This is a genomic window from Blautia sp. NSJ-140, assembly GCF_022868965.1.
Classification (GTDB): domain Bacteria; phylum Bacillota; class Clostridia; order Lachnospirales; family Lachnospiraceae; genus Blautia_A.
In genome coordinates, this window is the sequence record NZ_JALIFS010000014.1 from 57,672 (window position 1) to 110,945 (window position 53,274).

44 protein-coding genes, 1 tRNA gene and 1 other RNA gene (1 of these 46 cut by a window edge) are annotated in these 53,274 nt (G+C 45.0%); 37 read left to right on the forward strand and 9 right to left on the reverse strand.

Annotated features, from left to right (window positions below):
- On the forward strand, positions 1-67 hold the final stretch of the coding sequence (locus MUB50_RS14715) for an MBL fold metallo-hydrolase RNA specificity domain-containing protein (protein WP_173753995.1). Its footprint begins 1,550 nt before the window's first position; only the last 67 of its 1,617 coding nucleotides appear in the window; its start codon lies beyond the left edge, outside the window; it ends in the stop codon at positions 65-67.
- A 235-nt stretch (positions 68-302) separates the two neighbouring features.
- Here MUB50_RS14715 and MUB50_RS14720 read toward each other — a convergent pair whose 3' ends face one another.
- Positions 303-551, reverse strand: coding sequence for a TIGR03905 family TSCPD domain-containing protein (locus tag MUB50_RS14720; protein ID WP_118626013.1), 249 nt, complete (start codon positions 549-551; stop codon positions 303-305).
- Positions 552-723: 172 nt separating this feature from the next.
- On the opposite strand from MUB50_RS14720, the gene MUB50_RS14725 reads away from it, so the two are divergent.
- The 9 genes from MUB50_RS14725 to MUB50_RS14765 all read left to right on the forward strand — a co-directional run bounded on the left by MUB50_RS14725 (position 724) and on the right by MUB50_RS14765 (position 13,126).
- On the forward strand, positions 724-1,425 hold the full coding sequence (locus tag MUB50_RS14725) for a 5'-methylthioadenosine/adenosylhomocysteine nucleosidase (protein WP_118516021.1): 702 nt from the start codon (positions 724-726) through the stop codon (positions 1,423-1,425).
- A 78-nt stretch (positions 1,426-1,503) separates the two neighbouring features.
- Positions 1,504-1,884, forward strand: coding sequence for a hypothetical protein (locus MUB50_RS14730; protein WP_021652849.1), 381 nt, complete (start codon positions 1,504-1,506; stop codon positions 1,882-1,884).
- 113 nt (positions 1,885-1,997) lie between these two features.
- The gene (locus tag MUB50_RS14735) at positions 1,998-3,167 is read left to right on the forward strand and encodes a class I SAM-dependent methyltransferase (RefSeq protein WP_015525637.1); all 1,170 of its coding nucleotides are present in this window, start codon (positions 1,998-2,000) and stop codon (positions 3,165-3,167) included.
- Between the two features lies 1 nt (position 3,168).
- On the forward strand, positions 3,169-5,622 hold the full coding sequence (locus MUB50_RS14740) for a C39 family peptidase (protein ID WP_244791418.1): 2,454 nt from the start codon (positions 3,169-3,171) through the stop codon (positions 5,620-5,622).
- A 146-nt stretch (positions 5,623-5,768) separates the two neighbouring features.
- The gene (gene galT, locus MUB50_RS14745) at positions 5,769-7,259 is read left to right on the forward strand and encodes a UDP-glucose--hexose-1-phosphate uridylyltransferase (RefSeq protein WP_118626086.1); all 1,491 of its coding nucleotides are present in this window, start codon (positions 5,769-5,771) and stop codon (positions 7,257-7,259) included.
- Positions 7,260-7,312: 53 nt separating this feature from the next.
- A complete protein-coding gene (locus tag MUB50_RS14750; protein ID WP_244791420.1) occupies positions 7,313-8,791 on the forward strand; it encodes an InlB B-repeat-containing protein in 1,479 nt (492 codons plus the stop codon).
- Between the two features lie 203 nt (positions 8,792-8,994).
- On the forward strand, positions 8,995-10,386 hold the full coding sequence (gene asnS / locus MUB50_RS14755) for an asparagine--tRNA ligase (RefSeq protein WP_015525643.1): 1,392 nt from the start codon (positions 8,995-8,997) through the stop codon (positions 10,384-10,386).
- Between the two features lie 104 nt (positions 10,387-10,490).
- Positions 10,491-11,552 carry a metallophosphoesterase family protein gene (locus MUB50_RS14760; protein WP_244791423.1) on the forward strand — a complete coding sequence of 354 codons (1,062 nt, stop codon included), beginning with the start codon at positions 10,491-10,493 and terminating at the stop codon, positions 11,550-11,552.
- Between the two features lie 26 nt (positions 11,553-11,578).
- Positions 11,579-13,126: an ATP-binding protein gene (locus MUB50_RS14765; protein ID WP_118607829.1), complete on the forward strand. Its 1,548-nt coding sequence runs from the start codon at positions 11,579-11,581 to the stop codon at positions 13,124-13,126.
- Positions 13,127-13,289: 163 nt separating this feature from the next.
- On the opposite strand, the gene MUB50_RS14770 is transcribed toward MUB50_RS14765, so the two are convergent.
- The 4 genes from MUB50_RS14770 to murC form a co-directional block, all read right to left on the reverse strand.
- Entirely contained in the window at positions 13,290-14,474 is a 1,185-nt protein-coding gene (locus MUB50_RS14770; protein ID WP_118607828.1) for a ribose-phosphate pyrophosphokinase, read from the reverse strand.
- Position 14,475: 1 nt separating this feature from the next.
- Positions 14,476-15,462 carry an ATP-binding protein gene (locus tag MUB50_RS14775; RefSeq protein WP_015525647.1) on the reverse strand — a complete coding sequence of 329 codons (987 nt, stop codon included), beginning with the start codon at positions 15,460-15,462 and terminating at the stop codon, positions 14,476-14,478.
- 22 nt (positions 15,463-15,484) lie between these two features.
- Positions 15,485-16,582, reverse strand: a complete 1,098-nt coding sequence (locus MUB50_RS14780) for a DnaD domain protein (RefSeq protein ID WP_118516026.1) — start codon at positions 16,580-16,582, stop codon at positions 15,485-15,487.
- A gap of 330 nt (positions 16,583-16,912) precedes the next feature.
- Positions 16,913-18,292 carry a UDP-N-acetylmuramate--L-alanine ligase gene (gene murC, locus MUB50_RS14785; RefSeq protein WP_244791425.1) on the reverse strand — a complete coding sequence of 460 codons (1,380 nt, stop codon included), beginning with the start codon at positions 18,290-18,292 and terminating at the stop codon, positions 16,913-16,915.
- Between the two features lie 313 nt (positions 18,293-18,605).
- Here murC and MUB50_RS14790 point away from each other — a divergent pair, with 313 nt between their 5' ends.
- The 4 genes from MUB50_RS14790 (at position 18,606) to MUB50_RS14805 (ending at position 22,997) form a co-directional block, all read left to right on the forward strand.
- Positions 18,606-19,883, forward strand: coding sequence for a glucose-1-phosphate adenylyltransferase (locus tag MUB50_RS14790; RefSeq protein WP_015525650.1), 1,278 nt, complete (start codon positions 18,606-18,608; stop codon positions 19,881-19,883).
- Positions 19,880-21,001: a glucose-1-phosphate adenylyltransferase subunit GlgD gene (glgD, locus tag MUB50_RS14795; protein ID WP_118607824.1), complete on the forward strand. Its 1,122-nt coding sequence runs from the start codon at positions 19,880-19,882 to the stop codon at positions 20,999-21,001. Before MUB50_RS14790 ends, glgD begins: the two co-directional genes overlap by 4 nt.
- A gap of 57 nt (positions 21,002-21,058) precedes the next feature.
- Positions 21,059-21,355: a septation regulator SpoVG gene (spoVG, locus tag MUB50_RS14800; RefSeq protein WP_015525652.1), complete on the forward strand. Its 297-nt coding sequence runs from the start codon at positions 21,059-21,061 to the stop codon at positions 21,353-21,355.
- A gap of 265 nt (positions 21,356-21,620) precedes the next feature.
- Entirely contained in the window at positions 21,621-22,997 is a 1,377-nt protein-coding gene (locus MUB50_RS14805; protein WP_244791427.1) for a PcsB-like coiled-coil domain-containing protein, read from the forward strand.
- Positions 22,998-23,161: 164 nt separating this feature from the next.
- On the opposite strand, the gene pduB is transcribed toward MUB50_RS14805, so the two are convergent.
- Entirely contained in the window at positions 23,162-23,884 is a 723-nt protein-coding gene (pduB, locus tag MUB50_RS14810) for a microcompartment protein PduB (RefSeq protein WP_173740389.1), read from the reverse strand.
- A 430-nt stretch (positions 23,885-24,314) separates the two neighbouring features.
- Between pduB and MUB50_RS14815 the strand changes: the two genes are divergently transcribed.
- The 5 genes from MUB50_RS14815 to MUB50_RS14835 all read left to right on the forward strand — a co-directional run bounded on the left by MUB50_RS14815 (position 24,315) and on the right by MUB50_RS14835 (position 31,460).
- A complete protein-coding gene (locus MUB50_RS14815; RefSeq protein WP_244791429.1) occupies positions 24,315-24,866 on the forward strand; it encodes a biotin transporter BioY in 552 nt (183 codons plus the stop codon).
- Positions 24,856-25,296 carry a DUF1284 domain-containing protein gene (locus tag MUB50_RS14820; RefSeq protein ID WP_244791430.1) on the forward strand — a complete coding sequence of 147 codons (441 nt, stop codon included), beginning with the start codon at positions 24,856-24,858 and terminating at the stop codon, positions 25,294-25,296. The genes MUB50_RS14815 and MUB50_RS14820 overlap by 11 nt, the downstream gene beginning before the upstream one ends.
- Before the next feature lie 406 nt (positions 25,297-25,702).
- Positions 25,703-29,209 (forward strand): Ig-like domain-containing protein, encoded by a 3,507-nt coding sequence (locus tag MUB50_RS14825; protein ID WP_244791432.1) that lies wholly within the window; start codon positions 25,703-25,705, stop codon positions 29,207-29,209.
- Positions 29,210-29,418: 209 nt separating this feature from the next.
- A tRNA-Pro gene (locus tag MUB50_RS14830) sits at positions 29,419-29,492 on the forward strand.
- 855 nt (positions 29,493-30,347) lie between these two features.
- Positions 30,348-31,460 (forward strand): DUF6128 domain-containing protein, encoded by a 1,113-nt coding sequence (locus MUB50_RS14835; RefSeq protein ID WP_244791435.1) that lies wholly within the window; start codon positions 30,348-30,350, stop codon positions 31,458-31,460.
- A gap of 55 nt (positions 31,461-31,515) precedes the next feature.
- On the opposite strand, the gene MUB50_RS14840 is transcribed toward MUB50_RS14835, so the two are convergent.
- Positions 31,516-32,211 carry an anaerobic ribonucleoside-triphosphate reductase activating protein gene (locus tag MUB50_RS14840; RefSeq protein ID WP_244791437.1) on the reverse strand — a complete coding sequence of 232 codons (696 nt, stop codon included), beginning with the start codon at positions 32,209-32,211 and terminating at the stop codon, positions 31,516-31,518.
- A 206-nt stretch (positions 32,212-32,417) separates the two neighbouring features.
- On the opposite strand from MUB50_RS14840, the gene MUB50_RS14845 reads away from it, so the two are divergent.
- The 7 genes from MUB50_RS14845 to MUB50_RS14875 all read left to right on the forward strand — a co-directional run bounded on the left by MUB50_RS14845 (position 32,418) and on the right by MUB50_RS14875 (position 40,128).
- Entirely contained in the window at positions 32,418-33,614 is a 1,197-nt protein-coding gene (locus tag MUB50_RS14845; protein WP_118516035.1) for a helix-turn-helix transcriptional regulator, read from the forward strand.
- A gap of 201 nt (positions 33,615-33,815) precedes the next feature.
- A complete protein-coding gene (locus MUB50_RS14850; protein ID WP_118625983.1) occupies positions 33,816-35,249 on the forward strand; it encodes an MFS transporter in 1,434 nt (477 codons plus the stop codon).
- Between the two features lie 93 nt (positions 35,250-35,342).
- Positions 35,343-36,269: a nucleoside hydrolase gene (locus MUB50_RS14855; protein ID WP_118625981.1), complete on the forward strand. Its 927-nt coding sequence runs from the start codon at positions 35,343-35,345 to the stop codon at positions 36,267-36,269.
- 19 nt (positions 36,270-36,288) lie between these two features.
- The gene (locus tag MUB50_RS14860) at positions 36,289-37,203 is read left to right on the forward strand and encodes an ROK family protein (protein WP_244791438.1); all 915 of its coding nucleotides are present in this window, start codon (positions 36,289-36,291) and stop codon (positions 37,201-37,203) included.
- Between the two features lie 193 nt (positions 37,204-37,396).
- Positions 37,397-38,800, forward strand: a complete 1,404-nt coding sequence (locus MUB50_RS14865) for a glycoside hydrolase family 1 protein (protein ID WP_118625979.1) — start codon at positions 37,397-37,399, stop codon at positions 38,798-38,800.
- A gap of 278 nt (positions 38,801-39,078) precedes the next feature.
- Positions 39,079-39,603, forward strand: a complete 525-nt coding sequence (gene tadA / locus MUB50_RS14870; protein ID WP_118516039.1) for a tRNA adenosine(34) deaminase TadA — start codon at positions 39,079-39,081, stop codon at positions 39,601-39,603.
- Positions 39,604-39,690: 87 nt separating this feature from the next.
- A complete protein-coding gene (locus MUB50_RS14875; RefSeq protein ID WP_118516040.1) occupies positions 39,691-40,128 on the forward strand; it encodes a GatB/YqeY domain-containing protein in 438 nt (145 codons plus the stop codon).
- Positions 40,129-40,300: 172 nt separating this feature from the next.
- On the opposite strand, the gene ffs is transcribed toward MUB50_RS14875, so the two are convergent.
- Positions 40,301-40,562, reverse strand: an RNA gene (gene ffs, locus MUB50_RS14880) — signal recognition particle sRNA large type.
- A gap of 495 nt (positions 40,563-41,057) precedes the next feature.
- Here ffs and MUB50_RS14885 point away from each other — a divergent pair.
- The 8 genes from MUB50_RS14885 to MUB50_RS14920 all read left to right on the forward strand — a co-directional run bounded on the left by MUB50_RS14885 (position 41,058) and on the right by MUB50_RS14920 (position 48,783).
- Positions 41,058-42,140: a 6-phosphofructokinase gene (locus MUB50_RS14885; protein WP_118516051.1), complete on the forward strand. Its 1,083-nt coding sequence runs from the start codon at positions 41,058-41,060 to the stop codon at positions 42,138-42,140.
- Between the two features lie 70 nt (positions 42,141-42,210).
- A complete protein-coding gene (gene dnaX, locus MUB50_RS14890) occupies positions 42,211-43,833 on the forward strand; it encodes a DNA polymerase III subunit gamma/tau (protein WP_244791440.1) in 1,623 nt (540 codons plus the stop codon).
- 31 nt (positions 43,834-43,864) lie between these two features.
- Positions 43,865-44,221, forward strand: coding sequence for a YbaB/EbfC family nucleoid-associated protein (locus MUB50_RS14895; RefSeq protein WP_015525666.1), 357 nt, complete (start codon positions 43,865-43,867; stop codon positions 44,219-44,221).
- Entirely contained in the window at positions 44,221-44,817 is a 597-nt protein-coding gene (gene recR / locus MUB50_RS14900) for a recombination mediator RecR (protein WP_015525667.1), read from the forward strand. The genes MUB50_RS14895 and recR overlap by 1 nt, the downstream gene beginning before the upstream one ends.
- Positions 44,818-44,904: 87 nt before the next feature.
- On the forward strand, positions 44,905-46,023 hold the full coding sequence (locus MUB50_RS14905) for a LacI family DNA-binding transcriptional regulator (RefSeq protein WP_244791442.1): 1,119 nt from the start codon (positions 44,905-44,907) through the stop codon (positions 46,021-46,023).
- Positions 46,024-46,297: 274 nt separating this feature from the next.
- Positions 46,298-46,951: a fructose-6-phosphate aldolase gene (gene fsa, locus MUB50_RS14910; protein WP_118516042.1), complete on the forward strand. Its 654-nt coding sequence runs from the start codon at positions 46,298-46,300 to the stop codon at positions 46,949-46,951.
- A gap of 66 nt (positions 46,952-47,017) precedes the next feature.
- Entirely contained in the window at positions 47,018-47,857 is an 840-nt protein-coding gene (locus tag MUB50_RS14915) for a transketolase (protein WP_015525669.1), read from the forward strand.
- Positions 47,845-48,783, forward strand: coding sequence for a transketolase family protein (locus tag MUB50_RS14920; protein ID WP_118625975.1), 939 nt, complete (start codon positions 47,845-47,847; stop codon positions 48,781-48,783). The genes MUB50_RS14915 and MUB50_RS14920 overlap by 13 nt, the downstream gene beginning before the upstream one ends.
- Here MUB50_RS14920 and yyaC read toward each other — a convergent pair.
- Positions 48,756-49,343, reverse strand: coding sequence for a spore protease YyaC (gene yyaC / locus MUB50_RS14925; RefSeq protein ID WP_138276620.1), 588 nt, complete (start codon positions 49,341-49,343; stop codon positions 48,756-48,758). The two genes, MUB50_RS14920 and yyaC, sit on opposite strands and share 28 nt — an antisense overlap.
- A gap of 157 nt (positions 49,344-49,500) precedes the next feature.
- Here yyaC and MUB50_RS14930 point away from each other — a divergent pair, with 157 nt between their 5' ends.
- The 3 genes from MUB50_RS14930 to MUB50_RS14940 all read left to right on the forward strand — a co-directional run bounded on the left by MUB50_RS14930 (position 49,501) and on the right by MUB50_RS14940 (position 52,777).
- Complete coding sequence (locus MUB50_RS14930) at positions 49,501-50,760, forward strand: LysM peptidoglycan-binding domain-containing protein (RefSeq protein WP_244791444.1); 1,260 nt, start codon at positions 49,501-49,503, stop codon at positions 50,758-50,760.
- A 66-nt stretch (positions 50,761-50,826) separates the two neighbouring features.
- A complete protein-coding gene (locus tag MUB50_RS14935) occupies positions 50,827-52,059 on the forward strand; it encodes a DUF5711 family protein (RefSeq protein WP_243101224.1) in 1,233 nt (410 codons plus the stop codon).
- A gap of 10 nt (positions 52,060-52,069) precedes the next feature.
- Positions 52,070-52,777 (forward strand): CvpA family protein, encoded by a 708-nt coding sequence (locus tag MUB50_RS14940; RefSeq protein ID WP_244791446.1) that lies wholly within the window; start codon positions 52,070-52,072, stop codon positions 52,775-52,777.
- Positions 52,778-53,274 lie beyond the last annotated feature (497 nt).

The following is a 53,274-nucleotide window of genomic DNA, read 5'->3' on the forward strand; positions in this document are numbered from 1 at the left end:
AGATCTGGATCGTTTTGCAAGAGATATCCAGTCACTGTGTGACAAGTGGGATAGAACGGACATTTAACTAAATAACGTTGAGACAGTTATTTTGTCAGATTATCCTATAGCAATCCTCGTAAATAATGCAATTAAGACAGTTCAGCAGAGTGCGAAAGACAAGAAAGATATCTGACGCAGGATTTCACACTCTGATGGGCTGGATTAAGATGCATTATTTTAGAGGATTGCTATAAAATCACCCTGCGGAAATTTTTCGCAGGGTGATGATATATCAGATATAAAAATAAGATTATGTGAGATCAGCCTTCGTTCAATGCCTGGCGGATGGCTTTTGCAAGCTGATCCGGACATGAAGTTGGTTTGAATCCGCAGCGGATGCCTTCCAGACGGGAGATTACTTCATCTGCATCCATTCCCTCTGCAAGCTGTGCAACACCCTGTGTGTTTCCGGAACATCCGCCTGTAAACTTGATATTGTGAACTTTTTTATTATCGTCGACCTCGAACTCAATTCCCTGAGCACAGACGCCTTTTGTCTTATAAACCATTCTGTTTACCTCCTGTTCTGTTTATTTATCGATTATAGCATCTCTCAAAAAAAGTTTCCATAAAAAATAAAATTTGTTATAATGAACAATGTAGAAAAAGAAAAAACACTGCTGAACAGAAAAAATGTGAAATTCAGCAGGATATCATATTGAAAGAGAGGATTTACAGATCATGAAATGTGTTGGAATCATAGGAGCAATGGAACAGGAAGTAGCAAGACTGAAAGAGGTTATGGAGAATGTATCCATTACTACCAGAGCTGGAATGGATTTTTATGAGGGTGTTCTGGAAGGAAAGAAGGTAGTTGTGGTACAGTCCGGGATCGGTAAGGTAAATGCCGGTATGTGCACCCAGATCCTGGCAGATCTCTTTCAGGTGGAAGCGGTGATCAATACCGGTATCGCAGGAAGCCTTAACAATGATATCAATATTGGAGATATCGTACTTTCCACAGATGTTCTTCATCATGATATGGATGCAACCGGGTTCGGATATCCGAAGGGACAGATCCCGCAGATGAAAGAATTTTCCTTCCAGGCAGATGAGTGCCTTCGTAAGATCGCACATGATGTATGCGAGGAAGTAAATCCGGAGATCCGGGTTTTTGAAGGAAGAATTGCTTCCGGAGATCAGTTTGTATGTGATCAGGGTGTAAAAGATAATATTGTAAAGGAATTCAGCGCCTATGCTGTTGAGATGGAGGGCGCAGCGATTGGACAGGCAGCAGCTCTTAATGGGATTCCATTCCTGATCATCCGTGCTATCTCAGATAAAGCAGATAATAGTGCAAACATGGATTATCCGGCGTTTGAAAAGCTTGCAATTGAGCACAGCGTACGTCTGACCCAGGGAATGTTGAAACGCATGGTTTGATCGGAACTTTGGAGGGAACCGTCACTTTTCTTCTGCATATACTGTAAGAGATAGCAGAGAGAGGACAGCAGAAGAGTTATGATCTATCCAGATTTTTATCCGTTTTATGCTACACAGGGAAGTCCTGGTTTTTATAATGAAGAGAGAGAACAGGAAAAGGAATTTGATCTGATGAGATCATACTATCCGGATACAGCCCGAAGGATCCAGGAAAAAGCGGAAGCACAGTGTCAGCTTCTGGATTATGAGGGAAGCCGGCTGTATGATGAATATCCGGATCGTTTCATGCTCTATCACATCTGTCACCAGGTGAAGGGACAGATGGAGGGAGATACCAGTGTACAGGAGATTCCGGGAGGATTCCTGGATGATCTGATCGAAGTGCTGGTGTATCAGGAGATTTCCAGACGAAGATGCAGGAGGAGAAGGTGCAGAAAATGTTTTCGCACTGAGTATTAAAATGGCGGTTTACCCATGAACGATACTGTGATACCGGCAGAAGCGACCAATACTGGTTCGCACAACATCTGTCCATATACAATAAAACAAAAAGTGAATATAATGGAAGTATGATGAAGACAATAAGGGAATTTTTAGAAGAACAGATTAATGAACAGCTGATACAGGCTGTTGTCAGTGGCCGCAGGACTGGCGAGGGACCTTCCAAGGTGAAGCTTCGTCCTGTGGAGCTGAAGGGCCAGATTTTTTACCAGGCGTCCATGACAGAAGGGACGAAGGTTTATCATAAGAATTTTACCAGGGAAGAGATGATCGCTTATCTGGAGCATGCTATGGAGGAATTTCGTCAGCTTCAGGCAACCGGACGCAGTCAGGATGGAAGTATCCTTATCAGCAAGAAAGGGAAAGCAACCATCAAAACAAAACAACATGGGCCTGCGCAGAATGAAAAGATAAAGATCGCTCCTCATAACCGGGTGAAACAGTACATTCTCAGAGAGGGAACGGCAGCTCCGTTCCTGGTGGATCTGGGAGTTATGACAAAGGATGGGAAGATCGTTGCCTCCAGATATGATAAGTTCAGACAGATCAACCGCTTTCTGGAGTTTATCAGGGATATCCTTCCGAAGCTTCCTAAAGACAGAGAAATCACGATCCTGGATTTTGGCTGCGGGAAATCCTATCTTACTTTTGCTATGTATTATTATCTCAGAGAACTGGAGGGTTTTGATGTAAACATCATAGGGCTGGATCTTAAGGAAGATGTGATACGGCATTGCAGTGAATTGGCCAGATCTTATGGTTATGACAAGCTGCATTTTTACCAGGGAGATATTGCAGGGTATGAAGGAGTTTCTTCTGTGGACATGGTGGTGACACTTCATGCCTGCGATACAGCAACAGATTTTGCTTTGGCCAAGGCAGTGGAATGGGGGGCTCAGGTGATCCTGTCTGTCCCATGCTGTCAGCATGAACTGAACCGTCAGATCCGAAACGAAATGCTTCAGCCTGTTATGCGTTATGGAATCCTGAAGGAAAGAATGGCAGCTCTGATCACAGATGGTCTTCGTGCCGAGCTTCTGGAAAGCAAAGGATATGAAACCCAGCTCCTTGAATTTATCGATATGGAACATACACCAAAAAATATTCTGATCCGCGCAGTAAAAACCGGAAAGAAAAAGAGCAGGGACAGTTTTTCGGATACCATGAAGGCTCTTCATGTGGCTCCTACCCTGGACAGGCTTCTTTATCCGGAAGAGTCAGCCTCACAGAAGGGAGAATGACATGATGAAGATCCTACGTAAGGGAGCGATACTGCTGGTGATCTTTGTGGCAGTAGTAGCCGGAACCTCGTTTCTGATGAACAGCCAGTCTACAGATAACCGCTCCGATATGAACGATGCCACACTTCCGGAGGTTATGGTAAAGATCGGAAGTACCCAGGCAAATAAGATGTATGGATACAGACAGCAGATGCAGACCGATTTCATGAGGGGAAGTATTACTCCGTTGGATACTACCAAAAAAGTGTCTTTTGAGATCAACCCATATGCTGATACAGTAACAGGGCTTGCTTATGAGGTACGGACTTCAGACGGAAGTAAGGTTATGGAGAACCGTAAGATCAAGAATCTCACGAAAGAGGACAACGGCTGTTTAAGTACAGAGATTGAGATCGGCAGTGACCTTCGCATGAACCAGGAGTATTCCATGCAGATTACGCTGGATACCAGTGCGGGGGAAGTTTACTACTACACAAGAGTGGTTTCCAGAACCCAGTTGAATACAGAAGCGTATCTTCAGTTTGTCAGGGATTTTTCCACAAAGTGTCTGGACAAGGAACAGGCAGATACGCTGACCGGATATCTGGAAGCGGAGGATACTTCTGGCGGAACGAATTACAATAATATTTCCATCAATTCCGGACTTTCCAATATCAGCTGGGGATCCCTTTCTCCGAAGCTCTATATGGAAGGAGTTCCGCTGATCGATGATATCAATGAAACGACTGCAAGTATCACGCTGGATTATCAGGTTTCCGCACAGGATGATGAGGGTAAAACCGAAATTTATGATGTTACGGAATTTTATCGTATGCGTTATACAGAAACAAGGATCATGCTGCTGGATTTCAAACGTTCTGCAACGAAGGTATTTGATCCATCTCAGAAGGTAGTTTCTGATGCAGGCCTGCTTCTGGGTGTCCGTGACAAGAATGTCACCTATGCTTCAGACAGCAGTGGAAAGATCGTTGCTTTTGAGCAGGATGGGGATCTCTGGTCTTATGCACCGTCCAGCGGAAAGATCACAAGGATCTTCAGCTTCCGCAAAGAGGAAGATAACGATTCCAGATATGTGCGCAACGAACATGATATCAAGATCATCCGAGTGGCAGATAACGGGGATGTGGACTTTGTATTGTACGGTTATATGAACCGTGGTGTTCACGAGGGATACAGCGGTGTCTGTGTTTATCACTACAATAGCGACCGCAATGTGGTGGAAGAAAAAGTATTCATACCAAGTACAGAATCTTACGAGTTCCTGAAGGAAGATCTTGGAACACTCACTTATGTAAACAAAAACAATCAACTGTTTCTGCTGTTTGCACAGAAGCTGTATCAGGTAGATATTGAGACAGGAACCTCACAGGTTCTTGAAGAAGGGATCAAACAGAACCATTTTGTTGTGTCAGATACCAAGGCACATGCAGCATGGCTGATCGAATCCGGAGATGATGCAGGGAAGATCCGGGAAATTGAATTTGATTCTCTGAAAACAAGAGATATTTCGCCGGAAAGCGGAAAAAATCTGAGAGTTCTGGGATTTATGAATGAAGATCTGGTATATGGGATCCTTTCCGATGAGGACATTCTTACTGATGCCAACGGACATGAAACAGAGGGAATCAGCACATTCCGCATTGAAAGCTTTAAAGGAAAAGTGAAAAAAGAGTATCGTCAGGACGGCCTTTATATCACCAACGTAACGGTTGGCAGTACCATGATGGAGTTTGAACTTTCTGCAAAATCGGGGAATGCTTATACAGTCCAGAAAAAGGATAATATCATGAATAACAAAAAAGCATCCGGAAGCCAGATAGATGTAGCATTGATCACTACAAACCGTGCAGGAACTCTGATCCGCCTGACCATGACCCAGAAACCGGAGACAGACAGTCCGCTGCTTGTTTGTTCCAAGATCGAGAGTACTGAAGACTCATCGGTAACATTGGATACTACCGTTCCGCAGGGAGAACTTTATTATGTTTATGCATATGGTTCTCTTGACCGTATCTATACCGATCCGGCTGCAGCTGTGAAACGCGCGGATACGCAGACTGGAGTTGTACTTAACCGTGCGCAGCAATACGTCTGGGAACGTGGAAACAAAAAAACAAAGCTTCAGATGAATATAGAGGATGTGCCGGAAAGTATACGTACAGCCAACTGGAAGAAAAAAGAACTTCAGGATAGCCTTGGCGATATGGGAACGGTGATCGATCTGACCGGCTGTACTCTTGACAATGTTCTTTATGAGGTCAGTGCCCAGCGACCGGTGATCGCCAAGACAGGAGAAAATTCCAGTGTGGTGATCGTAGGCTATGATGAATATAATACCTATCTTTATGATCCGGCAACAGGACAGATCAGCCCGTATGGAATGAATGACAGTACAGCGCTGTTTGAGAGTGCCGGAAATGTATTTCTCACCTATATAGAAAACGTCACAGAGTGATGCCTACAGAGCAGGCCGGATGAAGGCCAAGGCCATGGGGCTACAGAAGGATGGCAAGACGGGAGTTCCCGTTTGGCATAAATCGGAAAACAGGAAAAACAGGTCCTGTTTTCCGGGAAAAGTGCGACAGGAAAGGGGAAAAAGCAATGTTAAGTGAAAGTATTAAAAAATTGGTACAGTATGGGATGGAGAGTGGTATTACTCCGGAATGCGAAAGAATTTATGCAACAAATCTTCTTCTGGATACTTTTGGGGAAAGCGAATATACAGAACCGGAGACAGAGTATGCTAAAATTGATCTTGAGGAGACTTTGAACGAACTTCTTGATGAGGCTGTAAAGAGGGGTATCATCGAGGATAGTATTGTGTACAGAGATCTCTTTGATACAAAGCTGATGAACTGTCTGATGCCGCGTCCTGCCCAGGTACAGAGAGAATTCTGGGATGCTTATAAAGAAGATCCGGAAAAAGCCACAGATTATTTTTATAAGCTGAGTCAGGACAGCAACTATATCAGACGTTATCGCGTAAAAAAAGATCAGAAATGGACAGTAGACAGCGAATATGGCAAGATTGATATCACGATCAACCTTTCCAAGCCGGAAAAAGATCCAAAGGCTATCGCAGCTGCCAAGCTGGTAAAATCCAGCAGCTATCCAAAATGTCTGCTTTGTCCGGAAAATGAAGGCTATGCAGGAAGAGTCAATCATCCGGCAAGGGAGAACCACAGGATCATCCCGATCACCATCAATGACAGTCCATGGGGCTTCCAGTACTCTCCATATGTTTACTACAATGAACATTGTATCGTATTTAACAGTCAGCATACTCCGATGAAGATCGAGAGAAATACATTTATCAAGCTGTTTGATTTTGTAAAGCTGTTCCCGCATTATTTCCTTGGCTCCAATGCGGACCTTCCGATCGTAGGAGGTTCTATCCTCAGCCACGATCATTTCCAGGGCGGACATTATACCTTTGCCATGGCAAAGGCAGAGATTGAAAAGCATGTGACGATCCCGGGATACGAAGATGTGGAAGCCGGCATTGTAAAATGGCCTCTTTCCGTACTGCGTATCCGCAGTAAAGACGAGAAGAGACTGATCGATCTGGCAACACATGTACTGGCAGGCTGGAGAGGATATACTGATGAGGCTGCATTTATCTTTGCAGAAACAGACGGAGAGCCGCATAACACCATTACACCGATCGCACGTAAAGTGGGAGATACCTTTGAACTGGATCTGACATTACGTAACAATATCACAACAGAGGAGCATCCGCTGGGGGTTTACCATCCGCATGCATGCTATCATCATATCAAGAAAGAGAATATCGGTCTTATCGAAGTTATGGGACTCGCTGTTCTTCCGGCCCGTCTGAAAGAAGAGCTGGAGCTTCTTGAAGAATACATTTTAAGCGGCAGGGATATCGCTTCCAATGAGAAAATCGAGAAACATGCTGCATGGGTTGCAGAATTTCTGCCAAAATATGAGAAACTTGATAAAGATAATATCCAGGAAGTCCTTCGCAGGGAAGTGGGCAATGTATTTGTTCATGTACTGGAGGATGCCGGTGTTTATAAATGCACACCAGAGGGCAGGGATGCATTTATGAGATTTATCAATACTCTGTAAAAAGTACGGAGGCACCCGGGGATGGATATGTATTTCAGGAGGAGTTTGTTTATATGAAAAACAGGGAAAAAACCGGTAAGGTCCTTCGCATAAAATGGCTTTTGCTGGCACTTGTGGCAGCTGCACTGATCTTTGTGCCGGCTGCATCGCATAAGGTGTCGGCGGCGAAGCTTGTTTATACCGTTAAGTTCAATAATAATTCAGGTACCAGCAAAAGTAAGACGTATACTGCACTGACACGGAATGTGACATTAAATACCACGATCCGGCTTCCGGCAGTACCCAAGGCTGTGGGATATCAGAATCTCGGATGGACCACACGGAAGAGGAGCAGCAAGGTAGTATATAAAGCAGGTGCCAGCGTAAAGGTCAGAAAAGATATGACTCTGTATGCGGTCCGCAGAAAGAGTAAGTATTATACCGTAAACTTCTATCTTGGAAATGGAAGCACCAATTCCGCATATAAGAAGCTGCAGAAAAAAGTAGAAGAGGGTACATATTACACATTACCTGCAGTTCCGTCCAGATCGGGATATGTAAATCTTGGCTGGTCGACAGCAAAGAACGGCAAGGCATCTACTGCAAAAAAAGCAGGAACGAAGATTAAAATCTCCGGTAATATCAGATATTATTCCGTACAGATGCAATCAGTAAAAGTAAATCTCCGCAAGGCAAACGGAACCGTATGGAAGACAGTAACACTTGGAAAGGGCGGTTACCTTAAGCTCCCATCCGTATCCAATGCGGAAGGTTATACGTTTATGGGATGGTCTAAGACCAGACGGACCGGTTCTTCCACAGATCCGGATTATGAAGCCGGCGAACTTCTGCGGATCAGCAAAAACACCAATCTGTATGCGACGGTATTTAACCGTGCACTGGAGAAGGACATCAGTTCCGATGAGATGGCTCATCCGGCTATCGGTATGATGTACAGTAAGGTCATTTTTGTGGGAGATTCCCGTACTGCAGGAATACAGGCGACACTGAAAAAACAGATGAGCAGTTCTGTAACAAATGGGGTTTCTTTTGTTGCAAACCCAGGAAAGGGCTTGAGCTGGTTCCGGGATACAGGATATGCACAGCTTATAGAAGAGATCGACAAAACAGAAGGTTCCAAACCGATCGCCGTTATCTTTAACCTGGGTGTCAATGACCTGGGAAATGCAGGTAATTATGTCAGCTATATGACCAATATAGCATCCACACTGAAAAGTAAGAACTGTAAACTCTTTTACATGTCCGTAAACCCGATCAACAGCATTATGATCACAAAAGCAGGAAGAGGTGCCCGTACAGAGGCACAGGTAAGAGAATTCAACAGCAAGATCCGTTCCGGCCTTTCTTTGTATTACAAGTATATTGATATGTACAGCGTACTTATGAAAAAAGGCTACGGGACCAATGCCCGCTATGATGGTGTGGATGACGGCGATGACGGACTTCACTACACAACAAAGACATTCAAGAGGATCTATTATTACTGCATTACTTATCTCAACACAGGAAGTATCAACGCATCTTATTATTAATGGTATTACAGACAGAAAAATCCCGTCTGCCGGAGACATTCCGCCAGGCGGGATTTTTCTGTCCGGCGGCCCGCTATTTTTCTGTCCGACAAGGCAATTACTCCTTGCACGAACCATGAGAATAGTCTATACTTAATTCGATACGGACGTTTGGAGGTCCGCAGGGACGTGTGATCCTGAATATGAGGAATGAGGTATAGATTATGAAACTGACAACAGTGAAAGAGATTTACAGAAACCGTGAACAGTATCTTGACAAAGAGATCACTGTAGGTGGATGGGTACGAAGTGTTCGTGATTCCAAGGCGTTTGGATTCATCGTACTTCATGATGGAAGCTTTTTTGAAACTCTTCAGATCGTATATCACGATAACATGGAGAATTTCGCAGAGGTTTCCAAGCTGAATGTTGGAGCGGCCATCATTGTCAAGGGAACACTGGTAGCTACCCCTCAGGCGAAGCAGCCGTTTGAGATCCAGGCAACAGAGATATCTGTAGAGGGAGCTTCCGCACCGGATTATCCACTTCAGAAGAAGAGACACAGTCTTGAATACTTAAGGACCATGACACATTTAAGACCGAGAACAAATACTTTCCAGGCTGTATTCCGTGTACGTTCTCTTTGCGCATATGCGATCCATAAATTTTTCCAGGAGAGAGGCTTTGTCTATGTGCATACACCGCTGATCACGGGAAGTGACTGTGAAGGTGCAGGAGAGATGTTCCAGGTAACAACACTGGATCCGAAGAATATTCCGCTGACAGAGGATGGAAGTGTTGATTATTCACAGGATTTCTTCGGAAAGGAGACAAACCTTACCGTAAGCGGACAGCTGAACGGAGAGACTTATGCACAGGCATTCCGCAACATCTACACATTCGGACCGACCTTCCGTGCTGAGAATTCCAACACTACCCGTCATGCAGCTGAGTTCTGGATGATCGAGCCTGAGTGTGCGTTTGCAGACCTTCAGGACGCTATGGAGCTTGCAGAGGCTATGCTGAAATACGTGATCCGTTATGTCTTTGAGAATGCACCGGAGGAAATGAACTTCTTCAATTCCTTCATTGACAAGGGGCTTCTTGACAGACTGAACCATGTGCTTAATTCTGAATTTGCACATGTGACTTATACAGAGGCTGTTGAGATCCTTGAGAAGAACAATGACAAATTTGATTACAAGGTATTCTGGGGATGTGATCTTCAGACAGAGCATGAGCGCTATCTGACAGAGCAGGTCTACAAGAGACCGGTATTTGTTACAGATTATCCGAAGGAGATCAAGGCATTCTACATGAAACTCAACGAGGATGGAAAGACAGTTGCGGCTATGGACTGTCTGGTGCCGGGAATCGGAGAGATCATCGGAGGAAGCCAGAGAGAGGATGACTACGACAAGCTGAAAACACGTATGGATGAGCTGGGTCTGAAACCGGAGGATTACGATTTCTATCTGGATCTTCGTAAATATGGTTCCACACGTCATTCCGGCTTTGGCCTTGGATTTGAGAGATGTGTCATGTACCTTACAGGTATGGGCAACATCCGTGACGTGATCCCATTCCCGAGAACTGTAAAGAACTGCGATCTTTGATCAGAACACTTTTGCACAGCAGGACGTTCTGTGCTCCTGAGATCAGCAGAGAGAAATTGGCAACAGGTATTGATATGTGTGACTGACACACAAGGGAGAACATTATGAGATTTATTCATCTTGCAGACGTGCATCTGGGCGCGGTTCCCGACAGGGGCTGCCCGTGGAGCAAAGAGCGGGAGGAAGAAATCTGGAGCACTTTCCGCCGGGTTATTGCGGGCATCCGCGAAGATCCGGTGGATTTGCTATTTATATCCGGAGATCTGTTCCACCGCCAGCCTCTTATGAGAGAGCTTAAGGAAGTAAATTATCTGTTTTCCACCATCCCGGATACCAGAGTGTATCTGATGGCAGGAAATCATGATTTTATAAGCAGAGATTCTTTTTATAATACGTTTGAGTGGAATTCCAATGTTATATTTTTCAGGAGCCGGGAACTGACCTGCGTTAAAGATCCCAGGCTTGATGTCTATGTATATGGACTGAGTTACTATGACTGGGAAATAAAAGACGGACTTTATGATCAGGCTGCCCCTGTCCAGAAAGAAGGAATCCATATTCTGCTGGCCCATGGCGGCGATGAGAAGCATATTCCTCTCAGTGCAGCAGCTCTGGCGGCGTCAGGCTTCGATTATGTGGCGTTAGGGCATATCCATAAGCCGCAGATCCTGATCCGTGACCAGGCGGCCTTTTCCGGGGCTCTGGAGCCCATTGACAGGAATGACACAGGGGAACATGGATATATGGAGGGACGACTGATCAACGGAAGGATCCGTACAGAGTTCGTTCCCTTTGCCTGCCGTTCCTATCAGCAGCTGGTAATGACACTTCACGAGGAAACCACACAGATATCTCTGGAAGAAGCAATAAAATCCCAGATTTTCCGCAGAGGAGGAAGAAATATCTACAGGATCATTCTTCAGGGAATGCGTTCGCCGGATATTCTTCTGATTCCTGAGAAACTGAAAAGTCTCGGAAATGTTACCGATGTTGTGGATGAATCCTGGCCGGCGTATGATCTTGGTGAGCTCTACAAACGCTACAGCGGTACTCTGATCGGTGATTATATCGGCTATTTTCTGGCCAAAAAGGGTATGGATACCGTGGAAAAAAAGGCGCTGTATTATGGGCTTCAGGCATTGCTTGAGACAGGTAGCCGGCGATAAGGGGCATCACAGGAGGATAGCATAAGATGGTTATCAGACGTTTAAAAATAAAAAATTTCGGGAAGATCCGGGACAAGGATATGGAGCTTTCACCTGGGATCAACGTACTTTACGGTGAAAATGAGAGTGGAAAAACTACCACACATACATTTATCCGCTCCATGTTTTACGGCGTTCGCAGACTGCGGGGAAAGGCTGCTCTGAACGATACATATACAAAATATGAACCATGGGAAAATCCGGCAGAATATGGTGGGATCATGTGGTTTACAAGCAAGGGGAAGAAGTATCGTCTTACCAGGAATTTTTATAAAGAAAAGAAGCTGGGAGAGCTTCTCTGTGAAGATGATGGCAGCCTTGTAGATGCGGAACAGGGAGCTCTTGGGACTATTCTCGGAAATGTAAGTGAGGCAGTTTATGATAATACGGTGTCTGTGGCACAGCTGAAAAGCGTTACAGGAAAAGATCTCGTACGTGAACTGCAGAATTACATGGCCAGCTACCAGGGAACCGGTGACAGTTCCATTGACATGGGACGAGCCATGCAGATGCTGAAAATGTCCAGAAAAGGATATCTGACAGAAGCGGCCCGGCGAAAAAAGGAGCTGGAAAAGGAAAAAGAAAAGATTTCCGCAAATATGGAATATATCCGCAGAGAAATCCGTGAACTGGATGAGAAGCGTGAGCGGATCATGCAGCAGCAGGATGGGATGAACATAGGTACCAGAGAACGGAGTACTGAGGATCTTCTTGAGCTTCGGATCGATCGTGTAAAAAGAAGGCGGGAGCTGACAGATGCAGTTCTGACAGTTGTGCTGCTTGGCGGGATTGCCGGTACCGGCTGCCTGGCAGCTTTTTCCGGGCAGGTCATTTTCAGTGTTCTGGCAGGCGTGGCAACTGCGGCGATTTCTGTAGCGGCATTGTTTTTTCGTATACGGCTCAGCAGGGAGCTGAATAAGAGAGAACGTCAGAGAGAGCGCTGGCTTTCCAGACATGAGGAGCTGACCTGGAACCGGAACAGTCTGGACAGTGACTACGAAGAGAAGCATACAGCGCTGGAGAACCTGCAGGCAGAGTTGACGGAATGTGAAGAAAACACAGAAGTGATCACTCCGGAGGAAACAGAAATCCAGGCGCTGAATATGGCTATGGAGACTATTGAGGCACTTTCCGGAAACATTACAGATCAGGTAGGGATCCGTCTGAAAAAACGTACATCTGAGATATTAAGTGAGATCACCGGTGGCAGATATCAGGAGGTTCTGATGGATGAGGCACTGCATATGTCTGTGAACACAGGGGAGCGTATCGTATCCATTGAGAGACTGAGTCGCGGGACACTGGAGCAGATTTATTTTGCCCTTCGTATGGCAGCAGGAGAGCTTTTCTGCAAAGAGGAACCGTTCCCTGTGATCCTTGATGATGTATTTGGCATGTATGATGAAGAACGTCTTGCAGCGGCTCTCAGATGGCTGCATAAAGAAAACAGACAGGTGATCATAAGTACCTGCCATAAAAGAGAAATGGAGATCCTGGATAAAGAGAGGATTCCCTATCAGAAGCTTCCTATGTGAGCTTTTGCAGGAAGATTTCAGCATAAAGATCAAAAGCAAAGCAGACAGCAGATGCGGATCATGGATATCCGTCTGTTACAGAAATATAAAGCGGCTGCGCTTTCTGAGAGACTGTTATATCGTTCTCAGAAGGTGCAGCCGCTTTGCGTGCATTATGATTTATTTATTTCTCATGCTGGCTCATGTAATTTGTTACGCAGCGTTTGATTCTGTCTACCGGATTCAGAAGGTGGCTGACAGAGTTATCATGGTTCAGCGTATCAATGATCAGAGCAATATATTTGCTCATATCGCAGCTGATGTAGTATGGCTTCTCAAGAAGCTCCGGTGACTGATAAACCAGGTTAGTAGTAAGAAGCTTGTCGAAGTAGCCCTTCTTGTAAGCATCGTCAAATTTATCAAGACCATCGGTAAAGAATCCGAAGGTAGAGCAGATGTAAACTCTGCCTGCTCCTTTCTCTTTCAGGAGAGACGCGATCTTAATGATCGTATCACCGGAGGAGATCATATCATCGATCAGGATCATATCCTTGCCCTCGATCTTTGGTCCGAGGAATTCGTATGCTGCGATCGGGTGACGGCCGTTTACATATCTTGAGTAATCCAGACGTTTATAGTACATACCCATATCAACACCGAGGACATTGGCGAGATAGATCGCACGGTTCATGCTTCCTTCGTCCGGGCTGATCGTCATGAAATGATCCTTATCGATATGGAGTCCCTTTTCATTATTAAGAAGAGCCTTGATGAACTGGTAGGATGGCTGTACAGTCTCAAAACCATGAAGAGGAGTCGCATTCTGTACACGGGAATCATGTGCATCAAAGGTGATGATATTTTCAACACCCATATCGATCAGCTCATGAAGTGCATTGGCACAGTCAAGAGACTCTCTTCCGACACGTTTGTCCTGGCGGCTCTCATAGAGATATGGCATGATCACGTTGACTCTGCGGGCTTTTCCGCCTACAGCGGCGATAACACGCTTCATATCCTGGAAGTGATCATCCGGGGACATAAGATTCGTGTAAGGTCCGATCGGATAGGATAAGCTGTAATTTGTCACATCTACCATTACGTAGATATCATCACCGCGGACAGATTCGTTGATGGTACATTTACCCTCACCGGAGCCGAAACGTGGAGTCTTGGCTTCAATAATGTAAGAATCGCGCTTGTATCCCTCGAATGCAAAGGAGTCCATTCCAGGATACTGTCTTTCGGCACGCCATTTGACCAGCCAGTCATTCACCTTCGCGCCTAATGAGCTGCAGCTCTGAAGGGGAATCAGTCCAAGTCTTCCTACCGGGAGTGTGGAAAAATCTTTTGTATTTACCTGTGCCATTTTAATTTCCTCCTAAAAATATTTTCTGTATACGGATGTCCTTCCCGATCAACGATATCATCTGATAGTTGCTGGCAATTCGGGAAAATGTTCTCTCGGAATAGGTATCCGAGAAATTTTTGAGCGTCAGATTCGTGGAAATGATCGTGGATTTCCTGCGCATGATCCGCTCATTGAGACAGAGAAAAAGCTGTGAAGATACGAAACTGTTGGTAAGCTCTGTTCCCAGGTCATCAATGATCAGAAGATCACAATCATAGATCAGTTCCTCGTCTGTGCCGGTATCTTTTCGGGAAAAAGAATTCGCAGCCATCATATCAAAAAGATCGTAGGCTGAAAAGTACAGAACACAGTGGGTGGATCTGAGAAGCTCCCGTGCGATGCAGTGTGAAAGAAAGGTTTTTCCCACACCGGTATCACCATATAAAAACAGGTTTTCAAATTTATGGTCGAAGTTCTGCACAAAGCGTTGTGCAGTATCATAGGCCCGTCTGGCTGTTTCCAGGGCAGACAGTCCCGTGGCTTCGTTTTTTATTGTAGCAGAATAATAGTCAAATGAAAAGCTGTCAAAATTCTCTTTTTCGAGAATTTCATTCAGATTGGACTGTGCATAAAGCAGCTCGATCTCAGCTTTTTTAAAACAGGTGCATTTCCGGCTGCCGATATAGCCGGTATCCTGGCAGTCAGGGCAGGTGTAAGGCATCTCCAGATAGTCTCCGGGAAAGCCGTTTGCAACAAGAAGGGTGATCCGTTCATCGGAAAGCTCCTGAATGGCTGCCTTCAGATCTGAAGTTCCCTTTTCTTCGCCGTTTAAAAGACGTCGGACTTTGTCGGCACTTAAAGTTGCCACCTCGTCATCGATCTCTTTCAGACGGGGAATCTTTCCGTAGGCTTCGGCTGTGTGTTCCTCCAGAATGCGGTGATTCTGTGCCTGCCGGCGGCTGTATTCTCTCATTATAGTATCATATTGAAAATTCTGTAAAGGCATAAAGCGCTCCTTCCAGTTTCTGTTACTGATTATTTAAAAGACGTTTCTCATATTCCGCAAAATCATAATCACGCTGGTGGAAATTATTGAAGCGGTTGCTATTCTGAGGCTGGGTCTGGGGTTGCTTCTTCCTGGAAACAGATTTCTCAAGCTGGCGTTTTTTGTGTGCGGCATCCAGAAGCCGGATATCCTCCAGCGTATGTACGTTTTTCTTTTTCCAGCCGGAGAGGATCTTATCCGCATACTGGAAACTGGGCTGTCCGGTGGAAAGGACAGTACGGCTGCAGGCTTCCTGGATCAGCTCCAGATCAAAACCGTAGGTCTTGCGCCAGGTATCAATGTAAGTGATCTCGTTATCAACAGGGTTGCGGCCGCTGATCCCCATAGCCTTCAGGATCGTGTAATAATCCTTGGAAAAACGGGAGCTGGCATCCCGTGCCATCTCGACGGTGGTGATGCCGTCTTTTGCCCAGGCGAGTGCAACTGTTTCAATATAACGCATACTCTTGCGGCCTCTGGAAACACAGTATTCCACCAGATATTCGATGAGATCCGCAGACATATGGAGCTCATCATAGAAAAAAAGGATCTTCTGCATTTCTGTAGGCGTCAGTGTTTTGGTCAGATACTGCTCTGTGATATAGAGAAGCTGACTGATCTCTTCGTTTTGCTTAAGTTCTCTGATCCGGTCAGGAGTGAGACTGAGAATGTAATCAGCGGAGCTCGGGACTCCCGGATCCGTGTTTCCGGAAGCGGAAGCAGAATTGCCGGAACCGGTGAAAGTATCCATGGAAGCGCTGCTCTCTCTATGACCGGTATCAGCAAAAGGTTCCAGCAAAGTGATCCCGGAAAGCTTCTGATCTGCAGTATAGGCTAATGCGATCAGTTTCTCACCTTCCCAGTATTTCAGTGCACGGGAAATATCTCTTTCCGTACAGAAAAGGCTGTCTGCCATATGCTCCAGGCTGAAAGAAGAAGGAGTGGCAGATACCATCCGGAGAAGGTAGATATATACCTTTACGAACTCCCCGTTGGCACGAGGCATGAAATTGTCAATAAAGCGATTGGAAAGAATCGTTACCCCCAGTTCAGAGGAATTCTGAAGTGAAATCAGGCTCATGATCAGCAGCTCCCTTTCTAAAATACAGCAGATATTTCAGGTGATATCCCAAAGTCCGCCATGCTAAAAAGGATTATAGCACAACCGCTTTTACTTGAGAATAGTCTATTTTCACAGAAGTTGTGCACCAATTTCCATGTGGAAAATGTGGATAGTGTGGAAAACTTTGAGGATAACATTATCAGCAACTAACAAAAACCTTAATTTTGTAAGAAAAATGCGGTATTTGTTGGATTTGGCTGTTGAATTATGTCAAGTAGGTTATACACAAAAAAATCCACATGCCAGGCACGTCTGAAATGTGCATAAGCATGTGGATAATGTGGATAATTATTTTCCGAGAAGGTGTTCTCCAATGTTTACAACGTCTCCGGCGCCCATAGTTATCAACAGATCACCATGTGCACAACTTTTTAAGAGGAAGCTCTCGATCTCATCAAAAGTCGGGAAATATTCGCAGGGGGTTCCAAGTTCCTGGATCTGTTTCTGGAGATCCTGGGAAGAAATACCAAGATTGTCTGTTTCTCGTGCGGCATAAATATCAGCCAGTACAACATGATCGGCCAGAGTCAGCGCTTTTGCAAATTCCGGAAGAAGAGCTTTGGTACGTGTGTAGGTATGAGGCTGGAATACACACCATACCTTCTGATGCGGATAATTCTTTGCAGCATGAAGGGTTGCCTCGATCTCGGTTGGATGATGAGCGTAATCATCAATGATGGTGACACCGCCGATCTCGCCTTTATACTGGAAACGACGGTCTGTACCGGTAAAGCTTCCGAGACCTTTGACGATCACATCATCCGGAAGGTCCAGAAGGCGTCCTATGGCAATAGCAGCCAGCGCATTGGATACATTGTGGATGCCCGGTACACGAAGGTAATAGCTGCCGATCTTTTTGCCCCGGAAGAGAACGGAGAAGGAAGGATGTCCGTATTTATCCCAGGTAATGTCTGCCGCGGTGTAATCGGCATCGTGCTCCAGACCATAGGTAAGAACAGTGCATGGAAGCTCCCGGGTGATCGTCTCATACTCCGGTGTGTCGGCGTTGATGATCAGAGTACCGTCAGCAGGGAGAAGCTCTGCAAATTTCCGGAAGGAATGGCGGATGTCATCGATGTCCTTGAAGAAATCCAGATGATCGGCATCCATGTTCAGGATCACACTGATCTTAGGGAAGAAGCTTAAAAAGCTGTTGGTGTATTCGCATGCCTCTGTGATAAAGGTCTCAGAATTTCCAACGCGGATATTTCCGTGGATAGCAGGAAGGATTCCGCCAACACTGATGGTAGGATCACAGTCACCCTCAAGAAGGATATGAGAAACCATGGAAGTAGTAGTGGTTTTTCCGTGGGTTCCGGAAATTGCGATCGGTGTATCGTAGTTCCGCATGATCTGTCCCAGAAGCTCTGCGCGGGTGAGCATTGGAAGCCCTTTTTCTTTCACACAGGCAAATTCCGGGTTGTCCGGGTGGATCGCTGCTGTATAGACAACCACATCTACATCATCCTTGATGTTGGAAGCACGCTGTCCGTAATAGATCACAGCGCCACGTTCTTCCAGTGTGCGGGTCAGCGGGCTGGATTTGGCATCGGAACCGGAAATCCGGAAATTTTCTTCCAGAAGGATCTCGGCAAGGCCGCTCATGCTGATGCCTCCGATCCCGATGAAATGAATATGGAGCGGTTTATGAAAGTCTATCTGATACATAATAATCTCCTTATATATATGTTATTTTCGTAGCTCTTTTGTCTGTTTTATTATAACGCCAACAGAAACAATTGAAAAGTGGTTCTTTTGGCTAAAAAAGCGGTTTTTTCCGGAATATAAAAGTAACCAGAAAATAACATCGAAAAATGTTGAAAATTACCAGAGGAATGAAAAAAATGATGAGTCTTACCAATTTATAATATACAATAGCGATAAAAAAAGTAAAATACAGCTAAAATAATTGTAAAAAATGTTCACTAACACAGTAAAGTATGCTATAATGGAATAATCATAACATACAAGAGGTGATCGCATGATTAAGAAAGAGATGATTGCCATGCTCTTGGCCGGTGGGCAAGGCAGCAGGTTAGGAGTTTTGACAGAAAAGGTTGCAAAGCCGGCAGTCGCTTTTGGTGGTAAATATCGTATCATCGATTTTCCACTGAGCAATTGTATTAACTCGGGAATTGACACGGTGGGTGTGCTGACACAGTACCAGCCTCTCCGCCTGAATACACATATCGGTATCGGTATTCCGTGGGATCTTGACCGCAATGAAGGCGGTGTCACAGTCCTTCCTCCGTATGAGAAGAGCACAAGCAGTGAATGGTACACAGGAACTGCCAATGCGATCTATCAGAATCTGGCTTATATGGAGCAGTATAACCCGGATTATGTACTGATCCTTTCCGGTGATCATATCTATAAGATGGATTACGAAGTGATGCTGGATTTCCACAAGGCGAACAAGGCAGATATTACAATTGCGTGTATGCCGGTTCCCATTGAGGAAGCCAGCCGTTTTGGTATTATGGTTACTGATGAGAGCAGCCGTATTACTGAGTTTGAGGAGAAACCGGAGCATCCAAGCAGCAATCTTGCATCCATGGGTATCTATATTTTCTCATGGCCGGTTCTTAAGGAAGCACTGATCGCCCTGAAGGATCAGAATGGCTGCGACTTCGGTAAACATATCCTTCCGTACTGTAAAGAGAAAGGACAGCGCCTTTTTGCTTACGAGTACAACGGCTATTGGAAAGATGTAGGAACTCTTGGTTCTTACTGGGAAGCAAATATGGAGCTGATCGATATCATTCCGGAGTTTAATCTTTATGAGGAATTCTGGAGGATATACACCAAGGGAGATGTGATCCCGCCACAGTATATTTCCGCAGATGCAGTTGTGGACAAGTGTATCATCGGTGAGGGAACAGAAATCTATGGTGAAGTACATAATTCAGTGATCGGTCCGAATGTTATCATCGGCAAGGGCAGTGTGATACGTGATTCTATTATCATGAAGAATACAGCAGTTGGTGAGAATGTTGTTATGGATAAAGCTATCGTGGCAGAAGATGTTGTCATCGGAAATAATGTTGTGATCGGATGCGGCGAGGAAGTGCCGAATGTTCTGAAACCGGCTGTATATTCCTTTGGACTTGTGGCTATCGGCGAAAACAGCGTGATTCCGGACAGTGTCAAAATCGGTAAGAATACCGCTATCGCCGGTGTTACAACAAAAGAAGACTACCCTGACGGAGAACTGGCAGCCGGCCAGGTAATTGCAGCAAAGGACGGTGGGAAAGAATGAGAGCGATAGGTATTATTTTGGCAGGCGGTAATAATAACCGCATGAGAGAATTATCAAACAAAAGAGCAATCGCGGCAATGCCTATTGCAGGAAGTTACCGCGCGATCGACTTTGCCCTCAGCAACATGGCAAATTCACATATCCAGAAGGTTGCTGTGCTGACACAGTATAATGCCCGTTCCCTTAACGAGCATTTGAGTTCATCCAAATGGTGGGATTTCGGAAGAAAACAGGGAGGACTTTATGTCTTTACTCCAACCATTACCAGAGACAACAGCTTATGGTATCAGGGTACTGCAGATGCTATCTATCAGAACCTGAGCTTTTTAAAGAACAGTCATGAACCCTATGTGGTGATCGCTTCCGGTGATGGAATCTACAAGCTGGATTACAATAAAGTCCTGGAGTATCATATCGCAAAGCGGGCAGATGTTACCGTTGTATGTACTACATGCAAGGATCAGAGCCAGGTTGAAAGATTTGGTGTTCTCCGCATGAATGAGGACTGTCGGATCGAGGAATTTGAAGAGAAACCGATCGTTTCCTCCTATAATACAGTATCTACTGGTATCTATGTCATCCGAAGAAGGCAGCTGATTGAACTGATCGAGCGTGCTGCCCAGGAAGGAAGGCATGATTTTGTAAATGATATTCTTATCCGTTACAAAAATCTGAAGAGGATTTACGGATATAAGATCGATAACTACTGGAATAATATCTCTACTGCAGAGGCTTATTATCAGACAAACATGGATTTCCTGAAACCGGAAATCAGGAACTATTTCTTCAAACAGGAGCCGGCGATCAAGACCAAGATCGCAGATGTACCTCCTGCTAAGTACAATCCGGGTGCAACTGTGAAGAACAGTCTGGTATCCAGCGGATGTATCATCAACGGAACCGTGGAGAACTCTGTTCTGTTCCGTGATGTATTTGTAGGAAATAACTGTGTGATCAAAAACTCTGTGATCCTTAATGACGTATATCTTGGAGATAATACGCATATTGAGAATTGCATTGTTGAGAGCCGGGATACCATCCGGGCGAATTCATATTACAGCGGCGAAGAAGGAGAAGTGAAGATCGTCGTAGAGAAAAACGAACGCTACGTATTATAAATGCAGAAGATCAGATTTCCGCAGATACGGTTAGCGAAATGAAAGGGGCAAGTAGCAATGAATATTACAGATGTACGTGTGAGGAAGGTAGCGAAAGAAGGGAAAATGAAGGCCGTTGTGTCTGTCACAATAGATGATGAGTTTGTGGTACATGACATCAAAGTGATCGAAGGCGAGAAGGGGCTGTTCATCGCAATGCCAAGCCGTAAGGCAAGCGACGGTGAATATCGTGACATCGCTCATCCGATCAATTCAGCAACAAGAGAGCAGATCCAGACGATCATCCTGGACAAGTATCAGGAAGTAATGGCTGAGGAAGCTGAGAATGAGGTTCTTATGGAGGCTGCGGAGTAAGAGAAGCAGCTTCAGGGGGGATTACATCAGAGAAGTATTCTCGTAGCTGATGATTTTTGAATTGGAACAGCATAGAATAAAAACTGCCGTTTTACAGATAAATCTGTGAGAGGGCAGTTTTTTCATGCTCCGGAAAACAAAAAAACGCTTTCCAGTTCATAAATATTTAAATTATTACGTATTTGTTACAAAAATAAAATAAAATTGTTGCTTTCTATGAAAAATGTGTTATACTAGAACCCATGAAAGGACGAAAGGTGTTTATATGAAGAATAGAAAAGTTTTCACATTACTGCTTACGGGTATGCTCACTCTTTCCATGGGAAACCCCGTATATGCATCAGGTACAGACGCTGCGATCGCAGAGGCACAGGCGGAGAAACAGGCCGCTGAAGAGGGTCTTGCACAGGTACAGAGCAGCATCGGCACACTGGAGAGCAAGAAGCAGGAGCTGGAGAGCTATCTGGCTGATTTAAACGCACAGTATGAGGATCTTACCAACAGCATTTCTGAGCTTAGTATCCAGGCTGCTGAGAAGGAAGATGAATTAAATAACGTAAAAAAAGAACTGAAAAAAGCGAAAAAGGCATCTGCAGATCAGTATGAATCCATGAAGCTTCGAATCGCATATATGTATGAGAATGCCGGGACTTCCGCACTGGAGACACTGCTTTCTTCCGAGAGCCTTGCAGAATTCCTCAATCGCGCAGAGAATGCGATCCAGATTTCTACATACGACAGAGACATGCTGGATAAATATGTGAGTCTTCAGAAGAATATCCAGGAGAATGAGAAAAAGGTTGAAACGGAGTCCGCAGAGATCGATGAACTGATGACGGAGCGTGCAGCCAAACAGCAGGAAGTGCAGTCCATGGCTTCCAGCACAAGCGATGATATTAACTCTTATGTAAACCAGATCAGCGCCAGCCAGGAAGAGGCTCAGCAGCTGATGGCAGATATCAGTAATGCAGACAGCAGTATTACCGCTCTGGTACAGCAGGCAGAGGCGGAGAAGGCTGCAGAAGAGAAAGCTAGGGCTGAAGCGGCAGCAGAGGCTGAGAGACAGGCAGCAGAGGCTGCAGCCCGGGAAGAGGCCGATCAGGATAACGAGGGCAGTGAAGAGGCTGATTCTGACGATGATTACGGCTATGATCCGGAGGAGGATACAACTGAGTCTTCCAGCAGCTCTACAAGTACAGACATTGTTGTAGAAGAGGAAGAGGAAGCAGATGATGTACAGTCCGGAAGTTCCGAAGATGTTTCCGAGGACAGCTCCCAGGAGGAGGTTTCCAATGATGAGACAGCTTCCGGGGAGACGGAAGATGCCTCTGCGGATACGTCCGATTCCGGTTCTTCCAGTCAGGGAACATATCTTGGAAACTTTACACTGACCGCATACTGCAATTGTGCACAGTGCTGCGGTACAGCCGGTAATCTTACCGCCAGCGGAACAGTTCCGACAGCAGGACGTACCGTTGCTATGGCAGGTGTTCCGTTTGGTACCAAGCTTCTGATCAACGGCACTGTTTATACGGTAGAGGATCTGGGAACTCCTTACGGACATGTGGATATCTACTGTGGAAGCCATTCTGAGGCATTAAGCTTCGGACTTCAGTCAGCAGATGTATATCAGGTGGGCTGATCCGGAAGACTATCAGGAAAAATCAACAATAAATAAGCACAGCGCTGCATGATCACAGGAAGATCTTTGCAGCGCTGTTTTGCGTGATACAGATATGTTTCTATGAAAAACATCCGGAAAATATGCCGTGTGGAAATTACGTTGTTTCCGATGATACGGAAATTTTACAGATACGGCGTACCCGGGATCTCCGGATAGGTTCCCATACCGATGAGAAGCTCAAGGCCTGTCTGACGGCCTTCCAGTACAGCAGCTTTTACAGCACTGGCATCACCGGAGATGGCGATGATCACTTCGTTGGAATGACTGGTACCGATATTCGGAGTCATATATTGTGTAATGGATACTGCTGCGGATTTCACGGCATTATCTGCCATCACAAGACCGATAGCAGCCGGAGAACCTGCCATGAAACCAAATGCTTCACCCAGAGGTGTGCCGAAGGCTTTATGGATAGCAGGACCTGCACTTGCGGAAAAAGCAAACTCCAGGTGGCCGGATTCGCTGATGTAGACCTCACCTGCATATTTGTTAGTCAGTTCCAGAGCCAGAGAAATGGCGTGACGCACGTCGGATACATCATTTCCGCCAAGGACGATATAGTTTCCGTGACCGCCCCAGCCCTTGGTATCTCTTGGAAGTTCAATGGAAAGGACTTCTGTATTTGTGGCTTTTACTGCATCGTCAATAGCTGTGATCTGGCCGGCAGCGCCTGTTCGGGAACTGAAAAGCCCCAGACAGTGGTATTGGGTACCTACGTTCATCTCTTTAAGCAGAGAATCATCAACTCCGGAGATCACGAGTCCGATTGTGTCAAGAACTGCGGTCCCTACAAATTCGGTCCGTGTGCAGTTGGTGCTGATGTTATGAATATCGTGTATATCCATGTGGAAAAATCCCCCTTTTGCTGAAAACTCATTGGTTTCAGTATAGCATCAGAGGGAGAAATTTGAAAGTGAAAATTGGCAATATTATTTACAAATGACAGGTTTGCGTTACTGTTCACTGGTAATGTCCCGCGAGGTGTTTTTTGTGAGCGAAGGTCACAGAAAACCCGAGACATACCGCGCGAATTTATGCGATCAGCATAAATTCTGTGCATCGCGAAGCGTGTTACTGAGAACGGAGTGAACAGTGACAGGTTTGCGTATGGCAGACGGTATTATGAAAAACGTAAACTTAAAAATGTAATTGAGTTGACAATCGAATCCTGTTATGTTAAATTGTTAACAGCAAAAGAGCGGATATTATTTATAAAGGACAGGAATGATCTTCCGCCAGGAAAAGCAGAAAAGGAAAGAGAGGATACAGATTATTATGACAACAGTGGCAGCAGGCAGAAGCAAGACGTATGATCTTGTTTACATTGCAGTTTTTGCGGTAGTGATGGCAGTTTGCTCATGGATTTCCATTCCGGCGCAGGTACCGTTTACCCTGCAGACATTCGGAGTATTCATGGCAGTAGGCGTACTTGGAGGTAAAAGAGGAACGATGGCAGTTCTGGTTTACGTTCTTCTTGGAGCAGTAGGAGTTCCGGTTTTTGCGGGATTTTCCGGAGGCATTGGAGCTCTTCTCGGAAATGCAGGTGGATATATCGTTGGATTTATCTTTTCAGCACTTGTTATGTGGGCATTTGAGCGCATTTTTGGCAGAAAGCCGGTCGTTCAGATCATTTCCATGGTCGTTGGACTGATCGTATGCTATGCCTTTGGAACCGTATGGTTTATGTTTGCTTACACAAGAAGCACAGGTCCGGTAGGTCTTATGGCAGTTCTTGGCTGGTGTGTAATCCCGTTTATCATTCCGGATCTTATCAAGATCGCACTGGCTTATGTTTTATCAGGAAAGGTACGTAAATATGCAAGATAAAAGCAGTGCTGCGGCATATGCTTCTGATGAGGGCACAGAGGAAATGGTCATTCCGCTGCGCCCTCATCATGGTATGTGCCTGGCGTATTTTAAGGGAGAAGGCTACAGTAACGGTTTTACTGCACATATGTCTGAGATGCTGAAGATTTTTCTGGAGGGAAAGAAAATAAGGCTTCATGTGGATACGGATGAGATCTGCTCTGCCTGTCCGAATAATCGGGGCGGACATTGCGAAGCCGGAGATAAAGTGGCAGAATATGACAATGCCGTGCTGGAAAAATGTGGACTGAAGGCCGGACAGACATTGTACTTCAGCGAGTTTACAAAAAAAGTCCAGGAAAAAATCCTTGCGATAGATAAACGTAAGAAAATCTGTGGAAAATGCCAGTGGAACAGTATCTGCGAAAAACAGAAGAGCCGCTGGGCATAAAAGAAAGAAAAAATATAGAAATATAAAAAGTATATGATCTGAGAATGCCGGAGGAAATGGCAATGTCTGTTGCATTTCCTGAAATGACGTCTTGGAATATATACTTTTTTTATTTTAAATTATCAGATAATAATGCAAAAATATTTTGAAAACAATTTTTAGTTGAGAAAAAAATAACAATAACCGTGAGGCTTTTTTGCCAGATATGTATAGACAAATAATTCCGGTATTGATAAAATAACGATATGTTAGTTTGAACAAACTAAAGTGTGCTTGATAGAGCACTTCTGCAGAAGCTGATATATGTTGAATATCCTGCGGAAGAAATTTCAATTAACCAGAGTAGCTGTAAGGTCATGATCTGGTATAAAGTTGTGTAATATAAAAGACACAGAGGAGGACAGGTATGCATAAGTGGAAGCTTTTTAAGAAGTCAGCTGCGCTCGTACTGAGCTCAGCGGTGATCGCGTCAGGAGTGCCGGTAACGGCAATGGCGTCTGAGGCGGAAGTTTTTAGTGACGTGTCAGGAGAAACACAAGGAGAGACAGCACAGGAAGAAGGAGAGAACGAGGATCAGGAGTCTGTTTCCCAGGATCAGCCGGAAGTTGGTGAAGCTGATATTCAGTCGGAAGAGCCAGAAGAAAGTGATGCAGAAGCTATTCAGGAAGAAGTAGCAGAAATTTCAGCAGAAGAGATTCAACAGGAAGAGGAAGAGCAGATCCAGGAGGATACAAAAGAGGTATTCGGTGATGGAGAAGGATTTATGGCAGAAGCAGGCGAGGTCCTTCAGGATGCTTCTGAGATCACTGTTGCAGGAGTGAAATATCTCTGGTCCATGCAGCCGGCAGAGGGATATACACAGATAGGTACAACAGGCGTTTATGTAAAAGCGGCAGACGGGCAGACAGCTCTGACCGGAAAGCTGTACGGAACGACAACCTTAAGTTATTCGGAATTTTATGCCGGCGATACCACTCAGGAGAGCTATGACGCTATCACTTCGGCAACAACGAGTAAAAATCAGATTTTTACCAATGAGGACAGCACAGAAGTAACCTCTTCAGGATATCAGATCCAGGGTGTGAAGAATGTAAGTGTTGCAGTGGACGCAGAAACTTATGTAGATGCACAGGTGCTGAAAGCTGCTTCCAAGCTTCCGAAAAAGGGTGTCTATACAGAGGCAGCAGATATTACGCTGAATGAAGCACCGTCACAGGAAACAGGACAGTATAAAACACTGAATACAGACGGAACATACAGTGCAACAAAATTCGATGTAAAGGCAACGGTCACAGATGCATCTGCCCAGATCCAGGCACCGTCGATCTGGGGCGATTACATGCTGGTGGTAAAAGAAGTCGGCACAAAATATCTCCGCAATTCCAGACAGGGTGATTTTGCCGTAGGTGGAAATACACTGGGAGTAATCCTTGAAACTGCCAGCGGTAAGAAGGTAGGACTTCGTCATACCTATGAAATCTGGGTACAGCCTTACGAACTTGCATTTTCAGCAGGATCCGGGCTTATCGGGGAAAAAATATCAAAGGTGACTTATATTACTCCGGACGGCTCCTATGTATATGAGTTTGGAGACAAAGCGCCTCTTGTAAAAAAACAGCCTGAAGCAGGAATGAAGGTACAGGCGGCTTTTGTGAAAGAAAATACAACCCAGGTTAAAGTTGATGACCTTGACAAATATGAAAACCCTAAGGTTTCCGTATACTATACAACAGGAAGGGGCCATGGTAAAAAAACAACATATGTTGTAGATCATGCAGCGGCAGAGAACGGGGTGGTAACCTTTGACAGCAGTGTAGCCAGGGCCGGGGATGAAATCTACACGGTTATGATCTCAAGCGACAATTATGTGGATATGACAAAAAATATCACACTGACAGGCCAGCCGATCACGGTTTCCAATGTTTCCTATTACTGGGTAAAGGGAGCAGTGGATGGATATACACAAATTCCGGGAACGGATATTTATTATAAGGCGGCAAATGGACATCAGGCACTGACAGGAACACTTTACGGTACGGCATCTCTGTCATACGAGGAATTTTATGCAGGAGATGCAACGAGCCGCAAATATGATTCCGTTACATCTGCCACAACCAGAAAAAGCACTGCTTTCGGAAATGCAGATGTTCAGAATCTGACAGAAAATGGTTATGAGATCGCAGGAGTAAAAAAGGTTAGTGTAGCTACAGATGCAAAAACGTATGTAGAGGCGCGGATCCTTTCAGAAGCGGGAGAACTTCCGGAAAGCGGAGCATATATAGAAGCAGCAGGGATCACCCTTGGACGTACTCCGGCGGTAGAGCCTGGGCAGTATAAAACATTGAATGCAGATGGAACATACAGTGCTACAAAATTTAATGTAAAGGCAACTGTGACAGATGCGGAGGCAACACTCAATACATCTTCTCGTTGGGGAGATTATGAGATCAAAGTAAAAGAAACCAGCACAAAATATCTCCGCGACACAAAGAGTGATGCTGGTTTTGCAGTTAACTCCGGGATCCAGGGAATGATCCTGGAAACAACAGATGGCGGAAAATATGGTATGCGTCATATGAACGAGATGTGGGTGAAGGTATATAAGGCTGCGTTTGCAAAAGATGCAGGTCTTGAAGGAAAAACCGTAAACAGGATCACGTATATTATGTCAGACGGTGCGTATGTATATGAATTTGCAGATGGTATTTATATCAAACCGCAGGCAACAGAAGAGATGGATGTTTCTCCGGAATTTACGGACAGCACCCATGTAAAGCTTGCAAATCTTGATAAATACAAAAATCCGAAGGTATCTGTTTTCTATACAACAGGTGTCGGACATGATTCACAGACAACATATCTTGTACAGGATGGTGTAGCCGCAGATGGAGTGGTTGCTTTGGATTCTGCTGTAGCGAGACCGGAAAATGAAACCTATACAGTAAGAGTCTCCAGTGATGATCACGCGGATGTTTCTGTTCAGCTGGTGTATGGAACAATTGCTTTTAAAGAAAATTCAGGAGTTCTTTATATCGGAAGCTCCAGACAGCTTGAAGCAACAGGCGAAAATTGCAAGGATGTAACATACGCTTCCGATAATGAAACGGTTGCATCTGTAGACGAGAACGGAAAAGTAACTGCAAAAGCAGCAGGAACAGCCGTGATCACAGCAACATCTGCAGCAGGAAAAACTGCACAGTACAAGCTTACTGTAAAAACGCCATCTGTAAAAATGAATGCATCAGCGAAAACGCTTTATGTAAAAGGATCTCCAGCTGAGGTGACGCTGAAAGCAACGACCGCAGGTGTTACCGGAAAAGTAACCTATACAAGCAGTAAACCATCTGTTGCAGCTGTAGCCGCAAATGGAAAGGTAACTGCAAAGGCGGCAGGAACAGCTGTGATCACAGCGAAATGCGGAAATTATAAAGCAACCTGCAAAATTACAGTTAAGAAGCCGTCTGTAAAAGCTTCGGCTTCAGCGAAAACTGTATTTGTGCGTGGAACAAGCCAGATCAAAGTGAAAAAAACAGGCGTTAGCGGAAAAGTTACTTATACAAGCAGTAATAAATCCGTTGCAGTGGTAAGCGCAGGCGGAAAAGTAACAGCAAAAAAAGCAGGAACAGCTACAATTACAGTAAAATGCGGAAGCTACAAAGCAACCTGCAAGATCACAGTGAAAAAAGGCAGCCTGAAGATTACATCCAAAACAGCTGTAAGTGTAAAAGCAAAGAAAACAACAGCCATCAAGGCAGCAGCCACTTCAAAGGCAAAGATCACCTACAGAAGCAGCAACACAAAAGTTGCTACTGTAAGCAGCAAAGGTGTTGTTAAAGGTGTGAAAAAAGGAAAAGCTGTTATCTATGTAAGCAGCAACGGAATCACAAAAAAGGTAACAGTTACAGTGAAATAAGCACATATTTCACCTGAATATATTTGATATGTTATAAAGAACCTTTCCCAAAACTGCTTCGGGTCTGCGAAAATGCACGCCCGAAGCAGGAAAAAAGAAAAAATTCGATTTTTTTGAAAAATTTTAATTTTTTCTATTGACAAAGTAAAGAAACTCTAATATAATAGCTCTTGCAGTTGAGCAATACATAAACAACTGAAACAGAATAACGAAGCGTGGCTCAGTTTGGTAGAGCGCTGCGTTCGGGACGCAGAGGTCGCAGGTTCAAATCCTGTCGCTTCGACTAACAGCTTGAGAATCCCTTGGTTGAGGGATTCTTTTTTTGTTTGTGAAAAATGAAGGAACGTATGTTTGTGTTACCTTGTGTTACCTCAATGAGAAAAGAAAGGAGAATCTTCTACATTTGCCAGGAAAAAAATAAAGATAAAGGTAATACATGGGAAAAGGTAAAGAAAAGCGAGAAATAAAATATAGATTAAGAGAAAGCCTTTGGTGAATGTCCCGAGCGTGAATCGCCAGGGGGTTTTTATATTTACAGATGAAAATATTCTTGAATGCTTTGAATAGTAGTGCTATAATACAAACATAAAGAACAACCGCCCACAAGGGGTTGACCTTATAAGAGAAGATTAGAAAATCCCACCCTGTACTCGGCCAAAGTTTTTGGGTGGTTTTTCTATGTAAAGAATTACTTACAAAACGTTAATACGAACGTAAGCAATGCTAGAATGAACATGCCAAAAGCCATAAGATCTTTGAAGTCAAAATGGTTGTCGTTCATCAGCACCACCTCCATCCTTTTTGGACTAGAGGTCAGCCACCCTGTAACACGATTGTTCCTGTACAGTGTAGCATATACGGAGAACCCTGACAAGCGCAAAATGTTCTAAGATAGTAATGCTTTTTTGACAAAAGCGAAAATTTTCCGCATATTTTAATTTCGCACCTGTCTGTTGATATTCTGTGTTGATGTACCGATTCTGGTATAGCCGTATTTTTCGACTAACAGCTTGAGAATCCCTTGGTTGAGGGATTCTTTTTTTGCGTTTGTACATCCTGGAGCTTTTTCACGTTGATGGAATGATTTCTCTTAAACTTCATATATATTAACGAAACCGAAATACCGGAGGGACGTGCGTTGGCTGGATATCAGCGTTTTGTTGCGTATGTGTACGAGTACCGGAAAGGAAAAAAAGACGGCAGCAGCGGTTATGTGAGGGTGGAGGCCAGAGATAGGAAATGCCGTGTGGAGGTTCATTTGCGCTGTGTTGGACTGGAGCCTGGAAGTCGGTGCAGAGTGTATGGGTTTGTGCGGCGGGAAGGGCTGATGGATGGTATTTTGATCGGAAGCTGTGTTACCGGGCAGGAGCGGATCGAGTGCGCGCTGGAGACGGATACAGGGGATATTGGAGGCATGGGAAAAAGTCTTCAGGAGCTTGGAGGACTGCTTCTGATCTCCGATGCCGGTGGATTCTGGGGAACAGAATGGGATGATCAGCCGATCCGGCCGGAGAATTTCCGCGAGTGGAAGAAAAAAGAAACGGAACCTCGGGAGGAAGCGGAGAAAACAGGAACGGAATATCAGGAGGCAGCGGAGAAAAAAGGCAGAGAGCGGGGAGAAAAGGAAGAAGAAAATCAAAAAGACGGAACCTTGCCAGAAGTGCAGGAATATCAGAAGAAGTCAGACAGGATCATGACGGTAGAGGAAGTTCAGGAGGAGGTATTGAAGGCATCGGAAACCGGAAACTCATATCAGGCTCCCGGTCCGCATCCGCCGGAATCACCGCGACCAGGTCATCCATCACCGCATCCGCCGAAACCACCGCGGCCAGGCCAGCCATCACCGCATCCGCCGGAACCACCGCGGCCAGGTCAGCCATCACCGCATCCGCCGGAACCACCGCGACCTGAGCCATCTCGTCCACTTCCGGGAATACCCTGTGATGATCCGTTTAACGACGGCTATTTCACAGACTGTCGCAAGATCAGACCATCGGACTGCAGTGCCTTATGCAGACAAAACGGCTGCTTCTGCAGCAACCGTTTTGTCATGTACGGATATCAGAATTTCGGCCATCTTCTGCTGTGCAGAAACCATCGGGGACAGTACATACTGGGGGTGCCCGGCGGATACAGCCAGCAGGAACGGTTTATGGCCAATATGTTTGGCTTTCCCTACTTTAAGGAATGTCCGGATATTCATATCCCAGGCGGAAAGGGAGGATACTGGTACTGTTTTATTAACATCTGATCAGAAAAATTTCGGCATCCATGCAGATAAGCAAACAGTTTTGCAAATCCGCAGATCACAGCTCCATACCACGAATTTCTACTACCGGGATCGTCTGAGACAGGATATCCCGGTAGTTTAGCATTTCTTTTTCGGAGCAGGCAGAGAATCCCGGCATCAGAACTCCGTCGGAATCTCGATAAGCCTGGAGATAATAAGCTTTTGCACCGCTTAACCACCGGCTGATCTCCTGAAAATCTTTTTCAGAATGAAGTTCCTTCACAACTGTTGTACGAAATTCATAATCAAGGTGTCCGTCCAGCAGCCATCCGGCAGTTTCCCGGATCCCATCCAGATCAGCATGTACACCGGTGAGCACATGATAGTTGGAAGGACAGGCTTTGATATCCATGGCAACCTTGTTGATCAGGTCAGCTGCTGCGAGATTTTTTACCACGGAGGGGCGGGAACCGTTGGTATCGAGCTTCACATCATAGCCTAGTTCCCTGATCCTGCCGAGAAATTCCGGCAGCTCCGGTGCAAGCGTGGGTTCACCGCCGGAAATGCAGACGCCATCCAGGATCCTCTTTCTTTTTTTCAGAAAAGCCAGGATTTCCTCCTGGGAATATTCAGGCTGGGTATCAGGCTCCATGACAAGAGCTCCGTTCTGGCAGAATGGGCAGCGGAAGTTGCAGCCGCCTAAGAATATGGTACAGGCTACTCTTCCCGGATAATCCAGCAGGGTTGTTTTGTTAAATCCACATATTTTCATAGGAAAATCCCCTTGTTTCTCTTATTTATGATACTACAAGCATACTCTCCCCCGAAAAAAGCCGCAAGCCTTTTTAACAGAATCAAGTAAGTTTCCTGCAAAGTTGCGAAAAGCAATAAGCAGGTTTGGGGGCTTGCTCATGGAAGAAAAAAAACATATAATTTATTCCAATAACAGTCCGATATTACAGATGAAAGGATGTTGACATGGCAAAACATACATTGTTGAGAAAACTGGAAAGCCTGTGGGGAATTCCCATTTTTTATGCAGATGAAGCAGGAGAAAATATCCGGAGTCTTGGGGTTTTTCCCGAAAAACAGAATCCGCTGACTGTATCAGAGGAATTGCGCCGGTCCCTGATCTGCCAGACAAAAGAACAGAATGTACCGACTATTTATAAGGCTTTTGATAAAATTTATTTCTTTTGTGTTCAGAGCGGCCAGGATTTCTATCTGTCAGGTCCGGTATGTGCAGAAGAGCTCAGCTATGTGGAAATACATCAGTTTTATAAGAAATATCACATGTCAATGAAGGAAGAACGCCATCCGGACAAAATGACACTGAACCGAATGTTGAATTTCGTAAGTTTTCTGTATGAGCTTTTGGAGGGAAAGGATATTCAGCCGGACGATCTTATGGAAAAAAATAATCTCATCGAGGAAAAAGAAGCTTGGGAGGAGGGGGAAACAGTTCGCATTGAACTGGACGACTCGGATGCGGCAGCCTACCATCATACATATATGGAAGAACGATATGTACTGGATAGCATACGTGAAGGAAATGTGGAAGAGGTTAATGAACGAGCCACGGCACTTTTGGAAAAAGGAGGGATCCTTTCCAGAAAACATTTTAATCATCAGAGGAATCTGGCTATTGTGACAACTACACTGGCAACAAGAGAAGCTATATCAGGAGGAGTTTCGCCGGCAGATGCATATCGTCTCAGTGATCATTTCATTAATCAGATCGATCAATGCCGGACTATGGAAGAAATGATCGAACTGAACCAAAGATGCTTTTATAAATTTACAAAGCTGGTAGCTGACACCAGAAAAACAAGAAGCTTTTCCAGCTATACAGAGCAGTGCAAGGATTATATTTCCCGGAATTATCACCATAAGATATATCTTGAGGATATCGCAGAGGCTATCGGGATCAGCCCGGGTCACCTTTCCAGAAGCTTCCGGCAGGATACGGGAGAGAAGATCGTGGATTATATCCGGAAATTTCGTGTAGAAAGAGCTGCCAATCTCCTGAAATATTCCGATGCGACCCTGTCAGAGATCAGTGATTATGTATGCTTCAATTCCCAGAGTCATTTTGGCAGTGTATTTAAAGAATATATGAAAATGACTCCCAGGCAGTACCGGGAAAAATATAAGCGTAAGGAATTTTATTCTTGAATAAGTTTATAAAACTATTAGAAATGTGTTGGGAAAATGATAAAAATATCAAAAAAATGATAACGAAAATCAAATAGCTTTGATTATAATATGCTTGTCGTTGAGACATACCTGATTGATCCGCCAGAAACAGGGCGCGCAGAAAAAATTTACATGTTCCTGAGTGGATCGTTAAATCAACATAAAAAAGGTGGAGGAAAAATGCAAAAGTTAAAACACGAACCGGCATATTATGAAACAACAAAGTTTAAATGGAGACAGCGTATCGGTTTTGGTATCAGTGATTATGCTTGTAATCTTGCTTACCTTCTTGCCAATACATATCTTCTCTTTTATTACACAAACTGCGCGGGACTTGCAGCCGGCGCTGTTGGATTTATGTTCGTTGTAACAAAATTCATCGATGCATTCACAGACTATATGGTAGGTGCAATGATCGACCGTACCGATACAAAAATGGGACGTTACCGTCCATGGATGCTTTATGGTGCACCGGTCCTTGCAGTTGGTATGGTTCTTCTGTTTTCCGTTCCGACAGGATGGAGCGCAGGTGCAAAGCTTGCATGGGCATACGTAACTTACGTTATCTTCTCATTTGGCTATACTCTGGTAAATATTCCGATGGCACCGATCGTATCTTCTCTGTCAGCATCCGCAACAGAGCGTACCAAGATTTCTACAACACGTACTGTATTTTCAAACCTTGGATCACTGACATCTTCCCTGTTCGTGCTTCCGATGGTATACTTCTTCTCCGGCTCCAAGGATGCAACTGGTGCAGCGCTGGCTACCGGATACCGTAACACAAACATTGTACTTGGAATCATCGTTATCATCATCATGGCAATCTGTGTATTCTCCATCGTGGAGATCAATCCTCCGACAAAGTCAGCAGGAAAGAGCTCTCTGATCAAGGATATCGGAAGTCTTGTAAAAAATAAATATTACATCATGTTCCTTGGCGAGGTATTTTTCCTCTTCCTTGGATATCTTTCCATGTATGGTGCAATGCAGTACTATTATACTTACATTGTTGGTGATGTAAGCGGAATGTCACTGGCACTTACTTTACTTACCTTGCTTGCAATCCCGACTATGATCCTTGCAGCTTATCTCAATGGTAAGGGAATTGCCAAGATCAAGCTGATCCAGTTTGGAGCGATCGTAGATATCGTTGGATATGCGATCCTGTTCTTCACATCTGACGGAACAATCGCAACAGCAGCACTTGGACTGATCGGACTTGGATTCGGTTTTCGTTCCAGTATGTTCTTCTCCATGATGCCTGATATCTTTGACTATACAGAGTGGCAGGTAGGAAGAAACCTTGGTGGAACACAGAATGCGATCCAGGGATTTGTAAACAAGGTTTCCTCAGCAGCAGCATCTGCTATCGTATCTGCTCTTCTTGTATGGGGTAACTACGATGCAGCAAAACTTGACAAGGCAATGGCAGATGGTATCAGCATTGCAAAGGAGTTCCCGCAGACACATACAGCGATCAATTTTGCATTCGGTGGTCTTGCACTGGTAGCTACAATACTTTCTATCGTTGTGCTGATCCCATATGATCTGGATAAAAAATATCCGCAGATCCGTGCAGAACTGAACCAGCGGAATAAAGAAAACGCATAAATTTAAATCGAACAAAAAAGAAAAAATAAGGAGCATCGAAAGGTGCTCCTTTCGATTATCAGAACATCTGTTTTATATAAGGAGGAAAATATTATGTGGAATTATGCCTATACAGTACCGGAAAACAAAAAAGTAAGAGTGATCGTACATACAGATTGCAAAAACGAGGCAGATGACCAGTATGCAGTAGCGCATCATCTCATGACACCAAGATTCGACGTAAAAGGCCTTGTTGCGGGGCATTTCTGGAAAAACCCGCAGCAGTACGGCGAGCTTGGTACTGCGCAGGCAAGCTACGATGAGATCATCAAAGTCATGGAGCTTATGGGGCTTAAAAATCAGTATCCGGTAAAGCTGGGTGCACCACGCGCCCTTGAAGATGAGAATACACCTATCGATTCCGAGGGTGCAAGATTCATCATCGAGGAAGCGATGAAGGAGGATAAAAGACCGTTGTACATTGCGTGCCAGGGTGCCATTACAGACGTTGCCTCCGCGCTTCTGATGAAACCGGAGATCGCAGAGCGCATGACAGTGATCTGGATCGGCGGAGCAGATTATCCAAAGGGCGGATTTGAGTTCAACCTGATGATGGATATCAACGCTGCAAACGTAGTATTTTCCTCCAAAGTGCCGGTATGGCAGGTGCCGATGAGTCTTTATAAAGTGATGGCTGTTTCTCTTGCAGAGCTTCAGCTGAAGGTACGCCCATGTGGAAAGATCGGAAAATATCTTTTTGAGCAGCTGGTGGATTTCAACCATGTAGCGGCCAAGTATGAAATGGACTGGCCGCAGGGCGAGATCTGGGGACTTGGTGATCAGGGAACCATCGCCGTTCTGATGGAAGAACTGGAAAAAGTAAGCTACGATATGGTATCTGCACCGAGAATCGCAGAGGATATGACATACATCCATGGACAGGACAACCGTGAGATCCGTGTTTACAAATATCTGGATGCAAGACTGACACTGGAAGATTTCTTTGCAAAGCTTGCTCTGAATTTTGGTGACGAGAAATAAAGCTTGAGGTAAAATGAAAATGAAAAATTATCTGGTTTTTGATGCAGGCGGAACATTTACGAAATATGCATTAATGAACGAAAATGCAGAAATTCTTGAAAAAGATAAGGTTCCCACACCGGACTATCATACAAAGACAAAAGAGGACTATTATGCAGTTCTGGACAGTGTTGTGGAGAAATACAAAAACCGCATTGAAGGTATTGCCATCAGCATGCCTGGTATGCTGGACAACAGGAATGGATATTGTGTAACAGCAGGATATCTTGCATATCTTGCAGGAAGTACTGTTGGCACAGAGCTTTCCCAGCGTTACGGAATTCCGGTTTCTGTGGAAAATGATGGAAAATGTGCGGCACTTGCCGAGTTCTGGAGAGGAAGTCTTAAGGACTGTACAAATGGGGCTGTTGTTGTTATCGGAACCGGTGTTGCAGGCGGGATCATCCTCAACGGAAAGCTTTTCCGCGGAAATCATTTTACCGCAGGCGAATACAGCTATATATGCACAGAGGCGAAGGGGCCGGCAGAGCTGGACAACTACTGGGGAATGAGCAGCGGTGCGGAAGGACTTGCAAAGACTGTTGCAAAGCATACAGGAGAGGACTGGCAGATTTACGATGGATTGAAGATATTCGGTCTGGCAAATGAAGGTGATGAGAAAGTTCTGGCAGGTCTGAGGGAGTTTACAGATCGTCTTGCAGTACAGATCTATAACCTGAATATCTATCTGGATCTGGACATCATTGCTATCGGCGGAGGCATCAGCCAGCAGCCGCTTCTGCATGAATATCTTCAGAAGAGCCTGGATGAAGTAATGAAGAATATTCCATTGCGAAAGATAACACCATATGTTCCGGAGCCGAAGATCACAAACTGTCAATTCTACAATGACGCAAATTTAATCGGTGCTTTATATCACTTCATGAACAAATAAGCGGTTATTCCGCTTATTTGTTCATGAGGAAGTAGCGAAGCGGATTCCGAATGTCCACTTACAGATAATAAGCGGTTATTCCGCTTATTTGTTCATGAGGAAGTAGCGAAGCGGATTCCGAATGTCCGCTTGCAGATAATAAGCGGTTATTCCGAATGTCCGCTTGAGTATATTACATAAGGAGGATTACAGAATGTCATTTCCAAAGAATTTTTTATGGGGCGGTGCAGTTGCTGCCAATCAGTGCGAGGGTGCATACAATGAAGACGGAAAGGGTTTATGCACACAGGATGTAACACCACACGGAATCGTAGGCCCCAGAACGGAAGAGCCTACACCGGATAACATGAAACTTATCGGAATCGATTTTTATCATCGTTATAAAGAAGATGTGAAATTATTTGCGGAGATGGGCTTCAAAGTATTCCGTACATCCATTGCATGGAGTCGTATTTTCCCTAACGGAGATGAGGAGACACCAAACGAAAAAGGTCTTCAGTTTTATGATGATCTTTTTGACGAATGCCATAAATATGGGATCGAGCCACTGGTAACGATCTCTCACTATGAAACACCGCTTCATCTTGCAAAAACCTACGATGGCTGGGTGAACAGAAAGATGATCGGTTTTTATGAGAGATATGTGAGAACTATTTTTGCAAGATACGGCAAGAAGGTTAAATACTGGCTGACATTTAATGAGATAAACTCTGTTCTCCATGAACCATTCTTAAGCGGTGGTATTTACACAGAAAAGGATAAGCTTTCCAAGCAGGATCTGTATCAGGCTGTTCATCATGAACTGGTCGCAAGTGCACTTGCAACAAAGATCGGACATGAGATGATGCCGGATGCAAAGATCGGCTGCATGATCTTGAGCATGCCGACTTATCCGCTGACCCCATGCCCGGACGATGTGATCAAGACTATGGAGAGTGTTCACAAGAACGATTTCTTCGGTGATGTACATGTCCGCGGATATTATCCGGGATATATGAAACGTTATTTCCGTGAAAATAACATTGAGATCAAATTTGAGCCAGGCGATGCGGAAATCCTTAAGAATACAGTAGATTTCGTTTCCTTCAGCTATTACATGAGTATCTGCGAGACAGCAGACCCAGCTCATGTAAAAGGAAAGGGTAATCTTATGGGCGGTGTTCCGAACCCATATCTGGAAGCATCTGACTGGGGATGGCAGATCGATCCGCAGGGTCTTCGCTATGTGCTGAATTACTACTGGGATCGTTATCAGAAACCGTTATTCATCGTTGAGAACGGACTGGGCGCAGTAGACAAGCTGGTGGAGAAGGATGGCGTTATGACCGTTGAGGATGATTACCGTATTGATTACCTGCAGAAACATCTCCTTCAGGTCGAAGAGGCTGTTGAGGACGGTGTAGATGTTATGGGCTACACCTCCTGGGGCTGTATTGACCTTGTCAGTGCATCTACAGCAGAACTGAAAAAACGCTACGGCTACATCTACGTGGACCGTAACGATGATGGAACAGGTACACTGAATCGTTATAAGAAGAAATCCTTCTACTGGTATAAAGATGTGATCGCTACCAATGGTGAGTCACTTCACAAATAATATGGCTGCTTGACTTTCTGGAAAAAAAGCAGATATAATGCACTCATTGACGCAGGCAACGGAGTTCGCGAGAGCTTCCTTTGTCTGCGTTTTTTTATGTTATAGAAAATTACTCCGTAATGTTCCTACTGTGTGCAAATATCTGTTTTACAGCAGATTGACATGGAATATCTGAAAAGTTATAATCGAACGTACAGAAGGCTGAGAGCAGTCTTGGTATGAACAGATAGAATCCCGGAGCTTTTTCCGGAATGTGAAGTTACAGGAGGAGTAAAAACGTGACAGATCAGGAACGTTTTATGAAAGAGGCGATCCGCCAGGCAAAAAAGGCCCGTGCATTGGAGGAAGTGCCAATCGGCTGTGTGATCGTGCATGAGGGAAAGATCATAGCCAGAGGCTACAATCGCCGCAATACAGACAAAAATACCTTATCTCATGCAGAGCTTAATGCTATCCGAAAGGCCAGTAAAAAGCTGGGAGACTGGCGTCTGGAGGGATGCACCATGTATGTAACGCTGGAGCCTTGTCAGATGTGTTCCGGTGCATTGGTACAGTCCAGGATCGATGAGGTGGTGATCGGCTGTATGAACCCGAAAGCAGGCTGTGCCGGATCTGTGATGAATCTTCTTCAGATCGAAGGCTTTAATCATCAGGTAAAGATCACAGAAGGGGTATTGGAAGAGGAATGCTCCGAAATGCTTTCCGCATTTTTCAGGGAACTGCGGGAGAAAAAGAAGCAGGCAAAAATCATGAGAGATTTACTCTTGACAGAATCCTGTGAAAATATCAAAATAAAATCATAAATGGATTTCACTATTACAGACAGAAAATCCATTCAGGCCAAACGAAAGTCGTTGACACAGGAACGACAGAAAATGGAGGAACAAAAAATGGAACTTGAAGCTTTAAGAAAAGACATGATAGCAGCAATGAAGGCCAAGGATAAGGTGACAAAGGAAGCAGTTTCTGCACTGATCGCAGCAGTAAAAAAAGCTGCCATTGATGAGGGATGCCGTGATGACATCAAAGGAGAGCTTGTAGACAAAGTTATCCTGAAAGAGCTGAAAACAGCAAAAGAGCAGATCGATACCTGTCCTGCAGAACGTACAGATCTGAAAGAAGAGTATCAGGCAAGATATGACATCATTGCGAAATATGCTCCGAAGCAGATGGATGAAGCAGAGATCAAGGCTTATATCGAGGAAAAATTTGCAGATGTTCTGGCAACAGGAAATAAAGGCCAGATCATGAAGGCAGTTATGGGAGATCTGAAGGGAAAGGCAGACGGCAAGCTGATCAATCAGGTAGTTGCCGGATATTGTAAATAACGCAATATATGTACACAGGAAAACGTCGGGAGCATTCGGAACAGCTTCCCGGCGTTTTTTTGCAGGGGCAGGTAAGGAGTAAATGCATAAAAAAATCCCGCCGGATCAGTCATAAATGACGAACCCGGCGGGAATGCTGTTTATATAGAGATCATATATTATAACCTTTTTTACGCGCGCCGCACCTCGGAATGGTCTCACAGACGTTACCTTTACAGTTAACTCAGCCCAGGCACCCTCACGGCACACAAGAGCTTCTGCTTAGTGCTGCTGCATTCCTGCCCTGACACGGTTCACAGATTCCTGTTGCGTAAGACCCAGACGTCAACGCCACTTATAAAGGGCTGCTCTGCAAGATACAAGCCTCAGATTGGCATCACCCCTGCTGTAGCGGATTGCAGGTACAGGGCACCGCTATCTCCCCGGCTGCGCGGAATTTAATTATAGACTCTTATGAATGATTTGTCAAGATGCGCCAGATCTGTTTTTATAAAAAGGAGCCCCTCAATAAAAAGGAGCCCCCGGATATTTCACGTATTCAGTTTTTGATTTCAGCATAAAGGCGCAGGTTTTAAAATAGAGACATCAGCTGAGAAGACTGAGGTGGCAGTTCTGAATACCGCCGTTTTTGGTGTTGCGAAGGGTGAAGCTGAATTGGATCTGAGAATGCTCTGTTTAGCCGGAATATTGCTGATCGAGATTTCATCGTATCCCAGATCCGTTCCGGATGTGGGCATATAAACGATCCGGTTTTTTTGGCTATTGTACACTGCCTGAAAATGCTTTATAATATTATATTGTGTAAAACTCTGTGAAAAGAGAGGATACAGTAGTTGTTCTGCAGAAATACGTCAGGTGGAATATCTGTCTTATATGCAGACAGCAACAAATAAAATGTGCACATAAGAGGGCACAGAATGGAGGACGCTATGATTAAAAGAATCGGTCTGCTGACAAGCGGTGGCGACTGCCAGGCACTGAACGCAACCATGAGAGGCGTTGTAAAGGGCCTGAGCAACAGCGTTGAGAACCTTGAGGTTTATGGATTTGATGACGGATATAAGGGACTGATCTACGGGAAATACCGTATGCTTACAGCCAGGGACTTTTCCGGGATCCTGACTCAGGGCGGAACTATTCTCGGAACATCCAGACAGCCGTTTAAACTGATGCGGGTTCCGGATGAGAAGGGACTGGACAAGGTTGAGGCAATGAAACAGACTTACTATAAGCTCTGTCTGGACTGTCTTGTGATCCTCGGCGGAAACGGAACGCAGAAAACAGCCAATCTTCTCCGCGAGGAAGGCCTGAATATCATCCATCTTCCGAAGACCATTGATAATGATATCTGGGGTACAGATATGACATTTGGTTTCCAGAGTGCTCTGGAGATCGCAACTAATGCCATTGACTGCATCCATACAACAGCTGCATCCCATGGACGTGTATTTATTGTCGAGATCATGGGACATAAGGTCGGAAGCCTTACACTGAATGCCGGTGTTGCAGGCGGAGCAGATGTGATCCTGATCCCGGAGATCCCATACGATATCAATAAGGTTGCGGAAGCCATCCAGAAGCGTAACAAGGCCGGCAAGCGTTTTACCATTCTTGCAGTAGCTGAGGGAGCTATCTCAAAAGAAGATGCAGAGCTTCCAAAGAAAAAATACAAAGAAAAGCTTGCGGAAAGAGCAAAGAAATATCCGTCTGTATCCTATGAGATCGCAGACCAGATCCAGAAGGTGACCGGAAGTGAGGTACGTATCACAGTTCCGGGACATATGCAGCGAGGCGGAGAGCCATGTGCATATGACCGCGTTCTTTCCACAAGGATCGGTGCCGGTGCAGCGCAGGCGATCATGGATGAGGAATACGGTGTTATGATCGGCGTCATCAATGGCAAGATCAAACGGGTTCCTCTTGCTGAATGTGCAGGCAAGCTGAAGATGGTATCTCCAAAGGATCAGCTTGTAAAAGCAGCCAAACAGATCGGAATCAGTTTTGGCGATTAATGAATTATGAGTCATCTGGCCGCCGCGGGAGTCTTTCCGCGGCGACTGTGGCGAAGAGAAGGAGAGTTTTATGAGTTATACTGCTCTTTACCGTAAATTTCGTCCCGACAATTTTGACGATGTAAAAGGACAGGATCATATTGTGACAACACTGACCAACCAGATCAAGGCGAACCGTATCGGACACGCATACCTGTTCTGCGGAACGCGTGGTACCGGAAAAACTACGGTTGCAAAGATCCTGGCGAAGGCAGTAAACTGTGAACATCCTGTAAATGGCAGCCCATGCAATGAATGTGCCATGTGCAAGGCCATTCAGGCGGGAACTGCCATGAATGTGATCGAGATCGATGCAGCCTCCAACAACGGTGTTGACAACATCCGTGAGATCCGTGAGGAAGTGGCTTATCGTCCAACAGAGGGTAAATACAAGGTTTATATCATCGATGAGGTGCATATGCTCTCAACAGGTGCATTTAATGCTCTTCTGAAAACACTGGAGGAGCCACCTTCTTATGTTATCTTTATCCTGGCGACTACAGAGGCCCACAAGATACCGATCACAATTCTGTCCAGGTGTCAGCGCTATGACTTTCACCGGATATCCATTGATACCATTGCTGCCAGACTTTCCGAGCTTCTGACTGCAGAAGGGGTGGAAGCAGAGGAGAAGGCTGTACGCTATGTGGCAAAAAAAGGTGATGGGTCCATGCGAGATGCTCTGAGTCTTCTGGATCAGTGTATTTCCTTTTATCTGGGACAGGTGCTTACTTATGATAAAGTCCTGGATGTTCTGGGAGCCGTGGATACAGAGGTATTCAGCAGACTTCTACGAAAGGTTCTTTCCGGCGATGTGACAGGTTCCATCCATGTGCTGGAGGACCTGATCACAGGCGGCCGTGAGCTGGGACAGTTTGTATCAGATTTTACCTGGTATATGCGAAATCTTCTGCTTGTGAAGACTTCCGAAAATCCTGAGGAAGCCATTGACGTTTCTTCTGAGAATCTGAAGCTTCTGAAGGAAGAGAGCGAGATGACAGATGTGGAGACGCTGATGCGTTACATTCGTATTTTTTCCGATCTGTCTAATCAGATCCGTTTTGCAAGCCAGAAGCGTGTATTGGTGGAAATCGCACTGATCAAGCTGTGCAGACCGGCCATGGAGACAAATCTGGACTCTGTTCTTGACAGGCTTCGTGTCCTGGAAAAGCAGATGGAGGAACGGCCTGTGCAGCAGGTGATCGTTCGGGAGAGCGAGGCCGGCGGAGCCGGGGAACCGGGGGCGGCAGTGACCGGTACAGCAACGGCACAGCAGCAGAAACCACAGAAGGCAGCTCCTGAGGATCTTCAGAAGATCGTGGCAGGCTGGCGTGCCATCGTGGGTCAGACTACCGGACTTTTCAAGCAGTCCCTGCAGCGTGCAGTCCCAAAGTATAACGGAGAAACAGGAGATTCCATCCTTTATGTGGAATTCCAGGATTTTCTGGGGATGAATTATGTAGACAATCCGGAGGCGAAGAAAGAGCTTCAGGACATTATTGCTGCCCGGACAGGCAAAAGCGTGGAGATACATATGCTGGTAGCCAACAAACATCAGCACACCAATCTCGCGCAGATCACAGTAGACGATGCACTTCGGGAGAATATCCACATGGATATCGTAGTGGAAGAAGACCCGGATGAGGAGTCATAAATCCGTAAACAAAAAACAGGAGGAAAGTATTATGGCAAAAAGAGGTGGATTTCCTGGCATGGGTATGCCGGGAAACATGAACAATCTTATGAAACAGGCGCAGAAAATGCAGCGTCAGATGGAAGAAAACCAGAAAGCTCTTGAGGAAAAAGAGTTTACAGCAACAGTAGGCGGCGGAGCTGTTTCCGTTACAGTTTCCGGTAAACGTGAAATAACAAAGGTCACACTTTCCGAGGAAGCGGTAGATCCGGATGATATCGAGATGCTTGAGGACATGATCGCGGCAGCAACAAATGAGGCGCTCCGTCAGGTTGAGTCCGAGTCAGCAGCAGTGATGTCCAAACTCACAGGCGGCCTTGGTGGTCTTGGCGGAGGTCTTCCTTTCTGATGGAATATTACAGCAGCCATATCAATAAACTTATTGAGCAGCTTTCCCATCTTCCGGGAATCGGAGCCAAATCTGCCCAGCGTCTTGCATTTCATATCATGAATATGCCGAAGGACCAGGTAGAGCAGCTGACCGCCTCCATTACCGATGCAAGGCAGAATGTTCAGTACTGTAAGTGCTGTTACACGCTGACTGACCAGGAGCTTTGTCCGATCTGCGCCAATCCCAAAAGAGATCACAGCACTATCATGGTGGTTGAGAATACCAGGGATCTGGCAGCATATGAGAAAACAGGTAAATTTGACGGTGTATATCATGTACTTCATGGTGCGATCTCCCCGATGCTTGGGATCGGGCCGGATGATATCAAACTGAAGGAGCTGATGAAGCGCCTTCAGGGGGATGTAAAGGAAGTTATTGTGGCAACCAATTCCAGTCTTGAAGGCGAAACGACAGCTATGTACATCAGTAAGCTGATCAAACCGACCGGGATCAAAGTAAGCCGTATCGCCAGCGGAGTTCCGGTGGGCGGTGATCTGGAGTATATTGATGAGGTGACACTTCTCCGGGCACTGGAGGGAAGAGTGGAGCTTTAACCAGATCAGGTGAAAAATTTTCTGAGAGATTGCAAAAAGTGATAAGCAGCCAGGAAATTTCCCCGGGTTATAAAGGAGGTGAGACTGGTGGCAAAAAAGAAAGCAACCTCATTGGATGTGGCAGCACGAGCAGGCGTTTCCCAGGCAACTGTATCCATGGTGCTGAACCGGAAATATAATGTTTCTTTTTCGAGAGAAACTGTGGAGCGGGTGGAGCAGGCGGCCAGAGAGCTTGGCTATGAGCTTCCCGGACGTCGGAAACACAAAGCTGACAGAAAAGAAAAGCTGATCGTTGTTTTCTGCCCCACACTCACCAGCCCCTATTATGTACTGCTGCTTCAGGGAATCGAGGCTGTGGCCAATGAGCAGGGATATGGGGTATTTATCTGCAACACCCAGCGCGACGCGGGGCTGGAAGAAAAATATCTCCGTATGATGCAGACCATGCGGCCGGCAGGGATCATCTATACCTGCAATCCTCATCCGGATTTCCAGCATCAGGTAGAAAAGATCGCAAAAGAAACACCGCTGGTCATCATCAGCAACAAGGAAAAAACAACCACGGTAGATGCTATCAATCAGGACAACACAGTGGTAGGAAGGCTGATGGCCAGACATCTTCTTGATCTGGGGCACACGGATGTGGCATTTATCACGCCTCCTCTTACCAGACGGCAGTGGCAGCGCTCCAAGCGTGTGGAGGGCTTTGTCCGCGAGTTTGAAAAAGAGGGAAAAAAGGATCATGTGCTCATCAAGGCGGCAGATGAGTCCAATGACAGAAAGATCCCGCGGATGGATTCCGAGTATGCCATGGGCTACGAGCTGACCATGGAACTTCTCCAGGAAGGACAGAAATTTACGGCTATCGCAGGACAGAATGACATGATGGCCATAGGTGCCATTGATGCGCTGCACGAAATGAGGATACACGTTCCAAAGGATGTTTCTGTCATAGGGTGCGATAATATTTTTTATTCCGGCATCCGCAGGATCTCCCTGACAACCATTGATCATTTTGTTGCGCTGAAGGGAAGAGATGCCTGTGACATCATCATCCGTAAGATCGACATGAATGATAAATTTTACCTGGATGAAAGACCTGCCAGCCTGTATAATATCGAATATACCCCGAAGCTGATCACGCGCCGCACGACGGGGTATGCAAGACTGGACAGAAACCAGTCTGATGAACAGAAAAATAAATAATGGCGCAAAAATTATTAATAATAATATATAGAGAGAGTTTCCATGACACATTTGAATAGAAACCTTGTTAGCTATGATAATTACGGCGATATTCGAATTGAGGAAAATGGAAAGAAGCTGTTTTGGGTGAAAAAATTGACAGGCACTATTAATAAAAAGCTATTTTATTAATAAAATATTTATTAATAAAAAACAGGTGCCTTGACCCCCGCAATGAGTTTGTTATAATGGAATCATCAAGAAAAAGAACGAACGTAAACAGGAGGAAAAAACAATGAAATTTTTTATCGACACAGCTAAAGTAGAGGATATCAGAGAAGCAAATGACATGGGAGTTATCTGTGGAGTTACAACAAACCCGTCTCTGATCGCCAAAGAAGGAAGAGACTTCAACGAGGTGATCAAAGAGATCACAACGATCGTTGACGGACCGATCAGCGGTGAGGTAAAAGCTACCACAACAGATGCTGAGGGAATGATCCGTGAGGGACGTGAGATTGCAGCTATCCATCCGAACATGGTTGTTAAGATTCCTATGACAACAGAGGGACTGAAGGCTGTTAAGGTTCTTTCCTCTGAGGGGATCAAGACAAACGTTACTCTGATCTTTTCTGCTAACCAGGCACTTCTTGCAGCAAGAGCAGGTGCTACATACGTATCTCCGTTCCTTGGAAGACTGGATGACATCTCCACAGATGGCGTTGAGCTGATCCAGCAGATCGCTGAGATGTTTGCAGTTGCAGATATCCCGACAGAGATCATCGCAGCAAGCGTTCGCCATCCAATGCATGTAACTGCATGTGCACTTGCAGGCGCAGATATCGCTACGGTACCGTTCAAGGTAATTGAGCAGATGACACATCATCCGCTGACAGATGCAGGTATCACTAAATTTCAGGCTGATTACAAGGCAGTATTCGGTGAGTGATCGAAACCTCTTTTATATACAAATTCCCTGTGAACAGCAGGGCACTAAAAAGGAGACATTAATAACATGGATAAGTTAGAACTTCAGAAAGTTGCCAACGAAGTCCGCAAGGATATCGTAACAGCAGTCCATGCAGCAAAGGCCGGCCATCCGGGCGGATCCCTTTCTGCAGCAGACGTGTTCACCTATTTATATTTTGAAGAGATGAACATCGATCCGAAGGATCCTAAGAAGGCAGACCGTGACCGTTTTGTCCTTTCCAAAGGACATACAGCACCGGGACTCTATTCTGTACTTGCAGAGAGAGGATATTTTCCAAAAGAGGATCTGAAAACACTTCGTCATCTGGGCTCCTATCTTCAGGGACATCCGGATATGAAGCATATTCCGGGCGTTGATATGTCCAGTGGTTCTCTTGGTCAGGGAATCTCTGCAGCAGCAGGTATGGCTCTTTCTGCCAAACTCAGTAATGATGATTATCGAGTATATACACTGCTGGGTGATGGAGAGATCGAGGAAGGCCAGGTGTGGGAGGCAGCTATGTTCGCAGGCTTCCGTAAACTGGACAACCTGGTTGTGATCGTAGATAACAATGGACTTCAGATCGATGGTGACATTGCAGATGTATGCTCCCCATATCCGATCGACAAGAAATTTGAAGCTTTCAATTTCCATGTGATCAATGTTGCGGACGGCAACGATATGGATCAGCTGAAGGCTGCTTTTGATGAGGCAAGAGCTACAAAGGGTATGCCGACAGCTATCATCATGAAAACAGTAAAAGGTAAAGGTGTTTCCTACATGGAGAACGCAGTAGGCTGGCACGGAAAAGCTCCGAATGATGAGCAGTATGCACAGGCAATGGAAGATCTGGAGAAGGTAGGTGAAGCATTATGTCAGAAGTAAAGAAAATCGCAACGAGAGCAAGCTACGGCAGTGCCCTCATAGAATTAGGAAAAAAACACGAGGATCTTATCGTTCTTGACGCTGACCTTGCTGCAGCTACACAGACAGGTATGTTTAAAAAAGAATTCCCGGAGCGTCACATTGACTGCGGTATCGCAGAGTGCAACATGATGGGCATTGCAGCAGGAATCGCTTCCACAGGTAAGGTTCCCTTTGCAAGTACTTTTGCAATGTTTGCAGCAGGACGTGCTTATGAGCAGGTTCGTAACTCCATCGGATATCCGAAGCTGAATGTAAAGATCGGAGCAACTCACGGCGGTATTTCTGTAGGTGAAGACGGCGCCACACATCAGTGCCTGGAGGATTTTGCCCTGATGAGAGTGATTCCGGGTATGGTCGTTGCAAGTCCTTCTGATGATATCGAAGCAAAAGCTATGGTTGCTGCTGCTTACGAGCATCAGGGACCGGTATACATGAGATTCGGACGTCTTGCTGTTCCGGTTATCAATGACAGACCGGATTATAAATTTGAGCTTGGTAAGGGCATCGTTCTCCGCGAGGGAAAAGATCTTACCATCATCGCAAACGGACTTTGCGTTGCACCGGCTCTTGAAGCAGCTGAGAAGCTTGCAGCAGACGGAATCGATGCAAAAGTGATCAATATCCATACCATCAAGCCTCTGGATGAGGACCTTGTTGTTGCAGCTGCAAAAGAAACCGGCAAGGTTGTAACTGTTGAGGAGCATTCCATCATCGGCGGTCTTGGCGGAGCTGTATGCGAGTGCCTGGCTGAGAAGGCACCGGTACCGGTTAAACGTATCGGAATCCATGATGTATTCGGTGAGTCCGGTCCGGCATTAGAGCTTCTTCATAAATACGGTCTCGATGCAGAGGGTATCTATAAGCAGATCAAGGAGTTCGTATAATCAAGATCAACAGGGGATAAGTCTGTTTCGGCAGGAAGTATCTTAAGGATTCCGCAGGCGATCACATCTGCAAGTGCTACTACGGTGGAGAGCCGGGTAGTCTGCAGGGTAAGCTGCTCCATGATTCCGGCAGTATTTACAATGCCGGTGATATGGATGTCCCCTACAGGTGGAAGGTCTTTCTGAACACCAGCACCTGGGTAAAGTGCACCATTTCCAATGGTCACATAGCCCAGGTGCTTTTTTTGTCCAAGAGAAGCGTCTATGGCGATTACAAGGGCGTGTGGATGAAGCCTTGTGATAAGCGATGAAGTTTTTTCAAGGTTCAGGGCATGGACCGGGCAGGAAAGCGTGCCGTAGACAAAAATATGTCCGGTTTCATGAGGATGAAGAAGGTGTCCGATATATGGGCCTAAACAATCTCCGGTAACACGATCACTGCCAATGCATAAAAACACGATCTCAGTCCATTTTTTGGGACAGTGAAGAATGCATTTTTTCAGAAGATAAGCAATCTCGCCGGATGAACCGTTTTTTCCGGCATCAATGTAAAAAGCCATGAGAAACCTCGATTCTTTTTTCACTCTATCATATCCTGAAAAAAGGGAAAATATGCATGGTGCGGAATCTGTCGCTAAATTCTGTGGACAGACTCTTACATTCTGCTAAAATCCGCATTTTTACTGTGCTATGCTTGGACAGAAGGGGTGATATGAGATGATAGAAGTCATTTATAAGGAGGACACAACAGAACAGGAAGCCGCACAGGAAGCATTTTCCATGCCGAGAAATGTAAGGCAGATCGGGCTGGCGAACGGAGATTACAGGATTTATATAGAAGATTATGTATACACATTTCTCTGCAGCCTGGCAGAAGATGAAAAGCCGGAAGGCCAGGGAAGTGTGGCAGTACTTACAGGTGAAATTCAATGGACTGCAGATATGACCTGTATTTTTATAAAAGGTGCCATTGCAGCAGACGGCATGGAGGCTGCAGCAGAACATATTGATTTTTCGGAAAAACTCTGGCAGAAGCTGCAGGAGGATAAGGATCAGTATTTTCCGGAGCAGGAGATCGTGGGATGGTTTTTTGCACAGTCTCAGATAGCAATGGAGATCACGGAGCTTTTTGTGAAAGTACATCTCAGACATTTCGGAGGGGAAAAGATCCTGATGCTGATGGACCCCGGAGAACGGGAGGATGCCTTTTTCCGTTATGATGGCGGCATGATGGCAAAACTGAGCGGGTATTATATTTATTATGAGAAAAATTCTCAGATGCAGACGTATATGATTGAACGCAGCCAGAAAGAGGGCGGAGAGGCATCCGAGGAAGTGGAGGACAGGGCTGTCAGAAATTTCAGAAAGATCATAGATAGTAAAAATCCGGAGGAACGGGGAGAAGAGAAAACTTCCGTTTTTTCTTATGCGGCTACGGTGTGTCTGGCACTGGCAGTTCTTGTGGCTGGAGTGGGCTTTTATCGGAATCAGCAGAAAAAAACAGAGGTTCCGGAAGATTATCGCACCGCTTCTGCTTCGGTGGTGCAGATAACACCTGCAGTAACAGAACCGGTGCGGAGTGTATCGGTTTCGCCAAAGGCAGGGCAGACGCAGAAACCGGTGCAGACACAGGAAGCTGTGCGGGGAACTCCGGTTCCGACGGAAACCACACAGATAAGAGAAAAAATCTCAATAACACCGGAACCTCGGAGGTCAAAAAAACAATCTGTTTCAGAAGCAACGCAAAAAAAAGATAATAAAACAGAAGAGAAAAAAACAGAAGAGAAAAAAACAGAAGAGACTTCAGTGGCAGCAGAAAATCCGGGGGAAACTTATGTGATCCGCCCGGGAGATACCTTGTATCAGATCAGTCTGAACCGCTATGGCACTGTAGATGCGATGGAACAGATCTGTGCATTAAACGGAATTTCTGCCAATGAGATCATTTATCCCGGGCAGGTAATTGTACTACCCTGATGGAGTGTGCTATAATAACTGGAAAACCAATTACAAAATAAAATACTTAAGGTAAGGGATACGGTTGTGAATATCATTAAAAAAATACAGAAAAAACAAAAGCGTAAAAAGCTGATGAGGCAAAAAGCCAGGCTTGCACAGGAACAGGCTGCGCAGGAAGGCTCTCACTACGGGAGAACTTCTCATCACCGAAGAATTTCAAGAAAGGGAAAAAAGGTGATCACAGCGGCAGTGATCGCTGCTGCAGTCTGCCTGGTTTTTCTTTATGCAGAAAAAAGAAGCTATCACAGCTATAAAGTATTAAATACAAGCGAACAGGAAGATGTTGTTTCCACACAGTATGTGGACATGGATGGAGATATCCTGAGATACAGTCCTGATGGAGTATCTGTTGTGGACAACAGCATGAATACCATCTGGAATGAAACCTATACAATGCAGAATCCTATTGCAGATGTGAATGGAAGCAGGGCGGTTGTTGCAGACAGCGAGGGAACATCGCTTTATATCTGCGACAAAAAAGGTGTGACCGGAACTGTAACAACGTCTTATTCTATTGTAAAAGTGCGGATCGCATCGAATGGAATGGTTGCCGTGATCCTGGACAATGATGATAATACCTGGATCAATTTTTATAATCCGGATGGCAGTCTGGTCGCGGAAAACCTGACTAAGATCGATGATCCGGGATATCCCATGGATGTAGCAGTGTCTGATAACGGAGTGATGATGGTAACATTCCAGTATGTTGATGGAAGCAAGACTACCAGCTATGTGGCATTTTATAATTATGGGGATGTAGGACAGAATGAGGATGATCGGATCGTAAGTGGTTATACCTATGAGAATGTAGTGATCCCGCAGGTGGAATGTATCAGTGACAGTAAGTATATTGCTTTGCGAGATGACGGATTTTCTACTTATCAGGGAAATCAGATCCCCAAAGAAAGCAAAACAGTCAATGTAAAACAGGAGATCGTAAGTACATTTTTCAGTGATGACAGGATTGGCCTGGTATTTAAAAACAATAATAAAGATGATCTGTATACAATGGAAGTCTATAATATGAGCGGACAGCTGAAATTCCGTAAAAATTTCAATATTCCATATACGACTATAAAAATGAGCGGAGATAATATCATCATGTATAACAGCTCGCAGATCTGTGTGATGAACAGCCGTGGTGTACAGAAATATGCCGGAAATGTAGATGGAACGATCCGAGATTTCTTTAAGATCGGATGGAATAAATATCTTATGGTACTGGATACAGGTGTCAGCACCATAAAATTCAGTTAAGGGGGCAGATATGAACTGGACATGGCTTGGACTGGCTGTGCTGGTCCTGCTTGCCTTTTCCATGGTGGATGGATACAGGCATGGCTTTGTGAAAGAAGTAGTATCTGCATTGCTTGTTCTGATCTCCGTTGCTTTGGTATGGCTGATCAATCCTTATGTGAATCAGTTCATACGTGAGAATACGTCTGTTTATGAAAAAATCCAGACTGCCAGCGGATCATTTGTGGATTCTCTGGCAGATGGGAAAGAAACCATGGATGATGAGGAACAGAAGGCGTTGATCAGCAGCATGGATATTCCGGATCTCCTCCAGAAGGGAATAACAGAAAATAATACGGCATTAGTGTATCAATATCTGGCGGTTAATACATTTGCAGGGTATATTTCCGGATATCTGGCCAATGTAGCAGTGAACTGTCTTTCTTTTTTGGTATCATACATACTTTCCTCAATCCTGATCCATGTGCTGGCGTATGCCATGGATCTCCTGGCAAGACTGCCGGTCATCCGAGGGATTAACAAAATAGCCGGCGCCGTAGTAGGAGGCATGAAGTGTATTGTTTTTGTATGGGTCGGAATGCTGGTACTTACGATTTTATGCAACACGGAAATAGGGCAAAAAGGCCTGGGACTGATCCGGGGCGATACAGTACTGGATTTTCTTTATGATAAAAATATTTTTATCCGTATTTTTACAGGAATATTTTATGGTGGATAAAAGAAACCGCATTTTGCAGACGGAAAAGCACCAGGATACAGGTGGTGACATGTCTGTGAAATGCGGTTTTTGGCGCAAAAATACGTTTTTTAGAAAAAAATGAAATTTATGTAAAAAATATGTTGACAGGTAATGGAAAAAATGCTATTCTATCAGAGTTGTTAGGAACGAATTGTTTTTAAGAAACAGATAAATACATCTGCTTTCAGAAAAATAAAAAAGTAGTTGACAAAAGACAGAAGATATGATAAAGTATCCAAGTCGTCAACGAAGTGACAACAAAATCTTAACTCAAAAATGTTTGAAAAAAACTTAAAAAAGTGCTTGACAAACAAAAAGAGATGAGATAAAATAAACGAGCTGTCTGAGAGACAGACACAACAAACCTTGATAACTAAACAGTGAAACACATACGATTCTCGAAAATTTCTTTACATTTAAAGAACGGTTTAAACAAACCAAAAGCAGTAAAAACGAGAGATAGCCAAACGGTTGTC

Bases quoted from the DNA above. Each gene is read 5' to 3' on its own strand.
- MUB50_RS14920 (WP_118625975.1), top strand. From the start codon at position 47,845: ATGTCAGAAGTAAAGAAAATCGCAACGAGAGCAAGCTACGGCAGTGCC.
- MUB50_RS14790 (WP_015525650.1), top strand. From the start codon at position 18,606: ATGATTAAGAAAGAGATGATTGCCATGCTCTTGGCCGGTGGGCAAGGC.
- spoVG (WP_015525652.1), top strand. From the start codon at position 21,059: ATGAATATTACAGATGTACGTGTGAGGAAGGTAGCGAAAGAAGGGAAA.
- MUB50_RS14850 (WP_118625983.1), top strand. From the start codon at position 33,816: ATGCAAAAGTTAAAACACGAACCGGCATATTATGAAACAACAAAGTTT.
- MUB50_RS14765 (WP_118607829.1), top strand. From the start codon at position 11,579: ATGGTTATCAGACGTTTAAAAATAAAAAATTTCGGGAAGATCCGGGAC.
- pduB (WP_173740389.1), bottom strand. From the start codon at position 23,884: ATGGATATACACGATATTCATAACATCAGCACCAACTGCACACGGACC.
- MUB50_RS14915 (WP_015525669.1), top strand. From the start codon at position 47,018: ATGGATAAGTTAGAACTTCAGAAAGTTGCCAACGAAGTCCGCAAGGAT.
- MUB50_RS14845 (WP_118516035.1), top strand. From the start codon at position 32,418: ATGGCAAAACATACATTGTTGAGAAAACTGGAAAGCCTGTGGGGAATT.
- MUB50_RS14930 (WP_244791444.1), top strand. From the start codon at position 49,501: ATGATAGAAGTCATTTATAAGGAGGACACAACAGAACAGGAAGCCGCA.
- MUB50_RS14895 (WP_015525666.1), top strand. From the start codon at position 43,865: ATGGCAAAAAGAGGTGGATTTCCTGGCATGGGTATGCCGGGAAACATG.
- MUB50_RS14840 (WP_244791437.1), bottom strand. From the start codon at position 32,211: ATGAAAATATGTGGATTTAACAAAACAACCCTGCTGGATTATCCGGGA.
- MUB50_RS14885 (WP_118516051.1), top strand. From the start codon at position 41,058: ATGATTAAAAGAATCGGTCTGCTGACAAGCGGTGGCGACTGCCAGGCA.
- glgD (WP_118607824.1), top strand. From the start codon at position 19,880: ATGAGAGCGATAGGTATTATTTTGGCAGGCGGTAATAATAACCGCATG.
- dnaX (WP_244791440.1), top strand. From the start codon at position 42,211: ATGAGTTATACTGCTCTTTACCGTAAATTTCGTCCCGACAATTTTGAC.
- murC (WP_244791425.1), bottom strand. From the start codon at position 18,292: ATGTATCAGATAGACTTTCATAAACCGCTCCATATTCATTTCATCGGG.
- MUB50_RS14865 (WP_118625979.1), top strand. From the start codon at position 37,397: ATGTCATTTCCAAAGAATTTTTTATGGGGCGGTGCAGTTGCTGCCAAT.
- MUB50_RS14875 (WP_118516040.1), top strand. From the start codon at position 39,691: ATGGAACTTGAAGCTTTAAGAAAAGACATGATAGCAGCAATGAAGGCC.
- MUB50_RS14735 (WP_015525637.1), top strand. From the start codon at position 1,998: ATGAAGACAATAAGGGAATTTTTAGAAGAACAGATTAATGAACAGCTG.
- MUB50_RS14820 (WP_244791430.1), top strand. From the start codon at position 24,856: ATGCAAGATAAAAGCAGTGCTGCGGCATATGCTTCTGATGAGGGCACA.
- MUB50_RS14940 (WP_244791446.1), top strand. From the start codon at position 52,070: ATGAACTGGACATGGCTTGGACTGGCTGTGCTGGTCCTGCTTGCCTTT.
- fsa (WP_118516042.1), top strand. From the start codon at position 46,298: ATGAAATTTTTTATCGACACAGCTAAAGTAGAGGATATCAGAGAAGCA.
- MUB50_RS14730 (WP_021652849.1), top strand. From the start codon at position 1,504: ATGATCTATCCAGATTTTTATCCGTTTTATGCTACACAGGGAAGTCCT.
- asnS (WP_015525643.1), top strand. From the start codon at position 8,995: ATGAAACTGACAACAGTGAAAGAGATTTACAGAAACCGTGAACAGTAT.
- recR (WP_015525667.1), top strand. From the start codon at position 44,221: ATGGAATATTACAGCAGCCATATCAATAAACTTATTGAGCAGCTTTCC.
- MUB50_RS14775 (WP_015525647.1), bottom strand. From the start codon at position 15,462: ATGCCTTTACAGAATTTTCAATATGATACTATAATGAGAGAATACAGC.
- MUB50_RS14860 (WP_244791438.1), top strand. From the start codon at position 36,289: ATGAAAAATTATCTGGTTTTTGATGCAGGCGGAACATTTACGAAATAT.
- MUB50_RS14815 (WP_244791429.1), top strand. From the start codon at position 24,315: ATGACAACAGTGGCAGCAGGCAGAAGCAAGACGTATGATCTTGTTTAC.
- galT (WP_118626086.1), top strand. From the start codon at position 5,769: ATGTTAAGTGAAAGTATTAAAAAATTGGTACAGTATGGGATGGAGAGT.
- MUB50_RS14825 (WP_244791432.1), top strand. From the start codon at position 25,703: ATGCATAAGTGGAAGCTTTTTAAGAAGTCAGCTGCGCTCGTACTGAGC.
- MUB50_RS14805 (WP_244791427.1), top strand. From the start codon at position 21,621: ATGAAGAATAGAAAAGTTTTCACATTACTGCTTACGGGTATGCTCACT.
- MUB50_RS14750 (WP_244791420.1), top strand. From the start codon at position 7,313: ATGAAAAACAGGGAAAAAACCGGTAAGGTCCTTCGCATAAAATGGCTT.
- yyaC (WP_138276620.1), bottom strand. From the start codon at position 49,343: ATGGCTTTTTACATTGATGCCGGAAAAAACGGTTCATCCGGCGAGATT.
- MUB50_RS14770 (WP_118607828.1), bottom strand. From the start codon at position 14,474: ATGGCACAGGTAAATACAAAAGATTTTTCCACACTCCCGGTAGGAAGA.
- MUB50_RS14740 (WP_244791418.1), top strand. From the start codon at position 3,169: ATGATGAAGATCCTACGTAAGGGAGCGATACTGCTGGTGATCTTTGTG.
- MUB50_RS14725 (WP_118516021.1), top strand. From the start codon at position 724: ATGAAATGTGTTGGAATCATAGGAGCAATGGAACAGGAAGTAGCAAGA.
- MUB50_RS14720 (WP_118626013.1), bottom strand. From the start codon at position 551: ATGGTTTATAAGACAAAAGGCGTCTGTGCTCAGGGAATTGAGTTCGAG.
- MUB50_RS14855 (WP_118625981.1), top strand. From the start codon at position 35,343: ATGTGGAATTATGCCTATACAGTACCGGAAAACAAAAAAGTAAGAGTG.
- MUB50_RS14780 (WP_118516026.1), bottom strand. From the start codon at position 16,582: ATGAGCCTGATTTCACTTCAGAATTCCTCTGAACTGGGGGTAACGATT.
- MUB50_RS14760 (WP_244791423.1), top strand. From the start codon at position 10,491: ATGAGATTTATTCATCTTGCAGACGTGCATCTGGGCGCGGTTCCCGAC.